Annotated in this window: 61 protein-coding genes and 2 pseudogenes (1 of these 63 running past the window's edge); 48 read left to right on the top strand and 15 right to left on the bottom strand. The window is 39.5% G+C overall.

The genetic code is table 11. From position 1 onward, the window contains the following. The 17 genes from N8L33_RS05340 to N8L33_RS05260 all read left to right on the top strand — a co-directional run. Positions 1–286: the 3' portion of a capsid assembly scaffolding protein Gp46 family protein gene (locus N8L33_RS05340; protein WP_261059061.1), read on the top strand. It extends 176 nt beyond the left edge of the window; only the last 286 of its 462 coding nucleotides appear in the window; the start codon falls outside the window, past its left edge; its stop codon occupies positions 284–286. A gap of 14 nt (positions 287–300) precedes the next feature. Continuing rightward, positions 301–1,197: a phage major capsid protein gene (locus tag N8L33_RS05335; RefSeq protein WP_261059059.1), complete on the top strand. Its 897-nt coding sequence runs from the start codon at positions 301–303 to the stop codon at positions 1,195–1,197. Between the two features lie 3 nt (positions 1,198–1,200). Further along, a complete protein-coding gene (locus tag N8L33_RS05330) occupies positions 1,201–1,419 on the top strand; it encodes a hypothetical protein (protein ID WP_261059057.1) in 219 nt (72 codons plus the stop codon). Positions 1,420–1,439: 20 nt separating this feature from the next. After that, the gene (locus N8L33_RS05325; RefSeq protein ID WP_061087429.1) at positions 1,440–1,835 is read left to right on the top strand and encodes a phage Gp19/Gp15/Gp42 family protein; all 396 of its coding nucleotides are present in this window, start codon (positions 1,440–1,442) and stop codon (positions 1,833–1,835) included. After that, positions 1,822–2,160: a hypothetical protein gene (locus N8L33_RS05320; protein ID WP_261059054.1), complete on the top strand. Its 339-nt coding sequence runs from the start codon at positions 1,822–1,824 to the stop codon at positions 2,158–2,160. The genes N8L33_RS05325 and N8L33_RS05320 overlap by 14 nt, the downstream gene beginning before the upstream one ends. 1 nt (position 2,161) lies before the next feature. After that, positions 2,162–2,398, top strand: coding sequence for a hypothetical protein (locus N8L33_RS05315; protein WP_261059053.1), 237 nt, complete (start codon positions 2,162–2,164; stop codon positions 2,396–2,398). Further along, on the top strand, positions 2,395–2,730 hold the full coding sequence (locus N8L33_RS05310) for a hypothetical protein (RefSeq protein WP_261059052.1): 336 nt from the start codon (positions 2,395–2,397) through the stop codon (positions 2,728–2,730). The genes N8L33_RS05315 and N8L33_RS05310 overlap by 4 nt, the downstream gene beginning before the upstream one ends. Positions 2,731–2,807: 77 nt before the next feature. Further along, positions 2,808–3,365 (top strand): phage tail tube protein, encoded by a 558-nt coding sequence (locus N8L33_RS05305; RefSeq protein ID WP_261059107.1) that lies wholly within the window; start codon positions 2,808–2,810, stop codon positions 3,363–3,365. Positions 3,366–3,368: 3 nt separating this feature from the next. Next, complete coding sequence (locus tag N8L33_RS05300; RefSeq protein WP_261059051.1) at positions 3,369–3,668, top strand: hypothetical protein; 300 nt, start codon at positions 3,369–3,371, stop codon at positions 3,666–3,668. Positions 3,669–3,682: 14 nt separating this feature from the next. Continuing rightward, entirely contained in the window at positions 3,683–4,063 is a 381-nt protein-coding gene (locus tag N8L33_RS05295) for a DUF5361 domain-containing protein (protein ID WP_261059050.1), read from the top strand. Further along, positions 4,063–6,879 carry a phage tail protein gene (locus tag N8L33_RS05290; RefSeq protein ID WP_261059048.1) on the top strand — a complete coding sequence of 939 codons (2,817 nt, stop codon included), beginning with the start codon at positions 4,063–4,065 and terminating at the stop codon, positions 6,877–6,879. Before N8L33_RS05295 ends, N8L33_RS05290 begins: the two co-directional genes overlap by 1 nt. Continuing rightward, positions 6,879–7,577, top strand: a complete 699-nt coding sequence (locus N8L33_RS05285) for a phage tail protein (protein WP_261059045.1) — start codon at positions 6,879–6,881, stop codon at positions 7,575–7,577. Before N8L33_RS05290 ends, N8L33_RS05285 begins: the two co-directional genes overlap by 1 nt. Then, on the top strand, positions 7,574–12,454 hold the full coding sequence (locus N8L33_RS05280) for a phage tail spike protein (protein ID WP_261059044.1): 4,881 nt from the start codon (positions 7,574–7,576) through the stop codon (positions 12,452–12,454). Before N8L33_RS05285 ends, N8L33_RS05280 begins: the two co-directional genes overlap by 4 nt. Beyond that, positions 12,435–12,638, top strand: a complete 204-nt coding sequence (locus N8L33_RS05275; RefSeq protein WP_261059043.1) for a hypothetical protein — start codon at positions 12,435–12,437, stop codon at positions 12,636–12,638. Before N8L33_RS05280 ends, N8L33_RS05275 begins: the two co-directional genes overlap by 20 nt. Positions 12,639–12,640: 2 nt before the next feature. Further along, on the top strand, positions 12,641–13,300 hold the full coding sequence (locus N8L33_RS05270; RefSeq protein ID WP_261059042.1) for a hypothetical protein: 660 nt from the start codon (positions 12,641–12,643) through the stop codon (positions 13,298–13,300). A 10-nt stretch (positions 13,301–13,310) separates the two neighbouring features. Beyond that, the gene (locus N8L33_RS05265) at positions 13,311–13,730 is read left to right on the top strand and encodes a phage holin family protein (RefSeq protein ID WP_000687674.1); all 420 of its coding nucleotides are present in this window, start codon (positions 13,311–13,313) and stop codon (positions 13,728–13,730) included. After that, positions 13,730–14,695 (top strand): N-acetylmuramoyl-L-alanine amidase family protein, encoded by a 966-nt coding sequence (locus N8L33_RS05260; protein ID WP_261059041.1) that lies wholly within the window; start codon positions 13,730–13,732, stop codon positions 14,693–14,695. Before N8L33_RS05265 ends, N8L33_RS05260 begins: the two co-directional genes overlap by 1 nt. Before the next feature lie 529 nt (positions 14,696–15,224). Here N8L33_RS05260 and N8L33_RS05255 read toward each other — a convergent pair. Together N8L33_RS05255 and N8L33_RS05250 are read right to left on the bottom strand one after the other, a co-directional pair. Continuing rightward, positions 15,225–15,572: a thioredoxin gene (locus N8L33_RS05255; RefSeq protein WP_000434635.1), complete on the bottom strand. Its 348-nt coding sequence runs from the start codon at positions 15,570–15,572 to the stop codon at positions 15,225–15,227. Between the two features lie 111 nt (positions 15,573–15,683). Continuing rightward, a complete protein-coding gene (locus N8L33_RS05250) occupies positions 15,684–17,402 on the bottom strand; it encodes a phospho-sugar mutase (RefSeq protein ID WP_261059040.1) in 1,719 nt (572 codons plus the stop codon). Between the two features lie 153 nt (positions 17,403–17,555). Between N8L33_RS05250 and abc-f the strand changes: the two genes are divergently transcribed. From abc-f to N8L33_RS05190, 12 genes are all read left to right on the top strand, one after another. Next, positions 17,556–19,457, top strand: a complete 1,902-nt coding sequence (gene abc-f / locus N8L33_RS05245) for a ribosomal protection-like ABC-F family protein (protein ID WP_261059039.1) — start codon at positions 17,556–17,558, stop codon at positions 19,455–19,457. A gap of 2 nt (positions 19,458–19,459) precedes the next feature. Further along, positions 19,460–20,323: an Rgg family transcriptional regulator gene (locus N8L33_RS05240; protein ID WP_261059102.1), complete on the top strand. Its 864-nt coding sequence runs from the start codon at positions 19,460–19,462 to the stop codon at positions 20,321–20,323. A gap of 79 nt (positions 20,324–20,402) precedes the next feature. After that, entirely contained in the window at positions 20,403–21,581 is a 1,179-nt protein-coding gene (locus N8L33_RS05235; RefSeq protein WP_261059038.1) for an MFS transporter, read from the top strand. Between the two features lie 93 nt (positions 21,582–21,674). Beyond that, positions 21,675–23,633 carry an NAD-dependent DNA ligase LigA gene (gene ligA, locus N8L33_RS05230; RefSeq protein WP_261059037.1) on the top strand — a complete coding sequence of 653 codons (1,959 nt, stop codon included), beginning with the start codon at positions 21,675–21,677 and terminating at the stop codon, positions 23,631–23,633. Positions 23,634–23,745: 112 nt separating this feature from the next. Beyond that, positions 23,746–26,025, top strand: coding sequence for a type I pullulanase (gene pulA, locus N8L33_RS05225; protein WP_261059036.1), 2,280 nt, complete (start codon positions 23,746–23,748; stop codon positions 26,023–26,025). A gap of 265 nt (positions 26,026–26,290) precedes the next feature. Beyond that, positions 26,291–27,715 (top strand): NADP-dependent glyceraldehyde-3-phosphate dehydrogenase, encoded by a 1,425-nt coding sequence (locus N8L33_RS05220; protein WP_261059034.1) that lies wholly within the window; start codon positions 26,291–26,293, stop codon positions 27,713–27,715. Between the two features lie 274 nt (positions 27,716–27,989). Continuing rightward, a complete protein-coding gene (glgB, locus tag N8L33_RS05215) occupies positions 27,990–29,918 on the top strand; it encodes a 1,4-alpha-glucan branching protein GlgB (RefSeq protein ID WP_261059033.1) in 1,929 nt (642 codons plus the stop codon). Continuing rightward, on the top strand, positions 29,908–31,050 hold the full coding sequence (locus tag N8L33_RS05210; protein WP_261059032.1) for a glucose-1-phosphate adenylyltransferase: 1,143 nt from the start codon (positions 29,908–29,910) through the stop codon (positions 31,048–31,050). Before glgB ends, N8L33_RS05210 begins: the two co-directional genes overlap by 11 nt. Beyond that, positions 31,040–32,179: a glucose-1-phosphate adenylyltransferase subunit GlgD gene (gene glgD, locus N8L33_RS05205; RefSeq protein WP_261033630.1), complete on the top strand. Its 1,140-nt coding sequence runs from the start codon at positions 31,040–31,042 to the stop codon at positions 32,177–32,179. Before N8L33_RS05210 ends, glgD begins: the two co-directional genes overlap by 11 nt. Beyond that, the gene (gene glgA / locus N8L33_RS05200; RefSeq protein ID WP_261059031.1) at positions 32,176–33,609 is read left to right on the top strand and encodes a glycogen synthase GlgA; all 1,434 of its coding nucleotides are present in this window, start codon (positions 32,176–32,178) and stop codon (positions 33,607–33,609) included. The genes glgD and glgA overlap by 4 nt, the downstream gene beginning before the upstream one ends. A 58-nt stretch (positions 33,610–33,667) precedes the next feature. After that, complete coding sequence (serB, locus tag N8L33_RS05195; protein WP_261059030.1) at positions 33,668–34,312, top strand: phosphoserine phosphatase SerB; 645 nt, start codon at positions 33,668–33,670, stop codon at positions 34,310–34,312. Between the two features lie 8 nt (positions 34,313–34,320). Beyond that, positions 34,321–35,436, top strand: coding sequence for a glycerate kinase (locus N8L33_RS05190; RefSeq protein WP_261059029.1), 1,116 nt, complete (start codon positions 34,321–34,323; stop codon positions 35,434–35,436). Here the strand turns inward: N8L33_RS05190 and N8L33_RS05185 are convergent. Beyond that, positions 35,433–35,879 (bottom strand): DUF1694 domain-containing protein, encoded by a 447-nt coding sequence (locus N8L33_RS05185; RefSeq protein ID WP_261059028.1) that lies wholly within the window; start codon positions 35,877–35,879, stop codon positions 35,433–35,435. The genes N8L33_RS05190 and N8L33_RS05185 overlap by 4 nt on opposite strands. Positions 35,880–36,042: 163 nt before the next feature. Between N8L33_RS05185 and eno the strand changes: the two genes are divergently transcribed. Continuing rightward, positions 36,043–37,347, top strand: a complete 1,305-nt coding sequence (gene eno, locus N8L33_RS05180) for a surface-displayed alpha-enolase (protein WP_033677198.1) — start codon at positions 36,043–36,045, stop codon at positions 37,345–37,347. A gap of 149 nt (positions 37,348–37,496) precedes the next feature. Here the strand turns inward: eno and N8L33_RS05175 are convergent, their stop codons facing one another. The 6 genes from N8L33_RS05175 to N8L33_RS05150 all read right to left on the bottom strand — a co-directional run bounded on the left by N8L33_RS05175 (position 37,497) and on the right by N8L33_RS05150 (position 42,203). Beyond that, positions 37,497–38,660: a tyrosine-type recombinase/integrase gene (locus N8L33_RS05175; protein ID WP_261059026.1), complete on the bottom strand. Its 1,164-nt coding sequence runs from the start codon at positions 38,658–38,660 to the stop codon at positions 37,497–37,499. A gap of 391 nt (positions 38,661–39,051) precedes the next feature. Continuing rightward, on the bottom strand, positions 39,052–39,486 hold the full coding sequence (locus N8L33_RS05170) for a type II toxin-antitoxin system PemK/MazF family toxin (protein WP_045606907.1): 435 nt from the start codon (positions 39,484–39,486) through the stop codon (positions 39,052–39,054). A gap of 446 nt (positions 39,487–39,932) precedes the next feature. Then, the gene (locus N8L33_RS05165; protein WP_257616605.1) at positions 39,933–40,154 is read right to left on the bottom strand and encodes a proline dehydrogenase family protein; all 222 of its coding nucleotides are present in this window, start codon (positions 40,152–40,154) and stop codon (positions 39,933–39,935) included. After that, positions 40,138–40,980: a hypothetical protein gene (locus N8L33_RS05160; RefSeq protein WP_261059025.1), complete on the bottom strand. Its 843-nt coding sequence runs from the start codon at positions 40,978–40,980 to the stop codon at positions 40,138–40,140. The genes N8L33_RS05165 and N8L33_RS05160 overlap by 17 nt, the downstream gene beginning before the upstream one ends. 81 nt (positions 40,981–41,061) lie before the next feature. Beyond that, entirely contained in the window at positions 41,062–41,508 is a 447-nt protein-coding gene (locus N8L33_RS05155) for a hypothetical protein (RefSeq protein ID WP_045606904.1), read from the bottom strand. Between the two features lie 56 nt (positions 41,509–41,564). Continuing rightward, positions 41,565–42,203 (bottom strand): helix-turn-helix transcriptional regulator, encoded by a 639-nt coding sequence (locus N8L33_RS05150; RefSeq protein WP_235285188.1) that lies wholly within the window; start codon positions 42,201–42,203, stop codon positions 41,565–41,567. Positions 42,204–42,424: 221 nt separating this feature from the next. Here N8L33_RS05150 and N8L33_RS05145 point away from each other — a divergent pair, with 221 nt between their 5' ends. The 14 genes from N8L33_RS05145 (at position 42,425) to N8L33_RS05080 (ending at position 49,313) form a co-directional block, all read left to right on the top strand. Beyond that, positions 42,425–42,622 (top strand): helix-turn-helix domain-containing protein, encoded by a 198-nt coding sequence (locus N8L33_RS05145; RefSeq protein WP_045606902.1) that lies wholly within the window; start codon positions 42,425–42,427, stop codon positions 42,620–42,622. A 121-nt stretch (positions 42,623–42,743) separates the two neighbouring features. Further along, positions 42,744–43,259: a hypothetical protein gene (locus N8L33_RS05140; RefSeq protein WP_235285187.1), complete on the top strand. Its 516-nt coding sequence runs from the start codon at positions 42,744–42,746 to the stop codon at positions 43,257–43,259. A 303-nt stretch (positions 43,260–43,562) separates the two neighbouring features. Then, entirely contained in the window at positions 43,563–43,856 is a 294-nt protein-coding gene (locus N8L33_RS05135) for a hypothetical protein (protein WP_025170800.1), read from the top strand. Positions 43,857–43,954: 98 nt separating this feature from the next. Further along, a complete protein-coding gene (locus N8L33_RS05130) occupies positions 43,955–44,158 on the top strand; it encodes a hypothetical protein (RefSeq protein WP_261030328.1) in 204 nt (67 codons plus the stop codon). Between the two features lie 13 nt (positions 44,159–44,171). Further along, positions 44,172–44,438 (top strand): helix-turn-helix transcriptional regulator, encoded by a 267-nt coding sequence (locus tag N8L33_RS05125; RefSeq protein ID WP_045606896.1) that lies wholly within the window; start codon positions 44,172–44,174, stop codon positions 44,436–44,438. Positions 44,439–44,446: 8 nt separating this feature from the next. Continuing rightward, complete coding sequence (locus tag N8L33_RS05120) at positions 44,447–44,962, top strand: hypothetical protein (protein ID WP_045606894.1); 516 nt, start codon at positions 44,447–44,449, stop codon at positions 44,960–44,962. Beyond that, positions 44,955–45,188 carry a hypothetical protein gene (locus tag N8L33_RS05115; RefSeq protein ID WP_261059021.1) on the top strand — a complete coding sequence of 78 codons (234 nt, stop codon included), beginning with the start codon at positions 44,955–44,957 and terminating at the stop codon, positions 45,186–45,188. The genes N8L33_RS05120 and N8L33_RS05115 overlap by 8 nt, the downstream gene beginning before the upstream one ends. 7 nt (positions 45,189–45,195) lie before the next feature. Next, positions 45,196–46,410, top strand: coding sequence for a virulence-associated E family protein (locus tag N8L33_RS05110; protein ID WP_261059012.1), 1,215 nt, complete (start codon positions 45,196–45,198; stop codon positions 46,408–46,410). A gap of 357 nt (positions 46,411–46,767) precedes the next feature. Then, positions 46,768–46,965, top strand: a complete 198-nt coding sequence (locus tag N8L33_RS05105) for a hypothetical protein (RefSeq protein WP_045606892.1) — start codon at positions 46,768–46,770, stop codon at positions 46,963–46,965. An 84-nt stretch (positions 46,966–47,049) separates the two neighbouring features. Next, the gene (locus N8L33_RS05100) at positions 47,050–47,319 is read left to right on the top strand and encodes a hypothetical protein (protein ID WP_052689582.1); all 270 of its coding nucleotides are present in this window, start codon (positions 47,050–47,052) and stop codon (positions 47,317–47,319) included. 96 nt (positions 47,320–47,415) lie between these two features. Then, a complete protein-coding gene (locus N8L33_RS05095) occupies positions 47,416–48,081 on the top strand; it encodes a hypothetical protein (RefSeq protein ID WP_261058958.1) in 666 nt (221 codons plus the stop codon). A gap of 3 nt (positions 48,082–48,084) precedes the next feature. Continuing rightward, the gene (locus N8L33_RS05090; RefSeq protein ID WP_045606889.1) at positions 48,085–48,291 is read left to right on the top strand and encodes a hypothetical protein; all 207 of its coding nucleotides are present in this window, start codon (positions 48,085–48,087) and stop codon (positions 48,289–48,291) included. 48 nt (positions 48,292–48,339) lie between these two features. Then, positions 48,340–48,840, top strand: a complete 501-nt coding sequence (locus N8L33_RS05085) for a terminase small subunit (RefSeq protein ID WP_045606888.1) — start codon at positions 48,340–48,342, stop codon at positions 48,838–48,840. 80 nt (positions 48,841–48,920) lie between these two features. Continuing rightward, on the top strand, positions 48,921–49,313 hold the full coding sequence (locus N8L33_RS05080; RefSeq protein WP_261058934.1) for a transcriptional regulator: 393 nt from the start codon (positions 48,921–48,923) through the stop codon (positions 49,311–49,313). Positions 49,314–49,416: 103 nt separating this feature from the next. Here N8L33_RS05080 and N8L33_RS05075 read toward each other — a convergent pair whose 3' ends face one another. From N8L33_RS05075 to metK, 6 genes and pseudogenes are all read right to left on the bottom strand, one after another. Continuing rightward, positions 49,417–49,632, bottom strand: a complete 216-nt coding sequence (locus N8L33_RS05075; RefSeq protein WP_045606885.1) for a hypothetical protein — start codon at positions 49,630–49,632, stop codon at positions 49,417–49,419. Positions 49,633–49,662: 30 nt separating this feature from the next. Further along, positions 49,663–49,872 (bottom strand): CPCC family cysteine-rich protein, encoded by a 210-nt coding sequence (locus N8L33_RS05070; protein WP_045606883.1) that lies wholly within the window; start codon positions 49,870–49,872, stop codon positions 49,663–49,665. A gap of 214 nt (positions 49,873–50,086) precedes the next feature. Beyond that, positions 50,087–50,272 (bottom strand): annotated as a pseudogene (locus tag N8L33_RS05065) (CPCC family cysteine-rich protein); the annotation flags it as partial. Between the two features lie 478 nt (positions 50,273–50,750). Next, positions 50,751–50,909 (bottom strand): annotated as a pseudogene (locus N8L33_RS05060) (integrase); the annotation flags it as partial. Positions 50,910–51,170: 261 nt separating this feature from the next. After that, positions 51,171–52,241 carry a tyrosine recombinase XerS gene (gene xerS, locus N8L33_RS05055; protein ID WP_261058925.1) on the bottom strand — a complete coding sequence of 357 codons (1,071 nt, stop codon included), beginning with the start codon at positions 52,239–52,241 and terminating at the stop codon, positions 51,171–51,173. Between the two features lie 471 nt (positions 52,242–52,712). Further along, positions 52,713–53,903 carry a methionine adenosyltransferase gene (gene metK / locus N8L33_RS05050; protein WP_261058919.1) on the bottom strand — a complete coding sequence of 397 codons (1,191 nt, stop codon included), beginning with the start codon at positions 53,901–53,903 and terminating at the stop codon, positions 52,713–52,715. A 474-nt stretch (positions 53,904–54,377) separates the two neighbouring features. Here metK and N8L33_RS05045 point away from each other — a divergent pair, with 474 nt between their 5' ends. The 4 genes from N8L33_RS05045 to N8L33_RS05030 all read left to right on the top strand — a co-directional run bounded on the left by N8L33_RS05045 (position 54,378) and on the right by N8L33_RS05030 (position 57,557). Further along, positions 54,378–54,665, top strand: coding sequence for a DUF3270 domain-containing protein (locus N8L33_RS05045; RefSeq protein ID WP_084890146.1), 288 nt, complete (start codon positions 54,378–54,380; stop codon positions 54,663–54,665). A gap of 269 nt (positions 54,666–54,934) precedes the next feature. After that, positions 54,935–55,744 (top strand): HAD family hydrolase, encoded by an 810-nt coding sequence (locus tag N8L33_RS05040; protein WP_261058907.1) that lies wholly within the window; start codon positions 54,935–54,937, stop codon positions 55,742–55,744. A 141-nt stretch (positions 55,745–55,885) separates the two neighbouring features. Then, on the top strand, positions 55,886–56,794 hold the full coding sequence (locus tag N8L33_RS05035; RefSeq protein ID WP_261058905.1) for an ATP-binding cassette domain-containing protein: 909 nt from the start codon (positions 55,886–55,888) through the stop codon (positions 56,792–56,794). A 10-nt stretch (positions 56,795–56,804) separates the two neighbouring features. Further along, entirely contained in the window at positions 56,805–57,557 is a 753-nt protein-coding gene (locus tag N8L33_RS05030) for an ABC transporter permease (RefSeq protein ID WP_261058897.1), read from the top strand. Positions 57,558–57,671 lie beyond the last annotated feature (114 nt).

Raw genomic sequence — 57,671 nt, 5'->3', positions numbered from 1 at the left:
GTCAGATGCTGACAAGCAAATTGAAGAGATGCAGAATCAAATCTCTAATTATGAGACAGCTAGTCTGCGAACTCGTGTGGCTTTGCAACATGGATTGCCTTACGACCTTGCAGATCGTTTGCAGGGAACTGATGAAGAAAGCTTCAAAGCTGATGCAGAGCGCTTGGCATCTTTCGTAAAACCTACTGAACATTTCGCACCAATGCGAAATCTAGAGCCTACTCTAGAAAAAACTGAAAATACATCTTATAAAAAACTAGTACAAGGTTTAGTTTTTGAAGATTAAAGGAGTAAAAATATATGACAGATCAACTATCAAGAGGAACATTATTTGACCCAATGCTTGTGACAGACCTTATCAACAAAGTTAAGGGGCACAGTTCACTGGCTAAATTGTCTAATCAACAAGCGATTCCTTTCAATGGATTAAAAGAATTCACATTCTCGTTAGATGCTGATGTAGACATCGTTGCAGAAAACGGGAAGAAAACGCATGGTGGTGCAAGTCTAGAACCAGTAACTATTGTACCTATCAAAATCGAGTATGGTGCTCGTGTATCTGATGAGTTCATTTATGCATCAGATGAAGCTAAAATTGACATTTTGAAGTCATTTAATGAAGGGTTTGCTAATAAAGTAGCTCGTGGTATTGATATTATGTCTTTCCATGGGGTTAATCCACGTACTAAACAAGAATCAACCGTTATTGGGGATAACTGTTTTGACAAGGCGGTCACTCAGACAGTGAATTTCACAACAAGCGATCCAGATGCTAATGTCGAAGAAGCAGTGAAGATGATTCAAGGGGCTGATAATATCGTTAGCGGTATGGCTATTGATACTACATTTGCAAGTGCACTTGCTAGTATGAAGAACTCAGCTAATGAGCGCCTTTACCCTGAATTGGCATGGGGAGCAAATCCAGGAGCTATTAATGGTCTACCTGTAGACGTGAATACTACAGTTGGTCTTAATGTTGGAACCAATAAGGATGTTGCTATTGTTGGTGACTTTGCTAACATGGTTAAATGGGGATATGCTAAGCAGATTCCACTCGAAGTCATTCGATATGGTGATCCAGACAATTCTGGAAAAGACTTGAAAGGTTATAACCAAGTCTATCTTCGTGCAGAAATTTATCTCGGATGGGGAATTTTGGACAAAAACAGCTTTGCTCGTATTGTGAAAGCGGGGTAGTATATGGAATACATTAATGTAAAAACAGGGGCTACTATCGTTACTGAAAATGCAATTAGTGGAGGCGATTGGGTTCCAAGTGAAGCATACAAACCTTTGGACTCATTGACTAATGCAGCATTGAAAAAAATCCTTGATGAAAAAGGTATTATTTATGATAACCGTGCCACAAAACCTGAATTGATTTCGCTGATCGAACAAGCTGACACTGAAGTTCAGTAGTCGCTTGGCTGGAGGTAGAGATGGAAAACTTTGCAACAGTAGAAGATTTGAAAAAATTGTGGCGAGCGTTGAAATTCGATGAGGAAAAACGAGCCGAAGCGCTGTTGGAAGTTGTTTCTCATTCTCTTCGTGTTGAAGCTAAAAAAGTTGGCAAGGATTTAGATGGGTTGGTGGCTACTGACCCATCTTTTGCTATGGTCGTTAAGTCCGTCACTGTTGATGTGGTAGCTCGCACGTTGATGACCTCAACTGACCAGGAGCCAATGACTCAGGTGGCTGAGTCTGCTTTAGGTTATTCCTTCAGTGGTTCTTATCTAGTGCCTGGCGGTGGTCTCTTTATCAAAGATTCAGAATTGAAACGTCTAGGTCTCAAAAAACAAAGATATGGGGTGATTGATATCTATGGGACGGATTAAAGGAATTACTGTAATTTTAGTAGACAAGGTAGAGTCTGGTGAAGATGATTTTGGTCATCCTATTTTTGAAAATAAAGAGATTGTGATTGAAAATGTGTTAGTTGCGCCAACGTCTACTCAAGACGTTTTGAATAAGTTGAGTATTACAGGCAAAAAGGCTGTCTACACAATTGCCATTCCAAAAGGCGACCAAAACAACTGGGAAAACCGTGAAGTCAAGTTTTTCGGACGGAAATGGCGCACCATTGGCTTGCCAGAAGAGGGGATTGAATCCATGATTCCTTTGGCTTGGAATAGAAAGGTTATGGTGGAAGCATTTGAGTAATATGAAATTTAAACTTAACGGGGCAGGCGTGTCGGAGCTTTTAAGGTCGCCAGAAATGCAAGCTATCCTTGAAGAGAAAGGGAAAGTGGTTGCAGATGGTGCAGGAGAAGGCTTTGAGCTTAAGATGTCTCCAGGTCAAACGCGTGCAAGTGCAACGATTAGTACGACGGATATCAAGAGTATGGCGAGAAACAACAAGCACAATATTTTATTGAATGCACTAGGAGGCGCTAAATGATTGAGTTAATCGTAAGGAAGTTCTTGAGCAAGGAGCTGCAAGTGCCTTGCTATTTGGAGCACCGAAAAGACTTGCCAGAGAGCTACGTGATGATTGAAAAGACAGGGGCTGGTGGAAGTGATTTCACGCACTCAGCCACATTTGCTTTTCAGAGTTATGCGCCATCTTTGCAGAAGGCCGCTGAATTAAATGAAGTTGTAAAGAAGGCTGTAGAAAATCTCATCACACTTGATGAGATTTGTGGCGTCCATCACAATAGCGACTACAATTTTACGGACACAGAAACCAAGAAATATCGCTACCAAGCGGTATATGATATTAACTATTTTTAAGGAGGTACTGAATGGCGCAGGAAGATAGCGTAACAGAAGTACGAACAGCTACAGAAAGTACAACAGGAGGAAATAAAATGAGTACTGCAACAGCATCAAACGTAACCGCTGCAAAACCAAAGATTGGCGGAGCAGTCGCAACAGCCCCAGCAGGTACAACTTTGCCTACAAACGCAAAAGAAGAACTTAACGTCGCATTTAAAAAGCTAGGCTACATTTCAGAAGATGGTTTGACAAATGAAAACTCTCCAGAGTCAGAAGAAGTCAAAGCGTGGGGCGGACAAACTGTCTTGTCTTCTCAAACTGAAAAGAAAGACACCTTCAAATACAAATTGATTGAAAGTTTGAACATCGAGGTTTTGAAAGAGACCTATGGCCCAGAAAACGTTACTGGAACTCTTGAAACTGGTATCATTATCAAGGCAAATGGTAAAGAGTTGCCAGAGCATTGCCTTGTAATTGAAACGTTGTTGAAGAGCGGATATATTAAACGTATCGTTATTCCTCGTGGTAAAGTCAGCGAAATCGGTGAAATCAGCTACAAAGACGGTGAGCCTATCGGTTATGAGTTGACTATCACAGCATTGCCAGATTCAAACGAAAACACCCACTACGAATACATCCAAGGAGCGTAATAGATGACGAAGCAGATTGAGTTTCCAAAAATGAATGACAAAATTGAGGGCAAAACAGATGGTGGTTTTGCCTTTTCGATTGAAACGAGAAGACTAGACAACTACCTTTTGTTACGCTATATCGGTAAAGCAGATAGTGGTGACGTGCAAGCCGTAGATAAAGTTCTAGACCTTCTTTTTGGTCCAGAGCAAGCTGAAAAATTCATTGATTTTTTGGTTGAAGAAGATGGAATCCTTCCAAATGAAAAACTTTTTGGAGAAATCAAGAGCGTATTTGCACAGGTAGAAAAGTTAAAAAAATAACGATACTGGCGCATATGATAGATCTAGATGAAGACGCTTTGATATGTGATTTAGCGGAAACATATCAAGTATATGACTACAAACAGCTACCACTATCAACGGTAGCTGTTTTTGCTTATGGCTTGAAAGATGATTCACGTATCAAGCAACTTCTATCGGATCAGATAGCGCCAGTAGAAAGACTTTTGCTGGCAAGTATGGTTGACAGACTATCCATGCTTTTGTGGATTCAGTCAAAAGATGGACAGAAAGGAGTAAACAGACCGACATCTTTGACAGACTTCTTTATCAAGAAAGAAAAAGAAGATACAAGAGAGTTCATGACTTTTGAAAGTCCTGAAGATTACGAAGCCTATAGAAAACAACTATTTTCTGGAAATGGAGGTGAGAGCTAGTGGCAACTCAGCTCGGAAAAGCTTATGTACAAATCATTCCGTCCGCTCAAGGAATTAGCGGAATGATTCAGAAAGAACTTGGTGGCGAAGTTGCCTCAGCAGGAAACCTCGCTGGAGAGTCATTAGGTTCTAACTTAGTTGGAACGTTTAAAAAGGTAATTGCAGCGGCAGGGATTGGGAAAGCCTTTAGCGCTGCATTGAGTGAAGGGGCAGCACTTCAACAATCCATTGGTGGTGTTGAAACCCTCTTTAAAACATCAGCAGGAAAAGTAAGGGCATATGCAGAAGACGCATATAAAACTACTGGACTTTCTGCAAATAAATACATGGAGACCGTGACGGGCTTCTCAGCTAGCTTGCTACAATCTCTTGGTGGAGATACAGACAAAGCGGCAGAAACAGCTAACATGGCCATGGTGGATATGTCGGATAATGCCAATAAGATGGGGACATCTATGGAGAGCATTCAGATGGCATATCAAGGGTTTGCTAAGCAAAATTATACGATGTTGGATAACCTAAAATTGGGTTATGGTGGTACAAAGCAAGAAATGCAACGGCTCTTAGCTGACGCAGAAAAATTGACAGGTGTTAAATATGACCTAAATAACTTATCAGACGTTTATAGCGCTATTCACGCTATCCAAGAGAATTTGGACATCACTGGTACAACAGCGAGAGAGGCGGCAACCACTTTTACAGGTTCATTTGAATCTATGAAATCAGCTGCTCAAAACGTACTTGGTAAAATTGCGATTGGCGAAAATGTTACTCCAGCTTTGCAGGCATTGCTGGAAACAACTAGAACATTCCTTTTTAATAACTTCTTCCCTATGATTGGGAATATCCTATCTGGCTTGGGAGTAGTTTTGACCGAAGGGCTCAGCTCTTTAGCTTCTCAACTTTTTGGAGACGCTTTTGGAAGTGCAGTATATGACCAAATCGGGCGTGTAACAGGGATTTTCCAGACCTTTTTTGACATGATCTTCGGGTCAATGGATAAACAAGGAAACATAGATATCCTTAACACGTTAGGGTTCAGCGAAGATGCCGCAATCCAAATTGTTAATATCGGAGAGAATATCCGAACAACATTCGAGAATATCGGGACAATCATTGGGAATGTTATAGGCTTTGTTGGAGATTTCGTAGGAGACCTTCTAGGCATTGAAGGCGGAGAGCAAGGTGTGACCCTTCTAGGGACAGCTTTTGAAATTCTGATCTCAGCCATAAGCGGAGTTTCAGGAATTATTAAAGACATAACACAATTTTTCAAGGATAATCAAATCGCGGCTGACTTGTTGAAAACAGCTATCATTGCCCTAGGCTTTGCATTTACAACAATAAAAATCGTATCGTTTATGAAAGATATCGGTGGCATTGGCGGAGCTTTTGAAACAGCAAAAACGGCAGTAATGACTTTCGCGACAAGTGCAACAACAGCCATTTCTTCAATACCAATTGTAGGGTGGATTGCGATTGCAGTTGCGGCTCTAGCGTGGTTCTTTACCCAAACCGAAACGGGCAGACAAATTTTGTCAGCTTTTGTAGATTGGGTTAAACAGGCTTGGCAGGGAATTTCCGATTTCTTTGTCGGCATTTGGTCTGGTATCTCTGAAGGTGCAAGCACGTTGTGGACTACAGTTGTAACATTCTTTTCTGACTCGTGGGCAAGTATTCAAGAAACTGCATCTACTGCTTGGACAGCAATCACCACAGCAATCATAACGGTTGTTCAGCCGTTCATAGATGGATTTATGAACATTTGGAACAATATTTCAGATGGTCTTACTCAAATTTGGGAAGGAATTAAGATGATTTTTCAAGGTGCTTGGGACTTCATCAAATCTATTTTCTTGGGTGCTATTCTCATCATCATCGACCTTGTGACAGGGAACTTTAACCAGCTGGGGGCTGATCTTTCTCTAATCTGGGAAGGGATTAAAAATAGTATCTCTACGATTTGGGAAGGGATTAAGACATACTTCTCTGGAGTCGTGGATGTTATCGTAGGTTATGCTACTGCTATTTTTGAAAACTTTTCTACCACTCTTAGTACAATTTGGAAAGGGTTGTCCGCTGCAGGTAAGGCTATCTTTGATGGTTTTGCTCAGATATTATCGAATATCTGGAACACTATCAAATCTGTCGCAAGCAGTGCCTGGGAAGGCTTGAAATCAACTGTCTTAGGTCTGATTGATGGACTGGTCCAAGGCGCTCAGAGAGCATGGGAAAGTATGAAGCAAGGTGTTAGTGACCTTGTAAGTAATGTTACGAGTATCTTCGATGGTATTCGTAATATCGACCTATGGTCAGCAGGTAAGGCTATTCTTGATGGATTTCTAGGCGGTTTGAAGTCTGCTTGGGGAGCAGTAACTGACTTCGTTGGCGGTATTGCTAGCTGGATTCGTGATCACAAAGGTCCGATTGAATACGACCGCAAGCTCTTGATTCCTGCTGGTAATGCAATTATGCAAGGTTTGAATAGCGGGTTGCAAGACCGTTTCAAAGATGTTAAGAAATCGGTCGGTGGAATGGCTGGCGAAATTTCAAACGCATTTTCAAACGATGATTTTGGTTTGAGTGGAACACCGACCATTGCCAAGAATCTTGAAGCAAGTTTGGCCATGCCAAGTGCTCAAATCGAGGCAAAAGACAGTCAAACCGTGTCTGAGATAGCGATTCTGAGAGCAAGTATGGAAAAGATCCTTACTGCTATCCTTGAAAAGCCGTCAGATACTTACCTGGATGCTGATAAAATTTCAATGAGCGTCTATCAACGCCAAGGTGCGATTTATGCTAGGGAGGGAATTTAATGGAATACATGATTATCAACGGTTTCAATACTTCAACCATTCCTAAATGTGTCGTGACTGATTTTGGCGAGGTGGAGGCTGCTAAGCCTAAAGTTTCAGAAACAGCTACCCTATTTGGGGTTAATGGGAATTACCGTGTCTTGGATGGTGCTTATGAGAGTTATGAACGAACATTTGCATTTTACCTTCCAAGGACGGTAGATCCGTCTAAAATCGTTGAGAGATTCCAACCAAATGATAATACGCTAGAGTTTAGCTACCAGCTAGGCTCTTTATTTTATGCTGATTTTGTAAGCGCAAAATACAAACCTCAAGGTATGCACGGTTGGAAACTTGAAATCAAGCTGAGTATGCAACCGTTTCGCTATCAGAAAAGTGTTGCTCCTCTTGTCTTTACCGCAAGCGGCAATGTTAACAATCCAGGTTCTGTCTATAGCGAGCCTGTGATTGAGATTGAAGGGGACGGAGATATTTCTTTGACTATCGGACGGACAACTATGCACTTGACGATTAGACGAAAAGTGACCATTGATTGTAGGCATAAGAAACAGAATATCTATAATGCAGATGGAGCGGTTCAAAATACTTTACGGAAGCGTGGAGGATTCTTTGAATTGGCAGTAGGTAATAACGGTCTTGTCTTTACTGGAGCCGTTCGTAAAGTCACGGTTCGGCCAAATTGGAGGTATATCTTATGATTTATCTTACAGAAGGCAACACGCCTTTAAATGAGGCTTACAACGATGAAATTGTTCAGGAGCGAAACAATACCTATCAACTGACCTTTCGTTTTCCTACATCGGATCCCAAGTGGGAATTGCTGAGAGAGGAAACTTTCTTGACTGCAGATGACCTGCATGGCGAGCAAGATTTTTATATTTTTGAGGTTGAAAAACAGCAAGGATATATCCAAGTCTATGCTAATCAGGTTATCAGCTTGTTAAATAACTACATCGTCAGCTCTATTGATGTTGACCGTGTCAGTGGTACAAGGGCACTGAGCGCATTGGCTGGCAGCATTACCAGAGCCAATCCGTTTTCTTTTTTCTCGGATATTGACGATAGGCATACGCTTAACATCAAGGATAAGAATGCTATGGAGGTCTTGGCCAAAGACAAGCACTCTATCCTTGGTCAATGGGGCGGAGATATGGTGCGTAATGGCTACAATTTGCGCTTGTTGAAAAATGGCGGTTCAGAGAATGAATCGCTTTTCATGTACAAGAAAAACCTGTCTAGCTACCAGCACAAGACTTCTACCAAATCCCTGAAAACTCGGATAACCTTTAAAACGACTGTTAAAGGCGAGGGAGAGAAGGCGCCTGACGTTGACTATGTGGTGGTGATTGATAGCCCCTTACTCGGAAAATACAGCCAAATCTATGAAGCAGTTGTTGAGGTCAATGACCAGAATGTCAAAGACAAAGCCAGCTTGATCGAATACGGTAAGCAGTATTTTCGTACGAGCATGTGCGATATGCTGGAAGATAACCTTGAAATCTCGGTTGTCGGCCAGAGTGATGTAGCCGTTCGGATGTTCGATGTAGTCAGTATCTACCATGAATGGTATGGTCTTGATGTTCGTAAGAAAATCACGAAATACACCTATTCGCCAATGGCTAAACGTCTGAAATCAATAGGTTTTGGGACATTCCAGTCCAGTCTGGCGAATGCGATCGGTGGGATTGTAAATGATGCCGTTTTGAATGAAAGTCGAAATCTGCATCAGATTTTTGAAGAACGTTTGAAAAAGGAAATCGCCAACGCTGACCGCGCCTTTGATGCTGAATTTGCCAAGCGTGAGAAGGATATCACGGACGCTATTGAACTTGCCAAGGCTAAGGCGGAAGAAGTCAAGCAAGATATTTCAAACGAAATCGATAAACGATTCCAAAACTTCGATAATGCTTCTATCCAGGAAGCTAGACGAAAGGCTGAGGAAGCCTTGAAAAACGCTGGTGCAAGTAGTTTGCTTGCACAGGAAGCCAAGCGGATTGGTCTAGATTCTGTTGCCAAACTTGAAGAATTCAAGAGACAGGCTATGAGCGCTCAGACGGCTTTGTTGGGCGATTTGGATGTCTTGAAACGGACGGTCGCGAGTGATATTCGACCGAAGCAAGCACAGGCTGAAGCTGAGATTGCCAAGCAAGTTGAAGCACTTGTTCAGACAAAAAAAGAACTGGCTGGTGTGAAGTCAGCGCAAGCGACGTATGAGGAGACGACGACTCGCAGACTGTCAGAACTGGCCAACGTAGCCGACGGCAAGGCAAGCAAGTCAGAACTCACACAGACAGCTGAGGAGCTAGCTAGTAAGATAGCGAATGTTAAAGTTGGTGGTAGAAACTATTATCGAGACTCTGAGAAGGTTCGAACAAGTACGCGTTTCTTCCCGTTTCCTTTACATCCATATCTTTCACAAGAAAATGTCGGAGAAATTTGGACTCTCTCGTTTGATTTAAAAATCAATGAAGGGGGTGAGATTCGTCCTCTACATTTTTATCACTATCAAACAAATCGCTTTGGTCTGAAAGCTAGTGCTGACATCACTCCAAGCAAGGACTGGCAACGGTTCACATTCACAGGTCCAGTTATCTTTCCGAACGATGACCCTCGTTATTCGAGGGGAGAGATGGCCTTGTATGACTACGGTGGAAATAATAACTATTCCGTTCGTAGAATTAAACTTGAGAAAGGCACTCTAGCTACTGACTGGAGTCCAGCAATCGAAGACACTGATGGTCAGATTTCAGCCGTCGAATCCAACTTCAAACAGCGCGCTGATGCGCTTGATGCTGGAGTGAGGCGTTTGACTGAAGGTCTAAGAACCAAAGCGGATATCAGCTCACTAAATGTGACTGCTGAGAATATCCGGCAGTCTGTGAAGAGTCTTGAGACAGACACACAAGACAAGCTGAATCAGAAGTTGAGTCTTGCTGAATTTGAGGTGCGAGCTGGTTCTATTCGTCAAGAAATCCTGAACGCAACCAAGGACAAGGCAGACAAGACCTTGGTTGTGGCTGAAGCTGGGAAATTGCGAGAAGAATTTTCAAACTTGAGAGTCGGTGGTAGAAACTATTATCGAGATTCTGAGAAGGTTCGAACAAGTACACGGTTCTTCTCGTTCCCTCTACATCTATACCTTACTCAAGAAAATGTCGGGGAAACTTGGACTTTATCGTTTGATTTAAAAATTAATGAAGGTGGCGAGATTCGTCCTCTACTTTTCTATCACTATCAAACGAATCGCTTTGGTCTGAAAGCTAGTGCAAATATTACTCCAAGCAAAGAATGGCAACGTTTCACGTTCACAGGTCCAGTTATCTTTCCGAACGATGACCCTCGTTATTCAAGGGGAGAAATGGCCTTGTATGACTACGGTGGAAATAATAACTATTCTGTGCGTAGGATTAAACTTGAAAAAGGCACTCTAGCTACTGACTGGAGCCCAGCAATCGAAGACACTGATGGTCTCATCACTGAAGCTAAGGCTATCTTTGAGCGGACAGCTCAGGGGTTGCGAACTGATTTATCAGCTATTCAGGAATATGTCAATAAAGATGGTCAGCGACAGGAAGCTCTACAGCGTTATACTCGCGAGGAGAGTGCGAAACAAGCGACGGCTGTACGTGAGCTAGTTGAGAAGGACTATGTAGGCAAAGCGACTTATCAAGAAACTGTAAAAGCTATTGAACACAAGTTCGAAGCTATCACGAACCCACAAAATGGCTCGATTGCCACTCAGATTGCGACCTACAAAAATGCAGTAGATGGCCGATTTGCAGACATCACTTCATTGATTGCTGGTAAGGCTAATCAGACGGACTTCCAGCGTGTGAAGGAAACTAGCCAACTCTATGAGCGTATCATTGGTAGCAATGAAAACGACATCTCTAACAAGGTCGCACGTATGGCCATGACCAATCAGCTATTCCAGGTTGAAGTTGGGAAGGCCTTTGCGGAACATCAGAATTTATTCTTAACCTCAACGCTCACTAAAGGATTTTTAGGGAATAATGGAATCATTAGCGTAGCGAATGCCACACAAAAGGAGGTTACATCCGATTTCATTTCAGTGAACCCAAATGAAAAAATTATCTTCCAGCACTGGGTAACTCTTCCTGAGAATGGAATGGCTTGGACCGCCTGGCAATTTTTCGATAAAAATAAAAATCCTATTGATAACCGCAAACCAGGATTAAATGCTTATAAAACAACTGTAGGCAAACAACACAACATCAATCAAATCACTGTACCAGCGAACGCTTATTTCGTCAGATTCTCAGCTCGTATGTACGATGATGGTTTGATAAAAGTAGAAAAGGGCTCAACTCCATCTGATTACTCAGTAGCACCAAATGATGCTCTTGAAGCTGTGAAAACCGTCCAAACACAATTAGCTGGTTCATGGGCTGTCCAGAACATCAACAGTGCAGGAGATATCATTTCTGGCATCAACCTGGGCGCTAACGGTCATAATCGATTTGATGGGAAACTAACTCATATCACGGGTGAAACCTTGATTGATAAAGCGGTTATCAAGTCTGCTATGATTGACAAGCTGAAGACGGCCAATTTTGAAGCTGGTTCGGTCACGACTGCGATATTAGACGCTGAAGCTGTTACTGCGGAAAAAATAAAAGTTGACCAGGCTTTCTTTAATAAATTTGTCGCAAACGAAGCTTACTTGAAACAACTATTTGCCAAGCAAGCCTTTATCAACCGCGTTCAGAGTGTCGCGATTGATGCAAGTCAGGTTAGCTCAGGTGTTTTAAGTGGTGATAGGATTTACGGTGGAACGATTAGAGGTTCTAATATTTATGGAGGAACCTTAACAGGGCACACCCAAATTCAACTAGGCTCTTACGGTTCATTTGATACTGTAAATGGTGGCCTACAGATTAATGTTCCACGAAACTATAATGCAAAAGATGGATTGGGTGTCCAGTTCATTGGCTCTTATGGTCGTGGCGAGAATGTCCCTTACGGTCTTTTTGTCTATAAAGATTCTGATTTTACAAGAGGAAATACCGCAACTCCAACAACTGAATTTCTTTTAACAGTTGAAGGTTATATTAAAGCGAATGGAATTGGTTGGATGAGGACTGGGAAAGGGAGTATCAACGGTGGAACAACAGCTACTATTGGTTTTTGGAATTCAAACAATGTCTCTCTTGATTTTGGTGGCTCAGGAAATGATATTTATTATAGTTATAACGGTACAGCGTACAGTTTGTGGACTATAGTCAATAAGCATTTCTCAGATAGACGTCTGAAAGAGAATATTGTGGATTGCAAGCACAAGGCTCTTGACTATATCCATCAATTCCAATTCAAGGAATACGATTGGAAGAAACAAGAGGATAGACAGAAACAAGCACACACGAAGATTGGGTTGATTGCCCAAGAGGTCCAAGTAGTAGATCCTACGCTCGTCTATGAGAACGGAGACACGTTGAATCTGGACAATCTCAGACTAACAAACATCGCACTTAAAGCTATTCAGGAGCTTGCTCTTGAAAATAGAAAACTAACACACAGATTGGAGAAATTAGAAAATGAATACAGAACAGCTTAACCGCGCACTTCGGATGACAATCAATGACTTATCCGATACATCAAACGGTACAATGATTGCAAATAATATCTTGAGCATTCAGCTGGAAGAACAATTGGCTGAAAATCAAAGACTTCAAGCACGAGTGGATGAGCTGGAAGCTCTGCTTGATGAAGAAACTAAACCAGCAGACAAAGGAGAATAGACATGGCAATCAATGGTTATAACTTATCAACAAAACCATACTTAAGAATTTCTGGTTCTAATGTTGAGACCGTGGTAGAAATTCAATTATCAGAAGGAAATCGCTACAGCACTAACTCACGATCATTCCCTGGAGATCGTACAAATGAACCAGAAGATGTTTTGATTCAAGATGTGCTGGATATCCTAAAAGCTGAGCTAGATCCAGGAAGCGCCATCGTAAAAACACAGGCGCAGCTTGAACAGGCTAACCAGAAGATTGCGCAAAACGAGAGTGAACAGAACAAGCTTGTAGCTCTTGCAAATAAAATCGATAAAGTAGTGCGTGTCATGGCTCAAGATTCCATCATGGGCGAGAAAGTTTCTTACGGTACGACGTACAAAGAAATGGTCGAACTCTTCCCTCTTGCTGAAGTTGGTAAAGTTTATGAACCTGGTGCAATTTTTGTGGTGGAAGACCCAAATCACGTTGAAATCAATGGAGAAGGTAAACGCATCCTGATTCAAACCAATCAGTCATTTACTTATCAAGGAGAAACACTTGCTCAACTTGAAGGGGCACCATCTCAAAATGGTTTACTTGCCGTCTGGAAATGGGATGGAACAAAAAACGACAAACAGACTCAAACATCTAATGAGTTAGAGACAAAACCTGTTCAGTAAAGGAGAATATATGAAAATCGAATTGTTTAACTTTTTTAGAAGTCTAATCCAAACAGAAGATGGTTTGGTATTGTATGCTCTAGGCTTAATTGTGATTCTAGAAATCGTAGATTTTGCATCAGGGACGTTTGCAGCAATTGCAAATCCAGAAATTGAATACAAGAGTAAGATTGGTATTAACGGCTTGATTCGAAAGATTCTAGGTGTCCTCTTGTTGATGGTATTGATTCCGATGTCTGTCTTGCTACCTGAGAAGACAGGTTTCGCATTTCTATACTCGATTTACCTGGGATATTTGCTTTTCACATTCCAGTCACTCATCGAAAATTACCGTAAGTTAAAAGGTAACGTGACCATCTTCCAACCTATCATCAAGGCATTTGAGCGCTTATCTGGTGACAAAAACGACAAGAACGAAGGAGAACAATAATGGATATTGATACAAGTAGACTAAGAACTGATTTGCCACAGGTTGGAGAGCAACCCTATCGTCAGATTCATGCTCATTCAACTGGTAATCCCAACTCAACAGCTCAAAATGAAGCAGACTACCATATGCGTCGTCCTGTTGATTCAGGCTTTTTCTCGCACGTTGTCGGCAACGGCCGTGTGATGCAGACCTGGTACACAGACATGGGAGCCTACGATGTGGGAGGTGGCTGGAACGTTGAAGGCTACGGACAAGTAGAATTGATTGAGAGTCACTCAACTAAGGAAGAGTTCATGCGCGATTACAAGCTCTATGTTGAGCTTTTGCGCAACCTTGCTGATGAAGCAGGGATTCCGAAAACGCTAGATTCTGACAGCCTAGCAGGAATCAAGACACATCAGTATTGCACATACAATCAACCTCGAAACTACTCAGACCATATGGATCCATACCCTTATTTAGCCAAATGGGGTATCAGTCGTGAGCAATTCAAGAAAGACATCGAAGGCGGTCTATCTGAAGCTGGCTGGAAACGTAATGAAACTGGCTGGTGGTGGGAGGAGTCAGATGGTTCTTATCCTACAAACTCATGGAAGCAAATCAACAACGAATGGTTCTACTTTGATGATCGTGGTTATTGCCTAATCAATCGATGGTTCAATGATGGAAAAGATTGGTTCTATCTTGATAAGCGTGGGGCAATGGTTACAGGTTGGATGTTCCTTAACCATCGCTGGTATTTCTTCAAGTCAGATGGACGTATGGCCACTGGATGGGTAAAATACCGAGAAACTTGGTATTTTATGGAAGACAAAGATGGTTATATGCTATCTAAACAGTTCATTAAGTCAGGCGATGGCTGGTACTATTTGAAGGCGAACGGTGAACTTCACACAGACCCAGCATTCAAAACAGAACCAGACGGGCTTATCACTATAGTTGATAAACCAAAAGAAGAAAAATAAAAACAGAAAGACTTTCAAATTAGATTACACCAACCGCAGGCAATAGCTTGCGGTTTTTTGTTTGCTTAAAAAGGTTGGATTTAAAATCCAAGCAACGTAAATCGAATAAACGGATTTCAAATCCATAAAATCATCTGTTTGGGGGAGTAGTGGTTTTGTAAAAATAAAAACAGTGAGCAATCGCGTTTTTTTGTTCAAGAGTTATAAAAGGAGTTATAAAATTAAATATAGCTTGATTTAATAATGTACCAGAGACTCCCACCGGCTCCATTATTCCTTTGCATTCTTTTGCATTCCTTGGTAAAACGTTGTTAAATCAACGTTTTTTATTTTTGTCTTTGGTATTCCTTGGTATTCTTTTGCGAAAAAGGGAGTCACAAACAGACCTTAAAGCAGACCCTGTTTTTAAAAAAGGGATACAAAAAAGGATACAACATTTTTGTAGTATCCTAAAAATCTATGTACTTCACAAAGCGTTCTTTGACTCCATTATGCGTTTTTGTGATTTTAAAACTTGTTAGCTGATTTTTTACAATCCTGCAAAATCTTTGATTTCTTGTGCTGACATTGAAGAGTCGCAACGGACATTGATTTGTCCATCTGCAATGTGAACGAAGCCTGGTACAGTTGGAATTCCGTAGCGTGAGCGGAATGCTTGCAACTCATTGAGTTGGCTTGGTTCTTCACTGTTGATGAAGTAGATGTGAGCTTTGGTTTCAGCTACGACACCTGCCAATGTACCTGCAAATTTACGGCAGTAAGGGCAAGTTTTACGACCGATAAAGAAGGTTGCAGTTTCTTTTTTATCAAGAGCTTCTTGCGCACGCGCAACTGTAGTGACTTCAAGGTCTTTGATATTATCTAAAAATTGTTCCATGAGATTACCTCGCTTTCATTGATATGTCTAGTATGCCATAAAGTTTCTAAAATTGCTTAGATTTGATACGAAAAAAAGATGAGATTGGTTGGTCTCATCTTTTATAGGACTTTATTTTACAAAAGCATTGATTTCTGCTTCGATGTTAGCAATTTTAGCTTGTGATTCTTCGTTGGTTTCACCTACAACTGCAATGTAGAACTTGATTTTTGGTTCTGTACCTGAAGGGCGAACGGCAATCCATGAACCGTCAGCAAGTGTATATTTCAACACATCACTTGGAGGAGTTGTCAAGTTTGTAACAGTACCGTCAGTAGCAGTAGCAGTTTGAGCCTTGAAGTCTTCTACGACAGTGATAGCTGTTGTGTTCCATTCTTTTGGAGCGTTGTCACGGAATTTAGCCATAATCGCTTTGATTTGTTCAGCACCATCGACACCTGAAAGGGTAACAGAGATAGTCTTTTCTGCGTAGTAGCCGTACTCTTTGTAGATTTCTTCGATACCGTCAGCAAGTGTCAAACCACGTGAACGGTAGTAGGCAGCAAGTTCAGCAACGACAAGAACGGCTTGGATAGCATCTTTATCACGTACGAATGGTTTAATCAAGTAACCGAAGCTTTCTTCAAACCCCATCATGTAAGTGTGGTTGTGTTTTTCTTCGAATTCTTGAATTTTTTCAGCGATGAATTTGAAACCAGTCAAGACGTTGAACATAGTTGCGCCGTAGCTTTCAGCAATCTTCGTTACCAAGTCAGTTGATACGATAGATTTACATAGGGCTGCATTTTCAGGAAGAGTTCCAGCGTTTTTGTGGGCTTCCAAGATGTATTTAGCCATGATAGCACCGATTTGGTTACCTGAAAGGTTGAGGTAGCTACCATCTTTTTGAAGTACTTCAACACCAACACGGTCAGCGTCAGGGTCAGTTGCCACAAGAACATCTGCACCAACTTGAAGACCAAGTTCTTCAGCAAGTGCAAAGGCTGCTTGGCTTTCTGGGTTTGGAGATTTTACAGTTGAGAAGTCTGGGTCAGCAGTTGCTTGCGCTTCAACGACTTGAACAGAGTCAAATCCTGCTTGGGCAAGAGCACGACGAGCCAACATTTCACCAGTACCATGAAGTGGTGTGTAGACAATTTTCATGTCTTTACCGAATTCTTCAATCAAGGCTGGGTTGATGTTTACATCTTTGACTTCTTTGAGGTATTCTACATCGACAGCTTCGCCGATAACTTCAATCAAGCCAGAAGCTTTTTCAGCTTCCACATCAGCAACTTCAACTGCAAATGGGTTTTCGATAGCACGGATATAAGTAGTCAACGCGTCCGCATCGTGTGGAGGCATTTGTCCACCGTCTTCACCGTAAACCTTGTAACCGTTAAATGGAGCAGGGTTGTGGCTGGCTGTGACCATGATACCTGCGAAACAGTTGAGATGACGAACTGCAAATGAAAGTTCTGGAGTTGGACGAAGGCTTTCAAATACGTAAGATTTGATGCCGTGTTTAGCAAGAACTGCCGCAGATTCAAAGGCAAACTCAGGTGAGAAGTGACGGCTATCGTAGGCAATTGCCACACCACGTTCTTTTTCGTTTCCACCTTTTGACTCAATCAAACGAGCCAATCCTTCAGTAGCTTGGCGAACAACGTAGATGTTGATGCGGTTTGTACCAGCACCAATCAAGCCACGCATGCCTGCAGTACCAAATTCAAGATTTGTATAGAAGGCATCTTCCTTAGTTTTTTCGTCCATATTTTCCAAATCTTGACGAAGGTAGTCAGGAAGCTCCGCAAAATCAACCCATTTCTGGTAATTTTCTTGGTAAGACATTAAAATTCTCCTTTTTGTAAATTGTTTTAACCGTTCACATTATAGCACTTTTTAGCGTTTTAGTAAAACGGTAGCATAATTTTCAGAAAAGTAGTGACATATGCCTGTTTATCAAGTCTTGAATGCCTTAGAGAAACATGCTATACTACTTGTATGATTATTTTACAAGCTAATAAAATTGAACGATCTTTTGCTGGAGAGGTTCTTTTTGATAATATCAACCTGCAGGTTGATGAACGAGACCGGATTGCTCTTGTTGGGAAAAATGGAGCAGGTAAGTCTACTCTTTTGAAGATTTTGGTTGGAGAAGAGGAGCCAACTAGTGGAGAAATCAATAAGAAAAAAGATATTTCTCTGTCTTACCTAGCCCAAGATAGCCGTTTTGAGTCTGAAAATACCATCTACGATGAGATGCTTTATGTCTTTGATGACCTGCGTCAAACTGAGAAACAACTTCGTCAGATGGAATTGGAGATGGGTGAAAAGTCTGGTGAGGATTTGGATAAACTGATGTCAGATTATGACCGCTTATCTGAGAATTTCCGCCAAGCAGGTGGCTTTACCTATGAAGCTGATATTAGAGCGATTTTGAATGGATTCAAATTTGACGAGTCTATGTGGCAGATGAAAATTGCCGAGCTTTCTGGTGGTCAAAATACTCGTCTGGCGCTGGCCAAAATGCTTCTTGAAAAGCCCAATCTCTTGGTCTTGGACGAGCCAACCAACCACTTGGATATTGAAACCATTGCCTGGCTAGAGAATTACTTGGTAAATTATAGCGGTGCCCTCATTATTGTTAGTCACGACCGTTATTTCTTGGATAAGGTTGCGACGATTACACTGGATTTGACCAAGCATTCCTTGGATCGTTATGTGGGTAATTACTCTCGTTTTGTTGAGCTGAAGGAACAAAAGCTAGCTACTGAGGCAAAAAACTATGAAAAGCAGCAGAAGGAGATCGCTGCTCTGGAAGACTTTGTCAATCGCAATCTGGTCCGAGCTTCAACGACCAAACGAGCCCAATCTCGCCGTAAACAACTGGAAAAAATGGAGCGTTTGGACAAGCCGGAAGCTGGCAAGAAATCAGCCAACATGACTTTCCAGTCTGAAAAAACGTCAGGTAATGTTGTCCTAACTGTCGAAAATGCGGCTGTTGGCTACGATGGGGAAATATTGTCAGAGCCTATCAACCTAGACCTTCGTAAGATGAATGCTGTCGCTATTGTTGGACCAAACGGCATTGGAAAGTCAACCTTTATCAAGTCTATTGTGGAGCAGATTCCTTTTATCAAGGGGGAAAAGCGCTTTGGCGCTAATGTTGAGGTGGGTTACTATGACCAAACCCAAAGTAAGCTAACACCAAGTAATACGGTGCTTGATGAACTTTGGAATGATTTTAAACTGACACCTGAAGTTGAAATCCGCAATCGTCTTGGCGCTTTCCTTTTCTCAGGAGATGATGTTAAAAAATCAGTTGGTATGCTGTCTGGAGGAGAGAAAGCTCGTTTGCTTTTGGCTAAATTGTCTATGGAAAACAACAACTTCTTGATTCTGGACGAGCCGACCAACCATCTGGATATTGATAGCAAGGAAGTGTTGGAAAATGCCTTGATTGATTTTGATGGGACCTTGCTCTTTGTCAGCCACGACCGTTACTTTATCAATCGTGTGGCAACTCATGTTTTAGAATTATCTGAAAATGGTTCGATTCTCTATCTTGGAGATTACGACTATTATGTCGATAAAAAGGCTGAAATGGAAGTCAGTCAGATAGAGGAAGATTCAACCAGCAATCAAGCAAAAGTAGCAAGTCCAGTCAATGATTATCAGGCACAGAAAGAAAGTCAAAAAGAAGTTCGCAAACTCATGCGACAAATCGAAAATCTAGAAGCTGAAATCGAAGAGTTAGAAAGTCAAAGTCAAGCCATTTCTGAACAAATGTTGGAAACCAACGATGCCGAAAAACTGATGGAATTGCAGACTGAACTGGACAAAATCAGCCACCGTCAGGAAGAAGCTATGCTTGAATGGGAAGAATTATCAGAGCAGGTGTAAAGATGGAACATCTTGGAAAAGTATTTCGTGAATTTCGGACAAGTGGAAATTATTCTTTAAAGGAGGCAGCAGGGGAGTCTTGCTCTACCTCTCAGTTATCTCGCTTTGAGCTTGGGGAGTCTGATCTAGCAGTCTCACGTTTCTTTGAGCTTTTGGATAACATTCATGTAACAATCGAAAATTTCATGGACAAGGCTAGGGATTTTCAAAATCATGAACATGTTGCTATGATGGCACAGATTATCCCGCTTTACTACTCAAATGATATTGCGGGTTTTCAAAAGCTTCAAGAAGAACAACTTGAAAAGGCTAAGAGTTCGACAAATCCTCTCTATTTTGAGCTGAACTGGATTTTGTTACAAGGTTTGATTTGTCAGAGAGATTCGAGTTATGAGATGAAGCAGGATGATTTGGATAAGGTAGCAGATTATCTCTTCAAAACGGAAGAATGGACCATGTATGAGTTGATTCTTTTCGGGAATCTCTATAGTTTCTACGATGTGGATTATGTCACTCGGATTGGTAGAGAAGTTATGGAGAGGGAGGAATTTTACCTAGAGATTGGTCGCCATAAGAGATTAGTGTTGATTTTGGCCCTCAATTGTTACCAGCATTGTTTAGAGCATTCTTCTTTTGACAATGCAAGCTATTTTGAGACTTATACAGAGAAGATTATTGGTAAAAACATTAGTCTGTATGAGCGTAATATTTTCCATTATCTAAAAGGCTTTGCCTTATACCAAAAAGGACAGTGTAAAGAAGGCTGTAAGCAGATGCAAGAGGCCATGCATATTTTTGATGTGCTAGGTCTTCCAGAGCAAGTAGCCTACTATCAGGAACACTACGAAAAATTTGTCAAAGATTAATTTTCCCAAATAAGGGAAAAAATAAAAAGCTCCTTTCGGTTTTGATACAATAGTTTCAAAATTTGAGAGGAGTTTTTATATGAATCGCTATGCCGTACAGTTGATTAGTCGTGGAGCTGTTAACAAGATAGGGAATATGCTCTATGATTATGGAAATAGTGTCTGGTTGGCGTCCATGGGGGCTATCGGCCAGACTGTTTTAGGAATGTATCAGATTTCTGAACTCGTCACATCCATTCTGATCAATCCCTTTGGCGGGGTTATTTCAGACCGTTTTTCTCGTCGTAAGATTTTAATGACGACAGACCTTGTTTGTGGGATTCTTTGTCTGGCTATTTCTTTCATAAGGAATGACAGCTGGATGATTGGGGCTTTGATTTTTGCCAATATTGTTCAGGCTATTGCTTTTGCCTTTTCTAGACCGGCAAATAAGGCCATTATCACAGAATTGGTAGAGAAGGATGAACTAGTCCTCTACAATTCTCGTTTGGAGTTGGTCTTGCAGGTTGTCAGTGTGAGTTCTCCTGTACTTTCTTTTCTGGTTTTACAATTTGCAAGTCTTCGCATTACCTTGGTATTAGATGCCCTTAGTTTTTTTCTCGCTTTTGGCTTGGTAGCCCTGCTTCCCAAAAAAGAAGAGAAGACTTTGGGGGAGAAGAAACTCACATTCAAAGTTATTTGTGCTGATATCAAGGAGGGAGTTCACTATATTGTGAAGCAAAGGGAAATCTTCTTTTTACTAGTCATGGCTTCAAGTGTCAATTTTTTCTTTGCAGCTTTTAATTACCTCCTTCCCTTTTCAAATCAGCTCTATGGAGTACAAGGTGCCTATGCCACTATTTTAACAATGGGTGCTATCGGATCTATTGTTGGGGCTTTGCTAGCTAGTAAGATTAAAGCCAGTATGGAAATGCTTCTGTTTTTGTTGGCTCTGACTGGACTTGGAGTGATGATAATGGGTTTCACCATCCCCTCCTATTTTGCTTTTTCAGGAAATTTCATTTGTGAACTATTTATGACGATGTTCAATATTCACTTTTTTACTCAAGTACAAACCAAGGTTGAAGGTGAATATCTTGGTAGAGTTCTCAGTTCGATTTATACCTTAGCTATACTATTTATGCCTATTGCAACAGGTTTAATGACCTTGCTTCCAAGTGTCCATCTTTATTCTTTCTTGATTATAGGACTTGGAGTTGTCATCTTATCCTTATTAGCTCTAGGCTATGTTCGAACTCATTTTAAAAAAGAGATATAAGTCTGCGTGGACTTCAAAAATAATTCCAATCTAAGTGTTTTTTTCCGCCCTTCTCGTTTGTGAGGAGGGCTTAGTTTATGGTAAAATGGTTTTATGAATAAAAGAATGAATGAGTTAGTAGCCTTGCTCAATCGCTATGCGACTGAGTACTACACCAGCGATAATCCGTCGGTTTCAGATAGTGAGTATGACCGCCTTTACCGTGAGTTGGTTGAGTTGGAGGCTGCCTATCCAGATCAAGTATTAGCAGACAGTCCGACCCATCGTGTTGGTGGTAAGGTTTTAGATGGTTTTGAAAAATACAGTCATCAGTATCCTCTTTATAGTTTGCAGGATGCTTTTTCACGTGAGGAGCTTGATGCTTTTGATGCGCGTGTTCGTAAGGAAGTGGCCCATCCAACCTATATTTGTGAGCTGAAAATTGATGGCTTATCTATCTCGCTGACTTATGAAAAGGGGATTTTAGTTGCTGGGTCAACGCGTGGAGATGGTTCTATTGGTGAAAATATCACAGAAAACCTCAAGCGTGTTAAGGACATTCCTTTGACCTTGCCAGAAGAGCTAGATATCACAGTTCGTGGGGAATGTTACATGCCACGCGCTTCTTTTGACCAGGTCAACCAAGCTCGCCAAGAAAATGGAGAGCCTGAATTTGCTAATCCTCGTAATGCGGCGGCAGGAACCCTGCGACAGCTGGATACAGCAGTAGTTGCCAAGCGTAACCTTGCGACATTCCTTTATCAAGAAGCCAGCCCTTCAACTCGTGATAGTCAAGAAAAGGTTTTGAAGCACCTAGAACAGCTCGGTTTTGTAGTCAATCCTAAGCGAATTTTGGCTGAAAGCATGGATGAGATTTGGGATTTTATCCAAGAAGTAGGACAAGAACGAGACAATCTGCCCTATGATATCGATGGGGTCGTGATTAAGGTCAATGACTTAGCAGATCAAGAAGAACTTGGCTTTACCGTTAAGGCTCCAAAGTGGGCAGTAGCCTACAAGTTTCCTGCAGAAGAAAAAGAAGCTCAGCTTCTGTCAGTTGACTGGACAGTAGGCCGTACGGGTGTTGTGACCCCAACTGCCAATCTGACACCAGTACAGCTAGCTGGAACAACTGTTAGCCGTGCGACCTTGCACAATGTAGATTATATTGCTGAAAAAGATATTCGCAAGGACGATACGGTTATCGTTTATAAGGCTGGTGACATCATCCCTGCAGTTTTACGTGTGGTAGAGTCCAAACGGATTTCTGAAGAGAAACTAGATATTCCTACAAACTGCCCAAGTTGTGACTCTGACTTGTTGCACTTTGAAGATGAAGTGGCTCTGCGTTGTATCAATCCGCGTTGTCCTGCTCAAATCATGGAAGGTTTGATTCACTTTGCTTCTCGAGACGCCATGAATATTACAGGTCTTGGTCCATCGGTAGTTGAAAAACTCTTTGATGCCAATCTGGTCAAGGATGTGGCGGATATTTACCGTTTGAAAGAGGAAGATTTCCTCCTTTTAGAGGGTGTTAAGGAAAAGTCAGCTGCTAAACTGTATCAGGCTATCCAAGCTTCAAAGGACAATTCTGCTGAGAAGCTCTTGTTTGGTTTGGGCATTCGTCATGTCGGAAGTAAGGCCAGTCAGCTCTTACTTCAACATTTTCACTCGATTGAAAATCTGGCTCAGGCAGATCCAGAGGAAGTGGCTAGTATTGAAAGTCTTGGTGGTGTGATTGCCAAGAGTCTTCAGACTTATTTTGCGACAGAGGGATCTGAAATTCTCCTAAGAGAATTGAAAGAAGCTGGAGTCAATCTGGGCTATAAAGGTCAGACTGTAGTAGCGGATGCAGCCTTGTCAGGTTTGACTGTGGTATTGACTGGAAAATTAGAACGTATCAAGCGCTCAGAAGCTAAAAGCAAACTCGAAAGTCTGGGTGCCAAGGTGACAGGCAGTGTTTCTAAAAAGACAGATCTTGTTGTTGCAGGAGCAGATGCTGGAAGTAAACTTCAAAAAGCACAAGAACTTGGTATCGAGGTTAGAGATGAAGCTTGGCTAGAAAGTTTATAATGATAGTTTAAAATCAGAGTTTAGATAGAATGACAATGTTTGTTAATCGGGACAAAATTAGTCAAAAAATTATTAGTAAAACAGGAACAAATAAAAAAAAGGAAAAATAAAAATGTATAACTACCCTATGCGCATTCATTACCATCGTAAGAATGGAGAATATGACACTTGCTCCTTTGTAAAAAGTCAGGACCAGCGAATTGATTTGCTAACCTACAAAGAAGATTATTTTGGTGCTTTATTTAGTTTCGAACACCCAAGCGCTCATCCCTTAGAAAGCTTGAATTTTGTGGTTCATACTGGCCAAACTAGTAAAGAGTATGCTATCCGTTTTAATCACTATCCTCTCTTAACAGAGGTCTGGATTTTAGAAGGGGATGATAGGATTTATTACTCTGAAAATCCTGCTATTGCTAGTCCTTTCTATAAAAATCAAAATCCTTTTGCCTTTGACAAGGCCATTAACAGTGCTAGTTTCGACCACCACTGGGGCTACCAAGGGGAATTGGGGTGCCGTGTAGAGGACAATCAGGCTCATTTTGCTCTTTGGGCTCCAACAGCGACAGAAGTACAGGTTGTCGTTTATGAATCAGCTACTAATGATGCACCTGTTTGGAAGACTTTTGAGATGGAGAGAGGCAATAGCTACTCTTATAATCATAAAGACAATACAATCGGTGTCTGGAGTTTGGATGTTGAGGAAGATTTGACTGGTAAGGCTTATCAGTATCAAGTCCAATTCCCTCATCACCAAACCTTGACACGCGATCCTTATACAATCGCGACCAGTCCTGATGGCAAACGTTCAGCTATTTTGAGTCATGAAGAAAAGCAAGTTGAAAACTTCGAGGTCAAGCATGGTTCTGAGGCTACTTGGCGTTTGACAAATCCATGTAAGGCAGTCATCTGTGAAATGCATATTCGTGATTTGACAAAATCACCGACCTCAGGTGTGGATGAACATCTTCGAGGAACTTTCTTGGGTGCTGCTCAGACTGGGACAGTTAACCAGTATGGCCAAGCAACTGCTTTTGATTACATCAAGAAGATAGGCTACAATTATGTTCAGTTGCAACCAATCGCAGATCGTCACAAAGAATACGATGAGGACGGGAATGTAACCTACAACTGGGGCTATGACCCACAAAACTACAACGCACCAGAGACGAGCCTTTCAACCAACCCAGATGATCCAGCTCAGGTTATTCGTGATTTGAAGACCATGGTTCAAGCTTACCACGATGCGGGTATTGGTGTTATTATGGATGTGGTTTATAACCATACTTTCTCAGTTGTTGATGCACCTTTCCAAACAACTGTCCCTGATTACTATTATCGTATGAATCCAGATGGTACCTTCCAGAATGGAACGGGTGTTGGAAATGAAACAGCCAGCGAACATGAAATGTTCCGCAAGTATATGATTGATTCTCTTCTATACTGGGTGCAGGAATACAATATTGACGGCTTCCGTTTTGACTTGATGGGGATTCATGATGTCAAGACCATGCAGATGATTCGTCAAAGTTTGGATGAAATCGACCCTAACATTATCCTCTATGGAGAAGGATGGGATATGGGGACAGGTCTTGCCCCTTATGATAAGGCTAAGAAAGACAATGCCTACGAAATGCCAAATATTGGTTTCTTTAATGACAATCAGCGAGATGCTGTTAAAGGTGGAGAAGTTTATGGTGCTATCAAATCAGGTTTTGTCAGTGGTGCTGCTACAGAGCCAATTCTAGCCAAAGCAATCCTAGGCAGTCGTGAACTAGGAACCTATACACATCCAAATCAAGTACTCAACTATGTGGAGGCCCATGACAATTACAATCTTCACGATTTGTTGGCAACCCTTCATCCAGACCAAAGTTCTGAGCAAATCATGCGTAAGGTTGAGACAGCCACAGCCATGAATCTGCTCATGCAGGGAATGGCCTTTATGGAAATCGGTCAAGAATTTGGTCGTACCAAACTAGTTGCGACTGGTGAAAATGGTGAGTTGACCCATGATGATAGAGAGCGTGCTATGAATAGCTATAATGCTCCAGACAGTGTCAACCAAGTAAACTGGGACTTGATTAATGAGCGTCAAGATAGTATTGAGTTTATACGTCAAATTATTCGATTGAAGACAGAAACCTGTGCCTTTTCTTACCCTACTTATGATGAAATTTACCATCATGTTTTTGTTCATTCAGCAAATGAACATAGTGGTTTGATTGTCTATGAGATTCAAGGGAAAGACCATTTACTGGTTGTATTTAATGCTAAAGGGCAAGACTTCCAGTTTGAAAATGCTGGAAATCTAGAACTATTAGTGACCAATAGCCATTTAAGTGATAAAGACATGGTTGGTGGTGTTAGTGCCAGCATCTTTAAAGTCTTGTAGAAAAAATCAAAAGTTTTCAATTATGTCGTATAATTTCTAGGATATCTTCTTGCTAAAAATTATAAAACTCAATGAAGAATAACATAGCATGAAAAAGGTTTAGTTCATCTAAGCCTTTTTTTCTTGTACTGACTTCTTAACAAAAGAGTTCAAATAGTTTGAAAAGTCAAGCTTGTGAAAATAATCTCAAAAATATTGTAAAAAGGGTTGTAATTTTCTGAAAATTTGGTAAAATATATCTAATCATTTTCAGGAGGACGAGAATTTGACAAGATATCAGAATTTAGTAAATGGAGAATGGAAATCATCTGAAAAAGAAATTACGATTTATTCACCAATCAATCAAGAAGAATTAGGGACAGTACCAGCTATGAGCCAAGCGGAAGTAGATGAGGCTATGCAAGCTGCGCGTGCAGCCTTGCCTGCATGGCGTGCTTTGTCAGCAGTTGAACGTGCGGCTTATTTGCATAAAACAGCAGCTATTTTAGAACGCGATAAAGAAAAAATTGGTACTATCCTTGCCAAAGAAGTAGCAAAAGGGATTAAAGCAGCCATTGGAGAAGTAGTGCGTACCGCAGACTTGATTCGTTATGCTGCTGAAGAAGGTCTCCGTATCACTGGACAAGCAATGGAAGGTGGCGGTTTTGAGGCAGCAAGCAAAAACAAACTGGCTGTTGTCCGCCGCGAGCCAGTTGGTGTTGTACTAGCTATTGCTCCCTTTAATTATCCAGTTAATTTATCTGCTTCTAAAATAGCACCTGCCTTGATTGCAGGGAACGTTGTCATGTTTAAGCCACCAACACAAGGTTCTATTTCTGGTCTCCTGTTGGCTAAAGCCTTTGAAGAAGCAGGGATTCCAGCAGGTGTTTTCAATACTATTACGGGACGTGGTTCAGAAATTGGGGATTATATCATTGAGCACAAAGAAGTCAACTTCATCAACTTTACAGGTTCAACTCCAATCGGAGAACGTATTGGTCGTTTAGCTGGTATGCGTTCTATCATGTTGGAACTTGGCGGAAAAGATGCGGCTCTTGTACTAGAAGATGCAGATTTGGAACACGCTGCCAAGCAAATCGTTGCAGGAGCCTTTAGCTATTCAGGTCAACGTTGCACGGCCATTAAACGTGTCATTGTTCTCGAAAGTGTAGCAGATCAATTAGCTACTTTGCTTCAGGAAGAAGTTTCTAAATTAACAGTTGGTGATCCATTTGACAATGCTGATATTACACCTGTTATTGACAATGTTTCAGCCGACTTCATTTGGGGCTTGATTGAGGATGCACAAGAAAAAGGTGCTCAGGCTCTTACACCAATCAAACGTGAAGGCAATCTTCTCTGGCCAGTGCTTTTTGACCAAGTTACCAAAGATATGAAAGTAGCATGGGAAGAGCCATTTGGTCCTGTTTTACCAATTATCCGTGTGGCTAGCGTAGAAGAAGCTATTACCTTTGCCAACGAATCTGAATTCGGACTTCAATCATCAGTCTTTACAAATGATTTCAAAAAGGCCTTTGAAATCGCTGAAAAACTTGAAGTGGGAACAGTCCATATTAATAATAAAACCCAGCGTGGTCCAGATAATTTCCCATTCCTTGGTGTCAAAGGTTCTGGTGCTGGTGTTCAAGGAATTAAATATAGCATTGAAGCGATGACAAATGTCAAATCCATTGTTTTTGATGTGAAATAAAATGTAAAATCAGGAAATTGTTTTCCTGGTTTTATTTTTCACATAAAAACAACACTTTTATTAGTAAAATAACGAACTTTATGATAGTATTGTAAAAAAAACAATTAGTTTTCATAATATGTTTGAAAATTTCTTGATTTACAAGTGAACACATCAGTGAATTTGTTGAAGACTTTCAAAAGAATTTTTAGCAAATTCCGTAATTTACTTGAATCTTCCCTAAAAAGGTAGTATAATAAATCTATAGAAAACGCTTACAGAAATAGGAGGGTGTATGGATAAGAAAAAAGCTTTAGAAACCTTTATGACAGGTGAAAATTTTAACCTCCAGCACTATCTGGGAGCACATAGGGAAGAAAAAGATGGAGAATCTGGATATACTTTTCGTGTGTGGGCACCCAATGCTCAGGCCGTTCATTTGGTAGGGGATTTCACCAATTGGGTTGAAAATCAAATTCCGATGGAACGGAATGAATTTGGGGTCTGGGAAGTCTTTACCAGCCTTGCTCATGAAGGCCAAATTTACAAGTATCATATCACACGTGCAAATGGTCATCAGCTGATGAAGATTGACCCTTTGGCTGTACGGTATGAGGCACGACCTGGGACTGGTGCTATTTTAACAGATATTCCAGAAAAGAAATGGAAGGATGGTCTCTGGCTAGCCCGTAGAAAACGCTTGAGTTTTGAAGAGCGTCCCGTCAATATTTACGAGGTTCATGCTGGATCGTGGAAGAGGAATCCAGATGGTAGTCCCTATAGTTTTGCTCAATTGAAGGATGAGCTGATTCCTTACTTGGTTGAGATGAACTATACTCACATTGAGTTTATGCCCCTGATGTCTCACCCACTAGGTTTGAGTTGGGGTTATCAGCTTATGGGTTACTTTGCTTTAGAGCATGCCTATGGTCGCCCTGAAGAGTTTCAAGATTTTGTTGAGGAATGTCACTTAAATAATATCGGGGTTATTGTGGACTGGGTACCTGGTCATTTCACTATTAATGATGATGCTTTGGCTTATTATGACGGGACACCGACTTTTGAGTACCAAGACCATAATAAGGCTCATAACTACGGTTGGGGAGCGCTCAATTTTGACCTTGGGAAAAACGAAGTCCAATCCTTCTTGATTTCTAGCATTAAGTTTTGGATTGACTTTTACCATTTGGACGGTATTCGTGTAGATGCAGTTAGCAACATGCTCTATCTTGATTATGATGATGCACCATGGACGCCTAATAAAGATGGCGGAAATCTCAACTACGAGGGCTATTATTTCCTTCAACGCTTGAATGATGTGATTAAACAAACTCATCCAGACGTTATGATGATAGCTGAGGAAAGTTCATCAGCTACTCAGATTACTGACACCAAGGATTCAGATGGTCTTGGCTTTGACTACAAATGGAATATGGGCTGGATGAATGATATCCTCCGTTTCTATGAAGAAGATCCGATTTATCGTAAGTATGACTTTAACCTAGTGACTTTCAGCTTTATGTATGTCTTCAAGGAGAATTATCTCTTACCATTCTCGCACGATGAGGTGGTTCATGGTAAGAAGAGTATGATGCATAAGATGTGGGGAGACCGTTACAATCAATTCGCAGGCTTACGCAATCTCTACACTTACCAAATTTGTCACCCTGGTAAGAAATTGCTCTTCATGGGTAGCGAATACGGTCAATTTCTAGAATGGAAATCTGAAGAGCAGTTGGAATGGTCTAATCTAGAAGACCCTATGAATGCTAAGATGAAGTATTTCACTTCTCAGCTAAACCAGTTTTACAAAGATCATCGCTGTCTGTGGGAAGTCGATACCAGCTATGATGGTATTGAAATCATTGATGCGGATAATCGAGACCAGAGTGTTCTTTCCTTCATCCGTAAGGGTAAGAAGGGCGACATGCTAGTCTGCGTCTTTAATATGGCACCTGTTGAACGAAAAGATTTTACAATCGGATTGCCTGTCGCAGGGATTTATGAAGAGGTCTGGAATACTGAGTTAGAAGAGTGGGGAGGCGTTTGGAAAGAACATAATCAAACTGTTCAAACGCAAGAAGGACTATGGAAAGATTATGAGCAGACCTTGACCTTTACCCTACCGGCTATGGGAGCAAGTGTTTGGAAAATCAAACGCCGCTTGAAATCTGCAAAAACCGTCACAAATAAAAACCAAAAAGGAGTAGAAAATGAAGAATGAAATGTTAGCTTTGATTCTTGCTGGTGGGCAAGGAACTCGTCTTGGAAAACTCACTCAAAACCTTGCAAAACCAGCTGTGCAATTTGGTGGGCGCTACCGTATCATTGACTTTGCTCTTTCAAACTGTGCCAACTCAGGGATTCACAATGTTGGAGTCATTACACAGTACCAACCTCTTGCTCTCAATAACCATATTGGGAATGGTTCAAGTTGGGGGTTAGACGGTATCAATTCTGGTGTCTCTATTCTTCAACCTTATTCTGCAAGTGAAGGAAATCGTTGGTTCGAAGGGACTAGTCACGCTATTTACCAAAATATCGACTATATCGACAGTGTCAATCCTGAGTATGTCTTGATTCTATCTGGAGACCACATCTACAAAATGGACTATGATGACATGCTTCAGTCTCACAAGGATAATAATGCTAGCTTGACAGTAGCAGTTCTTGATGTTCCTTTTAAAGAAGCTAGCCGTTTTGGTATCATGAATACAGATGCGAATAGTCGTATTGTAGAATTTGAAGAGAAACCAGCTCAACCTAAATCTACAAAGGCTTCTATGGGGATTTACATCTTTGATTGGCAACGTCTCCGTAATATGCTTGTTGCTGCTGAAAAGAGCAATGTCGATATGTCAGACTTCGGTAAGAATGTCATTCCAAATTACCTTGAGTCAGGTGAAAGTGTCTATGCCTATGAATTTAATGGCTACTGGAAAGACGTTGGTACGATTGAGTCGCTTTGGGAAGCCAACATGGAGTACATTTCTCCAGAAAATGCCTTGGATAGCCGTAACCGTCAATGGAAGATTTACTCTCGAAACTTAATTTCACCACCAAACTTCCTTGGTGCAAATGCTCACGTGGAAGATTCCTTAGTTGTCGATGGCTGTTTCGTAGATGGAACTGTCAAACATTCTATCCTTTCAACAGGTGCACAAGTTCGCGAAGGAGCAGAAGTTGTTGATTCAGTTATCATGAGTGGAGCAATTGTTGGTCAGGGAGCTAAAATCAAACGTGCCATTATTGGTGAAGGTGCAGTTATTTCTGATGGTGTCGAAATTGATGGAACAGAAGAAGTACAAGTTGTAGGATATGATGAAGTAGTGGGGGTAGCAACAGATGAAGATTGATAAATATTCTGCCATTTTAGGAAACACAGTTGGTTTTCATGATATGTCAACACTGACAGACCACCGTCCAGTAGCTAGTTTGCCATTTGGTGGTAAATATCGCTTGATTGACTTCCCGCTTTCAAGTCTTGCTAATGCAGGTGTTCGTAGTATCTTTGGTATTTTCCAACAAGACAATATCAGTTCTGTCTTTGACCATATCCGTTCAGGACGTGAGTGGGGCTTGTCAACTCTTCTAAGTCACTATTATCTAGGTATTTACAATACCCGTGTGGAAAGTAGTACAGTTGGAAAAGAATACTACCAACAGCTTCTTACTTATTTGAAACGTTCTGGTTCAAACCAAACAGTTTCACTCAACTGTGATGTTCTGATTAACATCGATTTGAACCAAGTTTTCCACCTACACAGTACAACAAAAGGGCCTATCACTGTAGTTTATAAAAAACTAGCTAAGAAAGACATTTCAGAAGTAAATGCAATCTTGGAAGTGGATGAAACAGACCATGTTCGTTCTCATAAACTCTTTGATAGCAAGTTACCAGATCAAATCTATAACATGTCCACAGATATCTTTGTCGTTGATACACCTTGGTTGATTGAACGTTTGGAAGAAGAAGCTAAAAAAGAACATCCAGAGAAATTGCGCTATGTTTTACGAGATTTGGCTGCAAAAGAAGGGGCTTTTGCTTACGAATACACAGGTTATCTGGCAAATATTCATTCTGTAGAGTCTTATTACCAAGCTAACAAAGATATGCTTGAATCGCAAAAATTCTACTCTCTCTTCTCACCAAATCAAAAGATTTATACAAAGGTCAAAAACGAAGAGCCAACTTACTATGCTAATACATCTAAGGTAAGTACTTCTCAGTTTGCCTCTGGTAGTATCATTGAAGGTCAAGTGGCTAATTCCGTTCTATCACGTAATATTCATGTCCATAAGGATAGCCTGGTTAAAGATAGTCTGCTCTTCCCTCGTGTTGTTATTGGAGAAGGAGCTCAGGTAGAATATGCTATCTTAGACAAGGGTGTTGAAGTTGAGCCTGGTGTTGTGATTCGAGGAACGGCAGAACATCCAGTTGTCGTTAAGAAAGGTAGCAAAGTAACAGAGGATATTCATTCATGAAAATTTTATTTGTAGCAGCAGAGGGTGCACCCTTTTCAAAAACAGGTGGTTTGGGAGACGTTATTGGCGCTCTTCCAAAATCACTGGTAAAAGCTGGGCACGAAGTTGCAGTGATTTTACCCTACTATGACATGGTAGAGGCTAAATTTGGAAATCAAATTGAAGATGTGCTTCATTTTGAGGTGGGTGTTGGTTGGCGCAGACAGTATTGTGGAATTAAGAAAACAGTATTAAATGGTGTAACCTTCTACTTTATTGACAATCAATATTATTTCTTCCGTGGTCATGTTTACGGTGATTTTGATGACGGAGAACGCTTTGCTTTCTTCCAACTTGCTGCCATTGAGGCCATGGAAAGGATTGACTTTATTCCTGACCTTCTCCATGTTCATGATTACCATACAGCTATGATTCCTTTCTTGTTGAAGGAAAAATACCGTTGGATTCAAGCCTATCAAGGAATAAAAACTGTTTTAACCATTCATAATTTGGAATTCCAAGGACAATTCTCAGAAGGAATGTTATGGGATTTGTTTGGAGTTGGCTTTGAACGTTACGCTGATGGCACCCTTCGATGGAACAACTGTCTGAACTGGATGAAGGCAGGTATTCTCTATGCAGATCGTGTTTCAACCGTTTCACCTAGCTATGCTCATGAAATTATGACCAGTCAGTTCGGATGTAACTTGGATCAAATTCTTCGAATGGAGTCTGGCAAGGTGTCTGGTATCGTGAATGGGATTGATGCTGATCTTTATAATCCTCAGACGGATGCTCTTTTAGACTATCATTTCAATCAGGAAGATTTGTCTGGAAAAACCAAAAATAAGGCAAACTTGCAAGAAAGAGTTGGCTTGCCAGTTAGAGCTGACGTTCCACTGGTGGGAATTGTTTCTCGTTTGACACGTCAAAAAGGTTTTGATGTGGTGGTCGAAAGTCTTCACCATATCTTGCAAAATGATGTTCAGATTGTTCTTTTGGGAACTGGCGATCCAGCATTTGAAGGAGCTTTCTCATGGTTTGCTCAGATTTACCCAGACAAGCTATCAGCAAATATCACTTTTGATGTCAAACTAGCTCAAGAAATCTACGCTGCTTGTGACCTCTTCCTTATGCCGAGTCGTTTCGAACCGTGTGGCTTGTCTCAAATGATGGCTATGCGTTACGGAACCTTGCCATTGGTCCATGAAGTTGGAGGCTTGCGAGATACAGTTCGCGCTTTCAATCCAATCGAAGGAAGCGGTACTGGCTTTAGCTTTGACAATTTATCTCCTTATTGGTTAAATTGGACTTTCCAAACAGCTTTGGACTTGTATAGAAACCATCCTGATGTTTGGAGAAATCTACAAAAACAAGCTATGGAGTGTGATTTCTCATGGGATACAGCTTGCAAGTCATATCTAGACTTGTACCATAGTTTAGTTAATTAATAGATAAAATCGTATGATGATTTCATACGATTTTTGGGCTGTTTAGAGAGGAGAATTTATGTCTCAAGTAAAAGGCTTGTGTGTTATGGATGTTGATGGAACCTTAATCCTAGAAGAGGTGATTGATTTGTTGGGAAGAGAGGCAGGTCGTGAGGAGGAAATTTCGCAGATTACAAGTCGGACAATGCGAGGAGAGTTAGACTTTGAAAGCAGTTTAAGAAAAAGAGTGTCCTTGTTGGCAGGTCTTCCTGTTTCGGTCTTTGAGAAAGTCTTCAACTCTATTCATCTATCGCCAAATGCCCAGGAATTCGTTTCTATTCTCCAAAAGAATGCCATACTAGTTGGTCTGGTGTCCGGTGGTTTTACTCCAATAGTTGAGAGATTAGCTAAATCCCTTGGCATTGCCTATTTCTCTGCCAACCAACTTGAAGTCAAAGACGGTCTGTTAACAGGAAAATTAGTTGGACAAATTATCAGTCCCCAGGTCAAAAAAGAGACTCTGGAACAATGGAGAAAGGAACTAAAACTTCCTAAAGAAAGAACGATTGCAATCGGTGATGGGGCCAATGACTTATTAATGTTAAAGTCAGCAGGACTGGGAATTGCTTTTTGTGCCAAAGAGGTGCTGAAACAAGAAATACCACATCATGTTGACAAGAGGGATTTTTTAGAAGTTCTTCCTTTGATTAACTTTTTAGAATGAGGGAAAATATGAAGATTGTAATTGCGCCAGATTCGTTTAAAGAAAGCTTAAGCGCACAGAAAGTTGCTGAAGCTATTAAAAGAGGGTTTCAAGAATCGCTAGCAGATATCGACTGTCTCCTCTGTCCTGTTGGTGATGGGGGAGAAGGCACTGTAGATGCTATCCGACATTCTCTTAACCTAGAAGAAAAATGTCTCCAAGTGACAGGGCCTTTTGGTCAAGAAGAAGCCATGCGCTATTTTCAAAAAGAACAACTAGCCCTATTCGAAGTTGCAGATTTGGTTGGCCTTGGAAAAATTCCGCTGGAGAAACGAGATCCACTGACAATCCAAACTTGTGGTATTGGAGAGTTGATTCGTCATCTCATTGCTAAAGGGATTACAGAAATCTATATCGGCGTTGGTGGTACGGCTAGTAATGATGGAGGACTGGGAATTGCTGCTGGTTTAGGTTATCAATTTTATGATAGGGATGGAAATTCCTTGCCCGCTTGCGGTCAGTCCTTATTAAACTTAGCTTCTGTTTCAACTGAAAATCGCTATGAAATTCCTGAAGGTGTTCAAATTCATATTTTAGCAGATGTCGTGAGTCCCTTATGTGGTCATCAAGGTGCGACTTATACTTTTGGCAAACAAAAAGGTTTAGATCCTACTATGTTTGCAGTCGTAGATCAGGCAATACAAGATTTTTATGAAAAATTCTCACATGTAACATTGGAAATTAAAGGAGCAGGAGCTGGTGGAGGCATTGCTGGCGGTTTGTGTGCCTTTGCTCAAGCAAGTATCGCATCTGGAATTGACACCTGCCTAGACTTGATTGACTTTGATAAGAAAGTTTCTGATGCTGACTTGGTTGTTGTTGGAGAAGGAAGGCTAGATCGTCAAAGTTTAGCAGGGAAAGCGCCTATAGGCGTAGCAAAAAGAACCCCTGTTGGAGTTCCTGTTATTGCTATTTGCGGTAGTCTCGCTGAAGATTTACCTTCCCTACCATTTGAAAATATCCAAGCTGCCTTTTCTATTTTGGAGAAAAGTGAACCACTAGAAGATAGTTTGAAAAATGCCAGCCTCTATTTGGAGCACACGGCCGCCAATATTGGACAATTATTAAATATGCCTAAGATTTAGCCAAACCATTTTTTCCATAAGGATGTTTTGGATGGTTCTTCCTTTTTACCTTCCCAAAGTTTTGCAAAAGCAAGTCGAAGGTTCTTTTCTTCTATTTGAACGGGTGCATTGGTGTGGATAATCAGGCCAAAAGGAGAAGAAGTATGCTCTTCAGATACAATGGTAGCTTGACTATCAGTTTCTTTTGCTTCTTTTAAGTAGAAAACTTGTTTGTCAAATTCGATAGTTGGTGAAATCTTCACAAATAGTGGCTCTGCTTTTTCCTGAAGATTTTCTAAAATAGATAAAAAACCTTTTTCTAACTGAGGGCTATTTGCTGTGTCAATATCTGCATATCCAAGAACTCTTTCCTCAAAGGTACCAAGATAGCGTCTTTGCTCATCCGGATTTAATTTTGCTCCACCATGAGCTTTTTCAAGTAATTGTTTTGATAAATCTGTCATGAAAACAGTATATCATAAAAGTTAGAATAAAACAGACAAAAGAAAGCGATTACTTTATAAAGTTAAGGAAAATTTGCACAAAGATAACGTTTTTTCTTGAAAAAGGAGGGGTTTTAAGGTATTATAGAGGTGTAAAAAATTTAACTCATAAGGAGAGTAAAAAATGTCAATTATTACTGATGTTTACGCTCGCGAAGTCCTAGACTCACGCGGTAACCCAACACTTGAAGTAGAAGTTTATACTGAATCAGGTGCTTTCGGACGTGGTATGGTTCCATCAGGAGCTTCTACTGGTGAACACGAAGCAGTTGAACTTCGCGACGGTGACAAATCTCGTTACGGTGGTCTTGGTACACAAAAAGCTGTTGACAACGTAAACAACATCATTGCTGAAGCTATCATCGGCTACGATGTACGTGACCAACAAGCTATCGACCGTGCTATGATCGCTCTTGACGGTACTCCTAACAAAGGTAAATTGGGTGCAAACGCAATCCTTGGTGTGTCTATCGCTGTAGCTCGTGCTGCTGCTGACTACCTTGAAGTCCCACTTTACAGCTACCTTGGTGGATTCAACACTAAAGTTCTTCCAACTCCAATGATGAACATCATCAACGGTGGTTCTCACTCTGACGCTCCAATCGCTTTCCAAGAATTCATGATCGTACCTGCTGGTGCGCCATCATTCAAAGAAGCTCTTCGTTGGGGTGCTGAAATCTTCCATGCTCTTAAGAAAATCCTTAAATCTCGTGGTTTGGAAACAGCCGTAGGTGACGAAGGTGGATTTGCTCCTCGTTTTGAAGGAACTGAAGACGGAGTTGAAACTATCCTTGCTGCTATCGAAGCTGCTGGATATGTTCCTGGTAAAGACGTATTTATCGGATTTGACTGTGCTTCATCAGAATTCTACGATAAAGAACGTAAAGTTTACGACTACACTAAATTCGAAGGTGAAGGAGCAGCTGTACGTACTGCTGCAGAACAAATCGACTACCTTGAAGAATTGGTAAACAAATACCCAATCATCACTATCGAAGATGGTATGGATGAAAATGACTGGGACGGTTGGAAAGCTCTTACTGAACGTCTTGGTGGTAAAGTTCAATTGGTTGGTGACGACTTCTTCGTAACAAACACTTCTTACCTTGAAAAAGGTATTGCAGAAGGTGCTGCTAACTCAATCCTTATCAAAGTTAACCAAATCGGTACTCTTACTGAAACATTCGACGCTATCGAAATGGCGAAAGAAGCTGGTTACACTGCCGTTGTATCACACCGTTCAGGTGAAACTGAAGATTCAACAATCGCTGACATCGCAGTTGCAACTAACGCAGGACAAATCAAGACTGGTTCACTTTCACGTACAGACCGTATCGCTAAATACAACCAATTGCTTCGCATCGAAGACCAACTTGGTGAAGTAGCTGAATACCGTGGATTGAAATCATTCTACAACTTGAAAAAATAATCTAATTTCTAGATTAGAGGGCGTCAAGCCTTTAAACTAAGCACTTTGGGGCGCTTTCCCTTAGTGCTTTTTCTAATTTTACTACCCTTTTAGTTACCCTTAACTGATTTTAGGTATAGTAAGAGGGTAGTCACTAAACGTGACACCCTTTATAAATTATTGATGGCTGTTTCATAATTTGAGACAGCTTTTTTTGCATTCTCTTGGTTTGTATGCCAGTAAACATTTTCAGTCACTAATAAGTTAGAGTGTCCCAATCTATATTGGACATCTTTAGGGCTAGTCTGAGCGTACAACATCATAGTGGTATGTGTATGGCGGAAACCGTGGAATGATACATTCGTTACACCAGCGTTCTCAAAATGCTTATTTAGACGTTTGCGTAGGTTGCAAGCATAAGCATATTTTTCTGTAAAAACTGAGAATACAACTGTTTCAGTTCGGCCTAATTTCCAAGACTGAATTTGTTGACGATTCTTGTACTGTTTAAGTAAAAGCAGGGTGGCTTTGTCTATTGGTATATCACGATAACCAGCGCTTGATTTAGGCGAATTTATTTCTTGATAGCGGTTTAGTGTTTTAGTGATACTGATAACACCGCTTTCTAGATCAATATCAGACCACTCAAGGGATAAGGCTTCACCGATACGGCAACCAGTTGCCAATAAAGTTTTATACAGGACAACATCAAATAGGTTTTCATAATTTGATTGATCCAGAGTATCTAAATAATTCAGAAACTGTTTTAATTCTTTGTTGTCTAAGTATTTTACAGTAGACTTTTCTTTTTGCTGTTTGCGTGGAACGATGACATCGTTAGCTGGATTGTATTGTATTACCTGGATAGCTACGCCATACTTCAAAATACGCTTATTCATGTTATGGAGTAAGGAGTAGTTAGCAAACGCTCCTTTTTCGCCTTTATTGGCCTTGTCAGCCCATTTATTTACTTGCTGTTGAAGAATAGGCGTGGTCAGCTTATCTAGCTTGTAATCGCTAAATACAGGCAATAAATGCACTCTAACCAATCCATCCATAGATTGACGAGTATTGGGCTTAACTGTATTCTTGTAACTATCCCACCAAACTTTTACCAATTCTTCGTATGTTGTGATTGTTGGTTTATCTTTAACTGTATAGCCGTTTGAAGCAAAAGCATTGACAGCCTCTCTTGCTTTGATTTTAATCCCCTTTTTAGTGTTGGCCGTAACAGTAGTTCTAGCCTTTTTCCCTGTAAGTTTATCAACTCCAAGATACACGCTTGCTCGATATACGATAAATCCGTTTTTCTTTTTGTATTCTGTAATATTCATGGTTTACTCCTTTTCCATCAGCAGGCAAGCAATTAGAAAAGATTTTGAGTTTATACCATGCGAGGGGCTACGAGAAACCCCTTATTTTCGATTTTAAGCAGTCAGACGAATAATGCCAGAGCATGAAAAAATGCGGATATGGGGTTTATATAGGCTTGAAGCTTGTGCGAAGCCCGAGAATCCACGCGCCTTTGTTGGTATAATCGGACTTTTCGGCTACCCTAAAAGAAAAATATTAGGGATGAGGTTCCAGGGATTTTTAATAAACTAAAAGCCCAACTCATAAGAGCAGGGCTAGAGATGTCCTCTTGGGACAGTATCATCTATTTTGTCGTCAAGCGACTTTATGATTTAATTCTAACCCTAATTTTAAAAAAAGTCAATTTTTTATTTAATATAAATCTAGTCCAAGAACTTCTTTTATCTTGTCTAATAGTTTTTTATGGTCGTTTGTATCTAGCTTATAAGCTGGTCTATAAACTTTATCATATAACTCTTTTCCCGCTGCATCTAGCATTACTTGTCCATCACTATCAGTCTTTTTCTTTGTTTTATAGACGATTTTCCGTTTGTCTATTTCTTGGATTTTTCGGACATAAGCATAGGCTTTTGGCTTGGAAGGAGTGTTTTGATATTTACTATTTTCAATCGTGATACCACCACGATATTTCTTTCCTGATTTTTTACCAGTTAAAGGTGCTACTAGGAGTGTTCCATCAGCTTTGTCAGGAATTGTTAAGATGATAGCGTAGTGTTTTCCGTAAAATTCATTCCCACCTTTTTGTGGGAAGTTGATTAGATAAACTTCGCCTTGTTGAAATTTCATATAATGCTCCAGATAATAAAATAAGGTGTACCTCTTAGAAGCACACCAGACCGTTTTGTCCTTGACGAACAAGGCTTTATAAGTAAATATCGTATCCTTGACGAACAAGGCTTTTGACATTATCAGTGTACTGCTTTTTTAACTTTTTGTCAAGTTTTTTGTTAAATTTATTTTTATTATTGTCAACTATTTCATTTTGGAAACAGTTGTTTTTACTTGTTTATGTTATAATTATTTAAAAAGAGAGAGGAGAAAAAAATATGTTAAAAAAAGAGTTAAAAAATTTTATTGTATCGACATTTATATTTCTCTTAATTTTCAAGATTTTTTTCTCAATAACTACGATTTACATCACAAATAGCTATCTTTCAATAGCGATAACTACACTTGTCACATTTTTATTAAAAAAATTTATTTCTTTCGAGTCTAACTGATGTTAGACTTTTTTATTCCTCAAACTTACCTGGTGGATTACTAGTAGCCTGTTGTACAACTGATTTGTTTTCTATAGCAGCTGTTAGTTTTCTCGGAATACGAATTCCTAATTCAGATATTGGTACACCGAGTTCATCAGCTAGTTCTTTTGCTTGCTTAATCCGGTCGAGTTTGTTTTTTTGATAGTCTTGATACGTATTTATTAATCCCGGGACTTCAAGTTCTAATCCCATAACCTTTAGTTTCCCCCCACTTGTCAGAACAATTGCTCCACCAAGTATCATTGAAATTATAAGTCCATAGTTTACAGTATGCGTAATGTACATTTATTTTTGAATCTACTCGTGTTTCAGGGAAAAGCAACCTTGTTAATAGAGAATATTGATAAACAAATTGACCCAAATAAACCCCTTGAATATCTTTTTCTTCTGTTACATGGTAGCTAATATATAGTTTTTCGTCTTCAATATAGCAAGGGAAAAGTGCGCGGTTAATGAACGGTTTATAATCATTTATATTTGATAGTGTTGCATGAGAATAAATCATTTTATACAATGCGCTGTCTGCATCGGAACGATTAAACCATCCTAACCAATGGACTTTCCACCTTTTTGCAAAGTCAGATCGACTATGCGTCAACTCTTCACTTTTGTATTGTTCAAGCTCATATTGATCGAGTTCGTAAAGTGGTCCAATAACTTTACCGACTAAAAATCGTTCAGATCCTTCAGATGGGACAACAACTATATCGTTTTTCTTAATGTTATTTACAAAGCGAAGCAGTTGGCCTGCAGTGATACCATATTTGTTTTCAGATGGTTCTAAGTCATCTTGAAATGTTAGTTTTTCTTTTAAAATTTCTTTTAATACATTGGAGTTATTATCTGCTCGTCTAATATCTTCAAGGGTAATCTCATTCCATCCAATACCTATATAGCCATTTAGATTAAAATCCGTATAATATTCTCCAGAGTTAGCACGCACTAGCCAATAATCACTAGAAGAATCTAAAACAGGGATTTCTTTTTTTATATTTTCTATAATTTCTTTTAATTCCATTGTAATTATCTACTTTCTTTTTTATTTCCCTCTATACACGCTCAGACTGGCCAAACTTTGAGAGTGTGGGGATTTTTTTATTTATTCAAATCCTTTGAAACTATCTAAAATCTTATCTTTTGAGTCTGTAGCATTAAGCACTAAAATAACATAATTCCCGTAGATATAAGCAGGGTGTCCAATCAACTCTTTTTCTTTCTTAGCTTCTTCAAACATTGGGTTTTTATCGTAATATTCGTAAACCTCTACAGCAGTATCATCTTCTAAGATGAAACCTTTCCCTGATTCGGCTTGAATAAGACTAGCTTCTTTTGAGATTTCCTCTTTGATTGTGAAGCCATTACTTTCTAGCGCTTTTTTAAAATCGTCTAAGCTAGTAGCCTTTTTAGAAGCAGGTTTGTCATTTGCTTTAGTTTGCTCGGTTTTTGGTTTCTCCGAGCCATCTTTGGCAGCCGATTGGTTGTTAGAACATGCTACTAGAACTGTAGCACTAAGCAAGATAGCTGATGTTGTTAGTAGTTTTTTCATAGATAATCTCCTTTTTATATATACTGATAATTTCTCAAATAGATTAAAATTTTAGTTTAATTTGTTTCATCATCGTTGTGATTTGTTACTAGAATAGAATCAGCTTTTATTTGTGGTAATTTTTCAATAAGTTCGGTTATTATCCGTTTGCTATCATCATCTAAGATAATGTATTTATAAAGCAGATCAGCGGTATTAGTTCCGTCAATCGAATCAATATCAAGTAACCCGTCAAACCAACGTAGAAATTCATAATCGTGATCCCCAGCACCAACTGAAAATGCGAGAAATGCAGAATCTCCATGAACGTTCGTTCCGTATCGGCTATTAAGTCGATTCTGTATTTCTGTAATACTAGCAGGTTTGTGTTTCTTGTTTTCGATGGCGTTCATTTTTACTGTATACTTTTGCCAAGCCAAGTCTGATAATTCATTTGCCAATTGCGGGTTTTTTCTTAACTCTTCTTTTTCCTCCTCGGACAATTGGTTTTCTAAGAGCGGAGGAATAGAACTATAGCCTAGCAGGTATCCAACAGGTACGCCAAAAAAATCAGCTAGTTGTTTCGCTTTGTCTGTTTTTATTTGGCGCTCACCTTTTTCCCAATATATATAAGTTCGTTTTGTGACCCCTATTTCATTCGCTAACTCTTGCTGAGTTAGCTTTTTTTCTTGTCTTAGTTCTTTCAATCTATTCATTTATATAAACACCTTTCAAATGTATTATATCACGATTAATTTCAAAGGGTGCAAAAAAAGTGCAATTATTTTTAATAATTCTCTTGACATTGCACAATAATTGCAATATAATGAGTTTGTCAACTAAAGTTGAACAAAAATTACACCAATCTCCAGAGCAACACTTTTCAATCTATTCTACTGAAGGTCGATTTTAAAGATAATGGAAAGGGGTAAGGTATTTGAAAAATAATATGCGTGTTATTTTAGCAAAGAAGCGCTTGAAGGTGGCAGATGTTGCAAGAGAAACAGGGCTATCAAAAAGCACTTTAACGGCTTTGTACTATGAACGTGCAAAGAATCCAAGTCTTGATACATTGAAAAAAGTATCTAGTTACTTGGGAGTTACGCTGGATGAATTTCTAGATACGAAAGATTAGAAAGGAGCGACCCAATCGCAATACTTCAATACATTTACAAGTTTCTCATGTGGTGCTTTACCACTGGGGATTGACCTGCTCGGAAGAAATATCCGACCTAGAACATAAAGGAGAAAACAACATGAACAACACACAAGTATATCAAGCACAAACAACTAACCACGGTATCGCTAGAGCATTGGGCGAAGAAATTCGTATGATCACCGACGTTGAAGAGACAAATTACAATGGACACGGTGAAATCATTGTTGAGTACACCAGTGATGTTGCATTGACAAAACTATTTGACCGTATTAAATCACTTTACGAAAAAGGCGAAAGCTACGAAACAAAACCATTCTTACATTTTAAAGTATTGGAAGATGATTTGGAACCAAAACCAGGAGTTTTTACTGTTAAAGAGGTTATGGATTTTTTTGGGAATTTGAAACAACAAAAAAGGGGCAAAGAAATGAACTTTAAAGAATTTAAAACATGGCTAGATAATGCCGTGAGTGTGGCTGAAGCTATGGCATTACCTGAAAACAAAGGTGTGCTTGACGACTTGATAGAAAATACGGCCAATAACCTAGCTTTTATCTCTGAGTTAGTGGAAAGTCGCCAACTGATTTATAGAAAACCTAGACATGAAGATTAAAAACGACAACAAAAAAAGTCACTTGCTCAAATTTTGGTCGAGGAGAGCAAGCGACTGGATCAAGAGTATAGATATTTTTCTATATCTCAATTATAACAGAAATCAACTATTCAATCAATAACAACTAATGGCAGGCAAGCAATTAGAAAAGATTTTAAAAAGCATAGAGCGCCAACTCTTAAAACTGGTACTTTCTCACGCTCTCAAAACTTTGGCGAGTCTGAGCGTGAGGTATGTAACAGGAAAAAAAGCATTAAAAGCCATCGTGGCAAGTATAAAAAGATAGAAAAAGAGGTAAAAAACATGACAACAAAAAAAGCAACATCAAGCCAACAAGTTCTATTATCGGCTAAGAAACTAGCAGAATTAGGGAACGAATTAACCGACATCATGAATGTTTTAGAAATGAATAACCTAGCTCTTGAAGGGCTTGAGTTTGCACTACAGAAAGATACAACCACATTCTTATGGCTTGCTAAAAAATACACTGATACAGCATACGCCCAGAATGAAAAGCTATACGATCGTCTAAATGAAATAGCCTTTTTGCTTTTGAACAATGACGACGCTAAAGAGCTGGAGGCATACCATGACTAAAGATATTAAAGAAATGGCACAAGCCGAAGACGACTTGCTGTATATGGAACAACCTAAACAAGCGGAATTTATCAAGAACTATAAGGCGAGGGCATAACATGAACGAACTAGATTTAACCAACACACAGGCACTTATCTTTTCCGTGGTACTGATTGCCTTACTGGTCTATCTAAACCACCGAGACCGCAAAAAAAGCGCACAATTTGAGCGAGAAAACCAACAGACGATAGAAACACCTAGCGAGGATTTAAACCCTTACTACGGGCGTTATATCCAGCTTGCAGGTAAGATTCATAATTAGAAAGGGGTGTAATATGCAACTATTATCAAGAGAAGCAGAACTTGAATTACTGGAGAAAGTGGGAAATCACTTAGCTAAAAGGATGGAACTTGAAAAGCAACGTGATGATAACTGGGACTTGATTTCTAGGCCTGACTTACTCAAAAAACTTGGTATTAGTGGAACTACGTTAAATAATTGGGAAAAAGAAGGTTTGAAACCGCTACGTTCACCATTTGAAAGCAGTAAGAAAGTTTATTACCGCAAGAGTGATGTTTACAATTTTCTTGCAGTAGATTAGGAGGTGTAATGAGAATAATAGAGTTGACTATATCAGTTGAGAAAATGCCTCTATTTGGCTTTCTCAAGTCAAATCCTACTCAAGTATGGAAGAATGGGGAACACTACAAATTTACCTATTATGAGCCTGTAGATGAGGCTTTGACGGGTTTTCAATACAAAGGTTTATATGTGTCTATTAAAGACGAAAATGAGGTAGTAGAGGGCTGGGGATTGGTCAGAAATTTGGATATTGCTATGGCCAGCCCTGACTTGCTGACGATCCTGAAAGATTTAGAGGTAAACAAATTGACCGAGCAACGGCAGGGGCTTGGAGTGGAGTTAAAAGGTTGGATTTTCGACCTGATTTGTAATGGCATTTATACCAGATATGAGACTTCACTCTTTGTCCGACTGCTATTTGTGAATGGCTATAGTTTTAATCAGCTGGTGGATTTGTTTTCTGCAATCGTCAAGCGGAAAGACCTAGCAAGCTATTTTTTAGAAGTAGCAAGAATATTTTATAAGGAGGTGGCTTTTGAGTAGCAATGAAATTGTAAAAAAAATCATTGAAGAAGATAAGCAGAAAGTACCGCCTGAAGTGGTGGACTTGACTCAAGCAAGGGAGACCAACGAGGAACACAATAGCCTAGATTTAACTCCTAAAACAAAAGGAAAAGGCTTTGTAATCACCTTGGACAATCTCAAGAAGATTTTAAATGGAGATAGCAAGCTAAAAGGGGGCTATACAGTACAACGTCTTCACTTATGAAATCGACGTGACTAGACCAATGAAGCTAAACGGTAGAACCTTGAGCGGTGCAATCGATGACCTGATTATCAGAGAGATTAGGGCTTATATTGCTACCAAGTACAAGCTGGACTATAAAAAGTCTGATATAGCAGATATTCTGGAGGTGGTGGCTGGAGAGCATAGCTACAACCCCTTAAAAGACTATCTGGAATCATGCGAAAACGAGTATAAAGAGTTAGTGAATCAGCGTGATCCCTTTGATATTTTAAGGCATTATCTCAATATCAAGGATGATGAATATAACCGTATTATCGTGGACTTGTTTTTCCGTGGAGCAGTTGCCAAGGTATTTGACCCCTCTATCAAGTTTGACTTTGTGCTGGACTTGACTGGAAGGCAGGGAGTGGGGAAGACCCAATTTTTTGAGGGGCTATTCACTCATAAGTATTTTACAACCGTTGAGACCTTCACAGACAAAGACGACAAGGCTAGAATGGTGAGAAACTGGTGTGTATTTGATGATGAGATGGTGGCCAGTAAAAAGGCTAGTTTTTCAGAATTGAAGAAATTTATCACAGAAACCAAGCTAGAGTTTAGACCGCCTTACGCTTCAAGTGACAGACGATTGCCTAAGAGTTTTATTATCGTGAGGGCAACCAATGACCATGATTATTTAAATGACTTGACAGGAGAAAGGCGCTTTCTGGTTGCAGAAGTCTACAAGGACACCGCTTATAAGGGCAGGAAGTGGACGGAAAAAGACCGTAGAGCCTTTTGGGGTGCTATGGTGGTAGCTTGGAAGTCTAATAAATCTTTGACCTTGACAGACGAGCAAGAAAAGCTAGTAAACGAGGTTAGAAGCCGTTACAAGTTTGTAGATGAAATCCTTGAGGATGTTGAGCGTTATTTAGAAACTCCCTACCCTAAAAATATGTATCAATTCCCAACAACAGACAGTACAAGACACTACTATATTCATGACATGATGAACCACGGCTACCATATGGGCACTAATGGCGTAGAGGTTCATCTTGATACTGAAAAGTATGGGGAACTGGTGGAAAGGGATAAGGTGGTAGTTAATTTATTCTTTTCTGAGGTTTATTTGAACAATTCCCCTAATCCCAAAGATAAAAATAAGGTAAAGAAAATCATGCAAAACAAAGAAGGCTGGGAATATAGAGAATCTTTAAGGTTTGGTAAAAGCGTCAAGCGCGGATTTGCTAAAATAAAAAAATAAAGTGTAGACAGTGTAGCCAAAAGATAAAAAAACGGCTACACTGAAAACCTTTGATACTGTAAGGGTTTCAAAGAGGTGTAGACAAGACGAAAAAAATGGCTACACCCCTAAACCCTTGATATTACTGACTTTTTAATATAAATGTAGCCAAAATATATATTTTATAAAAGTATAGTTAATTAAATATCTAATGCGTTATATATTATTTTTTTCTGAGATGAAACGGCTACACGGCTACACAAGACCTAAACCCTTGGAGCTGTAGGGCGGAAGGCGTAGCCGCTAGATAGTCAAAAATGGCTACACTTTGCCCGAAACCTAAAATAAAATAGAAAATGAAATGAAGGAGCAAACCAGATGGCAATGAACATTTGTCAAAGAGTGACTAGACTAGAAGAAACTGTTGAGCGGATCAGTGAGGTGTTAGATGGATTTATTGAGAATGCGAACTATAATTCGTCGGTGAATAATGTGAACGTGATTAAAATAGCGGAAAAGTTTGAGCAGGTCTTTGAAGAACTTGATGAACTAAAAGCAGTACATGACAAACACTAAAACAAAATGGGGTAGATAGTACCGACCCCCTTGCGATGGTGTAACTACTAGTGACACCCTTAAAACAGAAAGAGGAAAAACAACATGACATTAAAAGCATTTTCAGAAACAGCACCAAAACATACATTTACTTATGAATTTGGAGACCTAGAAGACGCACAAATAGCAGGACTAGCGTTATTTGGATTTATGAGAGGTACTTATCTAGTGCCAGCTATTAAACTAAGATATAAGGAAAACGGAACGCTTATCGCTGAGTATTTGGAAGATAACAATCTAGATATCAACTTTAAACGTATTTGTGAAGTTTTCAAGAATGAAGAAAATCCAATAGATGAAGAAGTTGAGGAATAGAGTGGAGAGGATGTAAGCAGATGAACTACAATAGAGACCCCGTGACTGGATCTAGCACTCTAAACTTAATCAAACAATAGAAAAGGAAAAAATAAGATGGCAGACACACAAAACACAAACAACATTGAACAAGCGCAAAAACGCCAAGAACTAGCCCAAAAAATGGATAAAGCACTAGATAAAATCACTAAGGAAGTAAACGCATTGATCACACAGAATGAAAATGCGATTGCTGAGGCTGAACGAGAAAAAACACAATTGCTTCAAGATCAAGCGAACGCCCAACGTGAACACGATGAAGCGGTTGATGAAGTAGATAAAGACAAGCTACGCAATGCCAAGGATAATTTATGGATTGCTGAAAGTAAATTAAAAAAGAATGCTAAAAAGCTGGAAGACTTGCACAATGAAACACTTATGAGTCTTGAAGATTTTAAGGCAAAAATCGATGAACTAGATTCAACGGTTGACAAAAAGCATAAGGCGCTTTATGATAAAGCCGTGGATTTGCTACGAGAGATTGACCAGATCGATGACGAATTTAGAGCAGATTCAGATAAACTTCAAGCCCTTTACCATGCTATGGCTTACAAAGTTGGGAAAGGTAAGAGAGAGTTTACTTTCAGTACAGGGGGATCTATTATCTCTCCAGCCGATGGAAGGGTTAGATACGAACCAGTCTATCCAGTTGAACCATTCTTAAGAGATGTTTATGTGCGAGCTTTCGGAAATACTTACAACGATGTGAAGGGACATTTTTAAAAGATGAAGAGACAAATTAGACACAAAATTGAACCAGTACCAACGATTGTAGAACTCTTTAAACTAATGGAGGAGCACCAGCAAGCACATCCAGAGTACGAGCGTTATAATTTTAAATACATTGAAGATGGTGATGCTATTGGTGCAATCATTGACTACAACGTAGAAGAATCAGTATTAAAAGCTGAGAAAGAGCAAGATAACGCTTAAGACAAGGGGAGGTTTTTCCCTTTTTGTCGCTTAAGGAGGTGAACTAATGTGACAGATAAGTTAACGCAAAGACAAGAAAAATTTGTCCAAGGACTAGTGGCTGGACTATCTCAAAGAAAAGCATATAAAGAGGCATACAACGCCCAAAAGATGGCTGATAGTACGATAGATTCAAGGGCTAGTAAGTTGCTGAAAGAGTACAAGGTTAATACAAGGTACAGAGAGTTATTAAAAGAGTTTTCAAACCGTGCTTTGTGGTCAAGGGAGCAGGCTTTTAATGAGTATGAATGGCTAAAAAATAAAGCTAAATCTGAAATTATCGAAAGTGGATTGAAGCCTAGCAATTTCAATGCCTTTCTTTCTGCTTTGCATGGGATGAATAATAGCGCTTTTCGTGATTTGGAGTTGCTGGACGAGAAGTTGCGAGCAGAAATCAGTGTGATTAAGAGTAACATCCATCAAGAAACTCCAGTTAAGGATGATAAATTTATAGAGGCCATGAGCGCAATGGTTGAATCCGTCTGGGAAGATGAGATTCAAAAGGAATAGCCTTAGAATACGAAAAAAAGCCAAGGCGCTCCGCCTCAGCTATAATCTCAAATATTATTATATCACAAAGGAGCGAATTAATGGAGCTGGATAAGTTTAAAACGATGATGAACGTCAGAGAGCGGATGACTTACTTTCTACGTTTCCAGAGGATGGCAGGAAGTGAAAACCAAGTTACGATAGATGAAGAGGCTTGGGAACTTGTCTTACCTGATCAGTGGAATTTGAGTGGTGAACATGAAAAAGCAATCCGTGAGGGGTTGGAAATATTCGCCCAAGACATCAACAGTATAGAGAACAAACGAACCAGAAAATACTTTATTATCCATTATTGCTACATGAGAAAGAAAACAGTAAGTGAATGTTTAGAAATTGCTGGGACAAAATCCACTAGCTACCACCGATACAAACAGATAGCCATCTTAAACTTTGCGAGAATCCACCAGAACGGAGAGTTAGAAGTGTATAAGTAAGCTGAGATACTGCTAGATTTTGCTAAAAGCTATCGAGACGGTGTTTTAGTGGTGTATAAGCAAAACATATCTTAGGCTTAATTAAAAGCCCTTAGAAACGAATCTAAGGGTTTTTTGACTGGTTGATTTTATCAGTAATTTCAATTTCCTTGATTTCATTTTCAAAGAGTTTAATCCATCTGGTTCCAGAATTAACGGATAACCCATCAAATTCTTCATCGTGGACATCTTTGTCTTCGTAAAGAGCTACACCTTTAAATATTTGGCCATCAATATCGGTGATTCTGACAACCTTGTTATTAAATTCTTTAAGTTCCATAAGTCTCTCCTTTCGTGGTACTATAGTCTGTTATATTATTGGAATTCCCTTAACATACGCTTCTTTAGCCTCCGCAAGTGTCATTTTATTAGGACCGCCATCGATATTAAATGCTCCCGTATTTTGCCAATGACAAACATCACAAATATCATAAGTTTCTACTAAATTTCCACATACGGGGCAATGCACATGTTCCCATCCGTCAATCATTATTATATTCTTTTTTATAGTCTTATTCATTTAAGGTTACTCCCAACACTATACAAATATATTAGCTATTTCAATACACTACTTTTTCAATATCATTGATTGTAATTGTTATGGTATCCCAGTCTTTCGGGGAATCTCCTATGTCAGCAATAAAAGTATCTTCACTTAACTTTTCGACAATTGTCGCTGTTTGACCGTTTTTTAACAACACTGTATCAAATTCTCGAATTTTTACGATTTTTCTCCTTGCGTAAGCTTCTTTGGCTTCAGCTAGAGTCATCTTATTTGGACCACCGTCTATATTTATAATACCTGTATTTTGCCAACGACAGACGTCACAGATATCATAGTCCATAACTTCAGTTCCGCAAACAGGGCAATTTAACCATAAATATCCATCAATTTCCCATGTCTTTTGTGATCTATCCATATAAATACCTCCTCCATAAACTCGCCAAACCAGTCTTTTTGGTGAACCGTGAGTATCAACCCACCTTTCCATCATTATACTGCAAACCGAGGGGGATTACTAATAATTTAGTGTGTTTTCTAGATGTGGTATGATAGTATTATTAGGTAATAAAAAAAGCACGTTTGACCGTGCTAGTTTCTTGCCTGCTGAACTCATCATTTTAAGTTCCTTTTTGTTACCCTTTATGTTTTCTCAACTTATTCAAAATTAGTTGTTTTTGCAGAAATCAAGTTAGATTTAGAGCAGGCTTATGCCTGTTTTTTAGTATCTAACAATAGGAAGATAACCTTAAAAAATAAAATAGTTCAGTGAACTATTTTATCCCGAACCTTGAAATTAAAAAGTTCGGCAGTTGATTTAACAACGTTTCTAGCCCCTCGGATTTTATCCGAAGGGCTATTTTTGTGTTCAGGGGGCAAAAAAGGGGCATAACTTTTTAAAAAATATTTTTCATCACTTTGTCCAGTACATTGATCGCTTCGTCTTTCATGTTCTTTGTAACATGGGTGTAGATGGAGGTAGTGACCTCAGAATCAGAATGACCAACCCTGTCCGTGATTGTTTTTAAAGGAATTTTATTTTCTGATAAAATATTGGCCATCGCAGGCAGCATGTTTTTATAGGTGCTCAATTTAATTTATTTTTGTGGAATCCTCTCATTTTGAGATGAATATCAATTATAAGTGATTTGCATATCCAGGATACTACAAAGAAAGGCAAGCTAGTGGACACATAAATTTTATTTCATATTCTTTAAAACTATTTACTGGGTCAGATATTGCATGTGATTTTATCAAATAAGACTAATAGTTATTGAATTCCTTTTTAATTTGTTACATAATTTATTTTATGTATTTCACAAACTGTCCAAGGCATTCTTTTGTTCATCATTTATGATATGGGTATAGAGGTCAGTGACTTGTGTACTGGCGTGACCTAGCTGGTGACTGACCAAAACTTGCGATTTGGTAGCATCATAGAGCCTAGTTGCTAGGGTATGGCGCAGTTTGTGGGGGGTTACACGAACTTTGAAGTCTTCAGAGTATTTAGCAACCATTTTTTCAACGCTGGAAGCGTCAATACGATTGGGGACACCTCGATAGAGAGTTAGAAAGAGTGCAATGTCCGTTTTTTCAGTATTATAGCGTTGATTTCGAATGGCTAGATAATTCTCTAGATAAGGCTTAGCAAAGGCAGCGACATTGACCGAGTCACGTTTGCCACCTTTTCGAGTGACATCAATAATCATCATCTTGAGATTGAGATCTCTTAGATCCAGATTAACAGCTTCAGATAAGCGAACACCCGATGCCAAGAGAAGGGCAATAATGGCTAAATCACGTTCTTTATTTTTATTAAAGGAGGATAAGGCACGATTTGAGAGCTGTTGTGGGTACTCTTGGTCAATATAAGTTAGAAAACCTTCTGTTTCATCACCTAGAAAGAGCTTTTGCTTGATGTTTTCAGCTCTAGCAGCAAGTGTCTCTTTCTTTTTTTTGGTTGAAACTTTCTTCATTACATTTCGATAGAAATAAGGTTCTCCCTGATCGTTTTCAACTTCCTCGGTCAGATACTTGTAAAGACTAGAAAGTGCTGACAAGGTCCGATTGATAGTTGTCTGTGAAACACCTTGCTTGGTTGTATTAGCATTCAGTAAAGGACGTTCACGTAGGTAAAGGATAAAGGATTCCATGTCTTTCTTAGACATATTTTCCAAGACCGATAAAGGGATATCAGATATTTTATCGGCGTTTGAAATTCCAGACTCCAAAACCCAGCTGAAAAATCGATCGTATTCCTTGAGGTATTCATACAAGGTTGTAAAACTGTAGGGAACAGCAAGTTTAGATTGATAGTATTCCAGAACATACCAGGGCATGATTTGTTTGAATTTATCGATTCGTTCCAGTAAAATTTCACGCTTCATGTATTTTCTCCATATATAAGTCTACTAGTAGTATAGCATAGACTTATGCATTTTTCAAGAAAATTATAGTTTTTCGGAAAGATGTTATAGGAGTTTTTTTAAAGTGATAAAAAGACTTAGACCTCAAACAAAACAGATCTAAGTCTTCGGAGTTTCTATTGTGAATTATTAGCTAGTGCTTTTTCTAGTTTCCAAATACTAAACCAGAATGAAATAGTCAACAGAATAAGGAAAATGATAAAGAACTCACCCACTAAACTTCTCAACTGAAGAGCTATATAAGAAGCTATGAGATACAAAATACATTGTATAATTGCTATTGTTTTCTTTTTCATGATTTTAATCTTACTGTACAGATTTTATGCAGTAAACTTCTTTCTAGCTTTATCATTTCTAACTTAATTATAGTCTTATATTTGTATGTGAAATGTTTTATCAGTAAAAAAGAGGGGAAGTCCCCCTCTCAAGATTTTATTTGACTGCTTCTTTCAAAGCATCTACCTTGTCCAAACGTTCCCATGGAAGGTCAATATCTGTACGTCCCATGTGTCCATAAGCCGCTGTTTGACGGTAAATCGGGCGCTTGAGGTCCAGCATTTGGATAATTCCTGCAGGGCGAAGGTCAAAGATTTGACGGGCTGCTTTTTCAAGCTTGCTTTCGGCTACTGTTCCTGTACCAAAGGTATCGATACGAACAGAGACAGGCTGCGCAACGCCGATGGCATAGGCCAATTGCACTTCTGCCTTCTTAGCCAGACCTGCTGCAACAATATTCTTAGCAATATAACGAGCCGCATATGAAGCGGAACGGTCAACCTTAGTCGCATCCTTACCAGAGAAGGCACCACCACCGTGACGAGAGTAGCCACCATACGTATCTACGATAATCTTACGACCAGTCAAACCTGAGTCTCCTTGAGGTCCACCGATTACAAAACGACCAGTCGGATTGATGAAGAATTTTGTTTGCTCATCCAAGTAAGAGGCTGGAATAACTTCTTTGATAACCTTGTTGATGACATCATTGTGAATTTGTTCATTGCTGACTTCTGGATCGTGCTGAGTTGAAATAACGACTGTGTCCACACGTACCGGACGGTCATTTTCATCGTACTCAACCGTAACCTGTGATTTGGCATCTGGGCGAAGATAGCTGATTTCACCAGTCTTACGAAGTTCTGCCAGACGACGAACCAATTTATGGCTGAGTGAAATTGGCAATGGCATGAGCTCTTCTGTTTCATCCACTGCAAATCCAAACATGAGACCTTGGTCTCCAGCACCAATCAAGTCAAGTGGATCTTGGTCTGCATTCCCACGAACCTCCAAAGCTTCGTTAACACCTTGGGCAATATCGGGTGACTGCTCAACAAGTGACGGATGGACTCCCACTGTCTCAGCAGAAAATCCATATTCTGTATTGGTATAGCCAATCTCTGCAATGGTATCACGAACTACACGGTTAATATCCACATAGGCATTTGTAGAAATTTCACCAAAAACATGGACAGAACCAGTATATACAGCTGTCTCAGCAGCAACGTGCGCCTCTGAATCCTTAGCTAAAATAGCATCCAAAATCGCATCTGAAATTTGGTCTGCAATCTTATCAGGGTGCCCCTCAGATACAGATTCAGACGTGAATAATTTACGTTCTGACATAAAAATGTCCCCCCTTAAAAATAGTGTTATAGAGTTACAAAGTACTGATAGAAATCCCTATCATCTACGAGTTGCGACTCGAAAGAAAAAATAGAAATTTCTACCATCTTATCGGGACTATATAACTTTACCATTATACCATTTTTAAGCGTAATTTGCAGTCTATATACTCAATAAAAATCAAAGAACAGCTTTTTGATTGTAGATAAAATGGACTAAATTAGTAACATTTGCCTAATACAAGATAACGCTAACTTGTTTTGAAGAGTATTAATGTACTGTTTCAATTTTTACTAATCTATTTTCAATAGGTGTTTAACAACCTTAATATTATGCGTACTATTATTTTCAAACTATCGTGTCCTGAACAATAGTTTGAAAATGAAAAGGGACTTTATTCTTTTTGTAACCTTACTGTAATAATTATCCGATTAAAAAATGATAAAATAGGTATGTACAGTTAAGGAGAGAATAATGCCTGTAAGAAAATTACAATCCTATGAGGTAGACTATCAAGAAGAATTAAATCATCAGATTCCTCGTTATCAAGATTATACACCTGAAGCACAATCTGATGCCAATCTCAAGGAAATCCTATTTTTTGTTAATATTGCTGTTTTTTGTATCTGTATTGCTATCTTTAGTTTTATCTTTTTAGCATTAAAATTATCAACTGCTCTTGCATTTGTCGCAGCAATCGGATTTAGCTTACTTGTTTTAAAAGTCCAACGCTCTATTATCAAACGCAAATTTAGAAGATAAATCATACCCTACGTCTAATCAAGTTGATTTATAAAAAATTAAGGAGAATAGAGGATTTAAGATGAAAAATGTGTTATTCATCTTAAATCCTCTGTTTTTTTGACTAGCTTACCAAATATAATTATTTACTTAATTGAATAACGTGTAACCTTTCCTAATAAATGTTCTCCAAATATCCTAAACTGTAAAATCAATTAGTCTCGTTCCTTTTACCATTTTATTTTCTAAAATATGCTATAATAATACCAAAAGATAAAGAAGGAAGACCTATGATTAAACTACTAGCCTTGGATATGGATGGAACCCTCCTCAATGAAGCCAAGGAAATCCCACAAGCTCACATTACTGCTATTCACCAAGCTATTGAAAAAGGCTTCAAACTGGTACTTTGTACGGGCCGCCCCCTTTTCGGTGTCCTCCCCTACTACAAAAAACTGGGGCTTGACCTCCGGAACGAATATGTTATTGTTAACAACGGTTGTTCAACTCACCAGACCAGTGACTGGGGACTAGTTGACTGGCAAGAACTCAGTCCATCTGACATTGAATACCTCTATGATCTAGCTGAAAAAAGCGATGTTCAGTTGACTCTTTTTGATGAGGAACATTATTTTGTCCTCGGTGGCAAGCCTAATGAAATCATTCAAAATGATGCCGACCTAGTATTTTCAGACCTGACAGAAATTTCGTTAGAAGAAGCGACTAGTGGCAAGTATCGCATGTTCCAAGGTATGTTTTTAGGTACAGAGGAGCAAACAGACGATTTTGAGCAACGTTTTGCTACAGAACTCTGTCAACGATTCAGTGGCGTTCGTTCGCAGCCTGTCATTTATGAAGCTATGCCACTTGGTACGACAAAGGCTACTGCTCTTTCTCGACTAGCAGAGATTTTGAAGATTGATTCTTCAGAGATTATGGCTATGGGCGATGCTAATAACGATATCGAAATGCTCCAGTTTGCAGGACTTGGCATTGCAATGGGAAATGCCAGCGATTATGTCAAATCTCTTGCGGATGCTATTACAGCAAGCAACGAAGAAGACGGCGTTGCGCGTGCCATTGAGAAATATATTTTATAATTAAGAAGCCCAGTTCATGTCAACTGGGTTTTGATATTTAAGCATTCCTAAAACTTTAGAAACTCTTTAGAAATCCTTGAGCTTTCTTTGATTTCTATGCTTTATACTAAAGTTATCAAAATAAATCAAAAGGAGAGAATCATGAAAACAGTACTTGACATTCATGGATTGTCCAAAAACTTTGACAAACAAGCTATCCTTCAGGATCTTCATTTAACGATAAGAGAGGGAGATATTTATGGACTTATCGGAAAGAACGGAGCTGGGAAAACCACCTTAATAAAAATTATTACGCAACTACTGTTTGCGGATAAAGGGACTGTTTCCCTCTTCTCTAGCCATTCGGAAAATGAATGGAGCAAGTCTCTATCTCGAGTAGGTTCAGTTATCGAATCACCTGTAGCTCATAATCACTTAACAGCCTATCAAAACCTGAAATATTATTGCATGATTCGTCATATTCCAAATGCTGATCAAGTTATTCGAGAAACGCTGGACTATGTAGGTTTGGCAGATACAGGTAAGAAAGTCTTTCGTGATTTCTCGCTAGGAATGAAACAAAGACTTGGTATCGCCATTGCCCTCCTATCTAAACCAGACTTCCTAATCTTAGATGAACCTATCAACGGTCTTGACCCAATCGGTATCAAAGAATTTCGACTAATGATTCAACGGCTCAATCAAGAAAAAGGGATAACCATTCTCATCTCTAGCCATATCTTGTCAGAACTCTACCTCGTAGCTAATCGTTTTGGTATTTTAGATCAAGGCAAGATTATCCGTGAAATCAGCAAAGCTGAATTTGAAACACTAAGTGAAGATTACATTGTTCTTAAGACAGCTGATCAAGAGAAAGCTTGTCAAGTATTGAAAGAACAAATCCAGCTCCAGTTCAAGGTTGTTAATCCTGAAAACGAAATTCATATCTTTGGTCAGGAACAAGATGTCAAACAGATTCTTAAGGAGTTAACCTTGGCAGATGTTGCCATTGACGAGATTTACTATGCCCGTCAAAACCTAGAAGAATACTTCACTCAATTGGTCGAATAGGAGGAAAATCATGATACATACCATTCAAGCAGACTTTTACCGTCTTTTCCGTTCCAAAGGTTTTTGGATTACAGAATTCATTCTCTTTGTACTCATGTTAATGGGGGCTATTTTTGGGGCTACTGGCCATTTGATGGCAATCCAGACAGAAGAACCAGAAATTCCAACCCATGGTTGGGACGGTATTCAAGCTCTTATCAATGCGTCTAGCAATGATTCAAACCTTGTTTTTCTCTGCATTATTCTAACATGTTTAGTTCTTGGGGTCGATCTAATCGGCAAGCTTTATAAAAATAGTTTGACAGTTGACGTTTCTCGTACAGAGTTTTTCTTCGCTAAATCCTTTGTTCTAGCAAGTATCGTTCTCTTACAACTCATCGCCAGCCTTGTGATTGCTTTTGTTCCCTCAACTCTACTAAACGGACTTGGTACGATACCTGATGGTTTTGTTACTAATCTCCTCTTAATGATTTTCCTTCAATTTCTCTGCCTTCTCGCTTGGCTTTCCATTGTTTCCTTCATTCTCTATGTTAGTCATTCTTATCTTGCAGTATTTATTGGATATTTGGTCAGCTCTATCATCCTTTCTATGCCAATGATCATTTTTCCAAATATCAAATTTTTACCATATTTGTCCTTGCATTTTTCCTATGCTATGACTGCTAATAGTGAATCCATTTTCTACACACTTATAGTTACTTTAGCTGTTATTGCAATCTTTAATCTAAGTGGACTGGCAGTCTTCAAAAAGAAAAGTCTATAAAAAATGACCTCCTCTAGCCTACAGAGGAGGTTTCTTTGGCTCTATAATATTTGTAGTGGGTAAATCCCCTATGAATCTTATGGAGCCTATTTTTGTGTAGAAAAAAAGTCCCAT

Origin of the sequence: Streptococcus mitis, assembly GCF_946188695.1 — a bacterium.
GTDB lineage: Bacteria > Bacillota > Bacilli > Lactobacillales > Streptococcaceae > Streptococcus > Streptococcus mitis_DF.
Note: the sequence above shows the minus strand (reverse complement) of the source record. Positions and strands in the feature narration are given on the sequence as shown.

Coding starts and splice junctions, on each gene's coding strand:
- N8L33_RS05335 (WP_261059059.1), top strand. CDS start 301: ATGACAGATCAACTATCAAGAGGAACATTATTTGACCCAATGCTTGTG.
- N8L33_RS05330 (WP_261059057.1), top strand. CDS start 1,201: ATGGAATACATTAATGTAAAAACAGGGGCTACTATCGTTACTGAAAAT.
- N8L33_RS05325 (WP_061087429.1), top strand. CDS start 1,440: ATGGAAAACTTTGCAACAGTAGAAGATTTGAAAAAATTGTGGCGAGCG.
- N8L33_RS05320 (WP_261059054.1), top strand. CDS start 1,822: ATGGGACGGATTAAAGGAATTACTGTAATTTTAGTAGACAAGGTAGAG.
- N8L33_RS05315 (WP_261059053.1), top strand. CDS start 2,162: ATGAAATTTAAACTTAACGGGGCAGGCGTGTCGGAGCTTTTAAGGTCG.
- N8L33_RS05310 (WP_261059052.1), top strand. CDS start 2,395: ATGATTGAGTTAATCGTAAGGAAGTTCTTGAGCAAGGAGCTGCAAGTG.
- N8L33_RS05305 (WP_261059107.1), top strand. CDS start 2,808: ATGAGTACTGCAACAGCATCAAACGTAACCGCTGCAAAACCAAAGATT.
- N8L33_RS05300 (WP_261059051.1), top strand. CDS start 3,369: ATGACGAAGCAGATTGAGTTTCCAAAAATGAATGACAAAATTGAGGGC.
- N8L33_RS05295 (WP_261059050.1), top strand. CDS start 3,683: ATGATAGATCTAGATGAAGACGCTTTGATATGTGATTTAGCGGAAACA.
- N8L33_RS05285 (WP_261059045.1), top strand. CDS start 6,879: ATGGAATACATGATTATCAACGGTTTCAATACTTCAACCATTCCTAAA.
- N8L33_RS05280 (WP_261059044.1), top strand. CDS start 7,574: ATGATTTATCTTACAGAAGGCAACACGCCTTTAAATGAGGCTTACAAC.
- N8L33_RS05275 (WP_261059043.1), top strand. CDS start 12,435: ATGAATACAGAACAGCTTAACCGCGCACTTCGGATGACAATCAATGAC.
- N8L33_RS05270 (WP_261059042.1), top strand. CDS start 12,641: ATGGCAATCAATGGTTATAACTTATCAACAAAACCATACTTAAGAATT.
- N8L33_RS05265 (WP_000687674.1), top strand. CDS start 13,311: ATGAAAATCGAATTGTTTAACTTTTTTAGAAGTCTAATCCAAACAGAA.
- N8L33_RS05260 (WP_261059041.1), top strand. CDS start 13,730: ATGGATATTGATACAAGTAGACTAAGAACTGATTTGCCACAGGTTGGA.
- N8L33_RS05255 (WP_000434635.1), bottom strand. CDS start 15,572: ATGGAACAATTTTTAGATAATATCAAAGACCTTGAAGTCACTACAGTT.
- N8L33_RS05250 (WP_261059040.1), bottom strand. CDS start 17,402: ATGTCTTACCAAGAAAATTACCAGAAATGGGTTGATTTTGCGGAGCTT.
- abc-f (WP_261059039.1), top strand. CDS start 17,556: ATGATTATTTTACAAGCTAATAAAATTGAACGATCTTTTGCTGGAGAG.
- N8L33_RS05240 (WP_261059102.1), top strand. CDS start 19,460: ATGGAACATCTTGGAAAAGTATTTCGTGAATTTCGGACAAGTGGAAAT.
- N8L33_RS05235 (WP_261059038.1), top strand. CDS start 20,403: ATGAATCGCTATGCCGTACAGTTGATTAGTCGTGGAGCTGTTAACAAG.
- ligA (WP_261059037.1), top strand. CDS start 21,675: ATGAATAAAAGAATGAATGAGTTAGTAGCCTTGCTCAATCGCTATGCG.
- pulA (WP_261059036.1), top strand. CDS start 23,746: ATGTATAACTACCCTATGCGCATTCATTACCATCGTAAGAATGGAGAA.
- glgB (WP_261059033.1), top strand. CDS start 27,990: ATGGATAAGAAAAAAGCTTTAGAAACCTTTATGACAGGTGAAAATTTT.
- N8L33_RS05210 (WP_261059032.1), top strand. CDS start 29,908: ATGAAGAATGAAATGTTAGCTTTGATTCTTGCTGGTGGGCAAGGAACT.
- glgD (WP_261033630.1), top strand. CDS start 31,040: ATGAAGATTGATAAATATTCTGCCATTTTAGGAAACACAGTTGGTTTT.
- glgA (WP_261059031.1), top strand. CDS start 32,176: ATGAAAATTTTATTTGTAGCAGCAGAGGGTGCACCCTTTTCAAAAACA.
- serB (WP_261059030.1), top strand. CDS start 33,668: ATGTCTCAAGTAAAAGGCTTGTGTGTTATGGATGTTGATGGAACCTTA.
- N8L33_RS05190 (WP_261059029.1), top strand. CDS start 34,321: ATGAAGATTGTAATTGCGCCAGATTCGTTTAAAGAAAGCTTAAGCGCA.
- N8L33_RS05185 (WP_261059028.1), bottom strand. CDS start 35,879: ATGACAGATTTATCAAAACAATTACTTGAAAAAGCTCATGGTGGAGCA.
- eno (WP_033677198.1), top strand. CDS start 36,043: ATGTCAATTATTACTGATGTTTACGCTCGCGAAGTCCTAGACTCACGC.
- N8L33_RS05175 (WP_261059026.1), bottom strand. CDS start 38,660: ATGAATATTACAGAATACAAAAAGAAAAACGGATTTATCGTATATCGA.
- N8L33_RS05170 (WP_045606907.1), bottom strand. CDS start 39,486: ATGAAATTTCAACAAGGCGAAGTTTATCTAATCAACTTCCCACAAAAA.
- N8L33_RS05165 (WP_257616605.1), bottom strand. CDS start 40,154: ATGGGATTAGAACTTGAAGTCCCGGGATTAATAAATACGTATCAAGAC.
- N8L33_RS05160 (WP_261059025.1), bottom strand. CDS start 40,980: ATGGAATTAAAAGAAATTATAGAAAATATAAAAAAAGAAATCCCTGTT.
- N8L33_RS05155 (WP_045606904.1), bottom strand. CDS start 41,508: ATGAAAAAACTACTAACAACATCAGCTATCTTGCTTAGTGCTACAGTT.
- N8L33_RS05150 (WP_235285188.1), bottom strand. CDS start 42,203: ATGAATAGATTGAAAGAACTAAGACAAGAAAAAAAGCTAACTCAGCAA.
- N8L33_RS05140 (WP_235285187.1), top strand. CDS start 42,744: ATGAACAACACACAAGTATATCAAGCACAAACAACTAACCACGGTATC.
- N8L33_RS05135 (WP_025170800.1), top strand. CDS start 43,563: ATGACAACAAAAAAAGCAACATCAAGCCAACAAGTTCTATTATCGGCT.
- N8L33_RS05130 (WP_261030328.1), top strand. CDS start 43,955: ATGAACGAACTAGATTTAACCAACACACAGGCACTTATCTTTTCCGTG.
- N8L33_RS05125 (WP_045606896.1), top strand. CDS start 44,172: ATGCAACTATTATCAAGAGAAGCAGAACTTGAATTACTGGAGAAAGTG.
- N8L33_RS05120 (WP_045606894.1), top strand. CDS start 44,447: ATGAGAATAATAGAGTTGACTATATCAGTTGAGAAAATGCCTCTATTT.
- N8L33_RS05105 (WP_045606892.1), top strand. CDS start 46,768: ATGGCAATGAACATTTGTCAAAGAGTGACTAGACTAGAAGAAACTGTT.
- N8L33_RS05100 (WP_052689582.1), top strand. CDS start 47,050: ATGACATTAAAAGCATTTTCAGAAACAGCACCAAAACATACATTTACT.
- N8L33_RS05095 (WP_261058958.1), top strand. CDS start 47,416: ATGGCAGACACACAAAACACAAACAACATTGAACAAGCGCAAAAACGC.
- N8L33_RS05090 (WP_045606889.1), top strand. CDS start 48,085: ATGAAGAGACAAATTAGACACAAAATTGAACCAGTACCAACGATTGTA.
- N8L33_RS05080 (WP_261058934.1), top strand. CDS start 48,921: ATGGAGCTGGATAAGTTTAAAACGATGATGAACGTCAGAGAGCGGATG.
- N8L33_RS05075 (WP_045606885.1), bottom strand. CDS start 49,632: ATGGAACTTAAAGAATTTAATAACAAGGTTGTCAGAATCACCGATATT.
- N8L33_RS05070 (WP_045606883.1), bottom strand. CDS start 49,872: ATGAATAAGACTATAAAAAAGAATATAATAATGATTGACGGATGGGAA.
- xerS (WP_261058925.1), bottom strand. CDS start 52,241: ATGAAGCGTGAAATTTTACTGGAACGAATCGATAAATTCAAACAAATC.
- metK (WP_261058919.1), bottom strand. CDS start 53,903: ATGTCAGAACGTAAATTATTCACGTCTGAATCTGTATCTGAGGGGCAC.
- N8L33_RS05045 (WP_084890146.1), top strand. CDS start 54,378: ATGCCTGTAAGAAAATTACAATCCTATGAGGTAGACTATCAAGAAGAA.
- N8L33_RS05040 (WP_261058907.1), top strand. CDS start 54,935: ATGATTAAACTACTAGCCTTGGATATGGATGGAACCCTCCTCAATGAA.
- N8L33_RS05035 (WP_261058905.1), top strand. CDS start 55,886: ATGAAAACAGTACTTGACATTCATGGATTGTCCAAAAACTTTGACAAA.
- N8L33_RS05030 (WP_261058897.1), top strand. CDS start 56,805: ATGATACATACCATTCAAGCAGACTTTTACCGTCTTTTCCGTTCCAAA.